General features: G+C 47.6%; 38 protein-coding genes and 2 tRNA genes (2 of these 40 cut by a window edge). 14 read left to right on the forward strand and 26 right to left on the reverse strand.

The window, feature by feature from the left end; all coding sequences use genetic code 11:
* The 12 genes from DXD78_RS12460 to galA form a co-directional block, all read right to left on the reverse strand.
* Window positions 1-1,676: the 5' portion of a RagB/SusD family nutrient uptake outer membrane protein gene (locus DXD78_RS12460; RefSeq protein WP_005825008.1), read on the reverse strand. Its footprint begins 94 nt before the window's first position; only the first 1,676 of its 1,770 coding nucleotides appear in the window; the start codon lies at window positions 1,674-1,676; the stop codon falls past the left edge of the window.
* 12 nt (window positions 1,677-1,688) lie between these two features.
* Window positions 1,689-4,937: a TonB-dependent receptor gene (locus tag DXD78_RS12465; protein WP_005825009.1), complete on the reverse strand. Its 3,249-nt coding sequence runs from the start codon at window positions 4,935-4,937 to the stop codon at window positions 1,689-1,691.
* 405 nt (window positions 4,938-5,342) lie between these two features.
* Window positions 5,343-7,040 (reverse strand): glycosyl hydrolase, encoded by a 1,698-nt coding sequence (locus tag DXD78_RS12470; protein WP_005825012.1) that lies wholly within the window; start codon window positions 7,038-7,040, stop codon window positions 5,343-5,345.
* A 67-nt stretch (window positions 7,041-7,107) separates the two neighbouring features.
* On the reverse strand, window positions 7,108-9,093 hold the full coding sequence (locus DXD78_RS12475) for a hypothetical protein (RefSeq protein ID WP_005825014.1): 1,986 nt from the start codon (window positions 9,091-9,093) through the stop codon (window positions 7,108-7,110).
* Window positions 9,094-9,114: 21 nt separating this feature from the next.
* Window positions 9,115-10,416 carry a glycan-binding surface protein gene (locus DXD78_RS12480; RefSeq protein WP_034525433.1) on the reverse strand — a complete coding sequence of 434 codons (1,302 nt, stop codon included), beginning with the start codon at window positions 10,414-10,416 and terminating at the stop codon, window positions 9,115-9,117.
* A gap of 16 nt (window positions 10,417-10,432) precedes the next feature.
* Entirely contained in the window at window positions 10,433-12,154 is a 1,722-nt protein-coding gene (locus tag DXD78_RS12485) for a RagB/SusD family nutrient uptake outer membrane protein (protein ID WP_005825019.1), read from the reverse strand.
* Window positions 12,155-12,174: 20 nt separating this feature from the next.
* Window positions 12,175-15,441, reverse strand: coding sequence for a TonB-dependent receptor (locus tag DXD78_RS12490; RefSeq protein ID WP_005825021.1), 3,267 nt, complete (start codon window positions 15,439-15,441; stop codon window positions 12,175-12,177).
* A gap of 225 nt (window positions 15,442-15,666) precedes the next feature.
* The gene (locus tag DXD78_RS12495) at window positions 15,667-16,647 is read right to left on the reverse strand and encodes a glycoside hydrolase family 5 protein (RefSeq protein WP_005825023.1); all 981 of its coding nucleotides are present in this window, start codon (window positions 16,645-16,647) and stop codon (window positions 15,667-15,669) included.
* Window positions 16,648-16,759: 112 nt separating this feature from the next.
* Complete coding sequence (locus DXD78_RS12500) at window positions 16,760-18,052, reverse strand: beta-galactosidase (protein ID WP_005825026.1); 1,293 nt, start codon at window positions 18,050-18,052, stop codon at window positions 16,760-16,762.
* A gap of 91 nt (window positions 18,053-18,143) precedes the next feature.
* Entirely contained in the window at window positions 18,144-19,427 is a 1,284-nt protein-coding gene (locus tag DXD78_RS12505) for an acetylxylan esterase (protein WP_005834805.1), read from the reverse strand.
* Window positions 19,428-19,499: 72 nt separating this feature from the next.
* Window positions 19,500-20,387 (reverse strand): AraC family transcriptional regulator, encoded by an 888-nt coding sequence (locus tag DXD78_RS12510; RefSeq protein ID WP_009037794.1) that lies wholly within the window; start codon window positions 20,385-20,387, stop codon window positions 19,500-19,502.
* A gap of 304 nt (window positions 20,388-20,691) precedes the next feature.
* Complete coding sequence (gene galA, locus DXD78_RS12515; protein WP_005834802.1) at window positions 20,692-23,136, reverse strand: beta-galactosidase GalA; 2,445 nt, start codon at window positions 23,134-23,136, stop codon at window positions 20,692-20,694.
* Window positions 23,137-23,358: 222 nt separating this feature from the next.
* Here galA and DXD78_RS12520 point away from each other — a divergent pair, with 222 nt between their 5' ends.
* From DXD78_RS12520 to DXD78_RS12540, 5 genes are all read left to right on the forward strand, one after another.
* Window positions 23,359-25,845 (forward strand): GH36-type glycosyl hydrolase domain-containing protein, encoded by a 2,487-nt coding sequence (locus DXD78_RS12520; protein WP_005834800.1) that lies wholly within the window; start codon window positions 23,359-23,361, stop codon window positions 25,843-25,845.
* An 18-nt stretch (window positions 25,846-25,863) separates the two neighbouring features.
* Window positions 25,864-26,868, forward strand: a complete 1,005-nt coding sequence (locus DXD78_RS12525) for an aldo/keto reductase (RefSeq protein ID WP_009037792.1) — start codon at window positions 25,864-25,866, stop codon at window positions 26,866-26,868.
* A 6-nt stretch (window positions 26,869-26,874) separates the two neighbouring features.
* On the forward strand, window positions 26,875-28,890 hold the full coding sequence (locus DXD78_RS12530) for a glycoside hydrolase family 97 protein (protein ID WP_009037791.1): 2,016 nt from the start codon (window positions 26,875-26,877) through the stop codon (window positions 28,888-28,890).
* A gap of 191 nt (window positions 28,891-29,081) precedes the next feature.
* A complete protein-coding gene (locus DXD78_RS12535; protein WP_005834796.1) occupies window positions 29,082-29,720 on the forward strand; it encodes a DUF4136 domain-containing protein in 639 nt (212 codons plus the stop codon).
* Window positions 29,721-29,843: 123 nt separating this feature from the next.
* The gene (locus tag DXD78_RS12540) at window positions 29,844-30,473 is read left to right on the forward strand and encodes an outer membrane beta-barrel protein (protein WP_005834794.1); all 630 of its coding nucleotides are present in this window, start codon (window positions 29,844-29,846) and stop codon (window positions 30,471-30,473) included.
* Between the two features lie 107 nt (window positions 30,474-30,580).
* Here DXD78_RS12540 and DXD78_RS12545 read toward each other — a convergent pair whose 3' ends face one another.
* From DXD78_RS12545 to DXD78_RS12560, 4 genes are read right to left on the reverse strand one after another with little or no spacing between them, the layout of a single operon-like run.
* Window positions 30,581-33,625 carry a glycoside hydrolase family 3 N-terminal domain-containing protein gene (locus DXD78_RS12545; RefSeq protein WP_005825051.1) on the reverse strand — a complete coding sequence of 1,015 codons (3,045 nt, stop codon included), beginning with the start codon at window positions 33,623-33,625 and terminating at the stop codon, window positions 30,581-30,583.
* A gap of 20 nt (window positions 33,626-33,645) precedes the next feature.
* The gene (locus tag DXD78_RS12550) at window positions 33,646-36,660 is read right to left on the reverse strand and encodes a glycoside hydrolase family 3 N-terminal domain-containing protein (protein WP_034529299.1); all 3,015 of its coding nucleotides are present in this window, start codon (window positions 36,658-36,660) and stop codon (window positions 33,646-33,648) included.
* A 1-nt stretch (window position 36,661) separates the two neighbouring features.
* On the reverse strand, window positions 36,662-37,579 hold the full coding sequence (locus DXD78_RS12555; RefSeq protein WP_009037789.1) for a bifunctional UDP-sugar hydrolase/5'-nucleotidase: 918 nt from the start codon (window positions 37,577-37,579) through the stop codon (window positions 36,662-36,664).
* A gap of 22 nt (window positions 37,580-37,601) precedes the next feature.
* Complete coding sequence (locus tag DXD78_RS12560; protein ID WP_005834787.1) at window positions 37,602-38,372, reverse strand: 5'-nucleotidase C-terminal domain-containing protein; 771 nt, start codon at window positions 38,370-38,372, stop codon at window positions 37,602-37,604.
* A 259-nt stretch (window positions 38,373-38,631) separates the two neighbouring features.
* On the opposite strand from DXD78_RS12560, the gene rplS reads away from it, so the two are divergent.
* Window positions 38,632-38,985, forward strand: a complete 354-nt coding sequence (gene rplS / locus DXD78_RS12565) for a 50S ribosomal protein L19 (protein ID WP_009037787.1) — start codon at window positions 38,632-38,634, stop codon at window positions 38,983-38,985.
* A 756-nt stretch (window positions 38,986-39,741) separates the two neighbouring features.
* On the opposite strand, the gene DXD78_RS12570 is transcribed toward rplS, so the two are convergent.
* Complete coding sequence (locus DXD78_RS12570; protein ID WP_005825067.1) at window positions 39,742-40,722, reverse strand: ROK family protein; 981 nt, start codon at window positions 40,720-40,722, stop codon at window positions 39,742-39,744.
* A gap of 176 nt (window positions 40,723-40,898) precedes the next feature.
* Between DXD78_RS12570 and DXD78_RS12575 the strand changes: the two genes are divergently transcribed.
* The 5 genes from DXD78_RS12575 to DXD78_RS12595 all read left to right on the forward strand — a co-directional run bounded on the left by DXD78_RS12575 (window position 40,899) and on the right by DXD78_RS12595 (window position 46,717).
* Entirely contained in the window at window positions 40,899-41,615 is a 717-nt protein-coding gene (locus DXD78_RS12575) for an ABC transporter ATP-binding protein (RefSeq protein ID WP_005825069.1), read from the forward strand.
* A 54-nt stretch (window positions 41,616-41,669) separates the two neighbouring features.
* Window positions 41,670-42,929 carry an ABC transporter permease gene (locus tag DXD78_RS12580; protein WP_005825072.1) on the forward strand — a complete coding sequence of 420 codons (1,260 nt, stop codon included), beginning with the start codon at window positions 41,670-41,672 and terminating at the stop codon, window positions 42,927-42,929.
* A 5-nt stretch (window positions 42,930-42,934) separates the two neighbouring features.
* Complete coding sequence (locus DXD78_RS12585; RefSeq protein ID WP_005825074.1) at window positions 42,935-44,176, forward strand: ABC transporter permease; 1,242 nt, start codon at window positions 42,935-42,937, stop codon at window positions 44,174-44,176.
* A 78-nt stretch (window positions 44,177-44,254) separates the two neighbouring features.
* Window positions 44,255-45,358 carry an efflux RND transporter periplasmic adaptor subunit gene (locus DXD78_RS12590; protein WP_008662889.1) on the forward strand — a complete coding sequence of 368 codons (1,104 nt, stop codon included), beginning with the start codon at window positions 44,255-44,257 and terminating at the stop codon, window positions 45,356-45,358.
* Window positions 45,359-45,388: 30 nt separating this feature from the next.
* Complete coding sequence (locus DXD78_RS12595) at window positions 45,389-46,717, forward strand: TolC family protein (protein ID WP_005825078.1); 1,329 nt, start codon at window positions 45,389-45,391, stop codon at window positions 46,715-46,717.
* A gap of 84 nt (window positions 46,718-46,801) precedes the next feature.
* Here the strand turns inward: DXD78_RS12595 and DXD78_RS12600 are convergent, their stop codons facing one another.
* From DXD78_RS12600 to DXD78_RS12610, 3 genes are all read right to left on the reverse strand, one after another.
* Window positions 46,802-47,719 carry a hypothetical protein gene (locus tag DXD78_RS12600; protein ID WP_009037786.1) on the reverse strand — a complete coding sequence of 306 codons (918 nt, stop codon included), beginning with the start codon at window positions 47,717-47,719 and terminating at the stop codon, window positions 46,802-46,804.
* A gap of 14 nt (window positions 47,720-47,733) precedes the next feature.
* Entirely contained in the window at window positions 47,734-48,426 is a 693-nt protein-coding gene (locus DXD78_RS12605) for a DUF4476 domain-containing protein (RefSeq protein ID WP_005825088.1), read from the reverse strand.
* 100 nt (window positions 48,427-48,526) lie between these two features.
* Window positions 48,527-49,363 (reverse strand): S1 RNA-binding domain-containing protein, encoded by an 837-nt coding sequence (locus DXD78_RS12610; RefSeq protein WP_009037785.1) that lies wholly within the window; start codon window positions 49,361-49,363, stop codon window positions 48,527-48,529.
* Window positions 49,364-49,556: 193 nt separating this feature from the next.
* On the opposite strand from DXD78_RS12610, the gene DXD78_RS12615 reads away from it, so the two are divergent.
* The 3 genes from DXD78_RS12615 (at window position 49,557) to DXD78_RS12625 (ending at window position 50,856) form a co-directional block, all read left to right on the forward strand.
* Complete coding sequence (locus DXD78_RS12615) at window positions 49,557-50,558, forward strand: malate dehydrogenase (protein WP_005825092.1); 1,002 nt, start codon at window positions 49,557-49,559, stop codon at window positions 50,556-50,558.
* Window positions 50,559-50,695: 137 nt separating this feature from the next.
* A tRNA-Phe gene (locus DXD78_RS12620) sits at window positions 50,696-50,768 on the forward strand.
* Window positions 50,769-50,783: 15 nt separating this feature from the next.
* A tRNA-Pro gene (locus DXD78_RS12625) sits at window positions 50,784-50,856 on the forward strand.
* A 41-nt stretch (window positions 50,857-50,897) separates the two neighbouring features.
* On the opposite strand, the gene DXD78_RS12630 is transcribed toward DXD78_RS12625, so the two are convergent.
* The 6 genes from DXD78_RS12630 to DXD78_RS12655 all read right to left on the reverse strand — a co-directional run.
* Window positions 50,898-51,815, reverse strand: coding sequence for an AraC family transcriptional regulator (locus tag DXD78_RS12630; RefSeq protein WP_005834782.1), 918 nt, complete (start codon window positions 51,813-51,815; stop codon window positions 50,898-50,900).
* A gap of 122 nt (window positions 51,816-51,937) precedes the next feature.
* Entirely contained in the window at window positions 51,938-53,092 is a 1,155-nt protein-coding gene (gene fucO, locus DXD78_RS12635) for a lactaldehyde reductase (RefSeq protein WP_009037784.1), read from the reverse strand.
* A 25-nt stretch (window positions 53,093-53,117) separates the two neighbouring features.
* The gene (rhaD, locus tag DXD78_RS12640; RefSeq protein WP_005825102.1) at window positions 53,118-53,927 is read right to left on the reverse strand and encodes a rhamnulose-1-phosphate aldolase; all 810 of its coding nucleotides are present in this window, start codon (window positions 53,925-53,927) and stop codon (window positions 53,118-53,120) included.
* A gap of 47 nt (window positions 53,928-53,974) precedes the next feature.
* Window positions 53,975-54,985, reverse strand: a complete 1,011-nt coding sequence (locus tag DXD78_RS12645) for an L-rhamnose/proton symporter RhaT (protein WP_005825105.1) — start codon at window positions 54,983-54,985, stop codon at window positions 53,975-53,977.
* A gap of 22 nt (window positions 54,986-55,007) precedes the next feature.
* Window positions 55,008-56,261 carry an L-rhamnose isomerase gene (locus DXD78_RS12650; protein ID WP_009037783.1) on the reverse strand — a complete coding sequence of 418 codons (1,254 nt, stop codon included), beginning with the start codon at window positions 56,259-56,261 and terminating at the stop codon, window positions 55,008-55,010.
* Window positions 56,262-56,302: 41 nt separating this feature from the next.
* Window positions 56,303-57,671: the 3' portion of a rhamnulokinase family protein gene (locus DXD78_RS12655; protein ID WP_005825109.1), read on the reverse strand. The gene runs 104 nt beyond the window's last position; only the last 1,369 of its 1,473 coding nucleotides appear in the window; its start codon lies off the right edge, out of view — the gene reads right to left on this strand; it ends in the stop codon at window positions 56,303-56,305.

Here is a 57,671-nt window from a genome sequence, read left to right on the forward strand (position 1 = left end):
ATCTTCTGGAAACCTGCCGTAGCCTTATAACGTGCGGCATAACCACCGTTCTGCGCCACATTACGGCTTTCAGCCCCATTTGTATAAACCTTTGCTCCCGTCTGTCTTTCAAGGGCATCGGCAGCAATATGCCAACGGCGAATATCGTTCCAGCGAGTACCTTCAAAACATAATTCCCAACGGCGTTCATTCTGCAATGCAGCCAACGAATATGTACCAATAGGTTCAAGTCCGGCACGACTACGCACTCTGTTTATACCGGAAACATCTTCCTTCAATTCAGACTGCATCAACAATACATCCGCAAAACGAATCAAAACCAAATCATGAATAGAACCGGTTTGCATCAGATTATCATTAATCCAGCCGTCGGCACCATACATTATCTTCTCAAATACCGGCTCAATCGTTTTATTTCCAGCCGCATCCGTACTATAAGCCATGATAGAACCTATTTTCATCTGATAATAATCCGTTTCTTGGATAAAGCCGTCACCACCACCTTTATTATAACTCGGCATATCCTCCGTCTTGAATACGGAGGCCGGACGACGGGCATCATCTTGTTCTGCCACACTCCAATCATTATAAAAATTGGGAGCTACAGGACCGGCACCCCATCCTTGTCCGAAGGGGAAAGAATTGGCCTGATCATTGCCACGTACACCAAAATGCAGAGCATAACCGTTACCATAACCGATAGTAGTGCTCCAAGATGCAAGTTTATTATATTTAATGGCAAACATGGATTCGGGATTTACCGCTGCATCATCTTCTACCCACTTCAATCCCTGACCGGCAGTAAACGGAAAATCTTCTACCGTACATTTATTGGTATATGCCCACAAATTACGAAACTCAGGAACAAGACTATAACCAGAATTATTCACACAATCATCAATATACCCAACCACATCCTGCTTGGTCAAAGTTGTCCCATCAGGCAAATCAACTGAAGTCAACGGACTATAGTTCGTACTAACCAAATCGTTCAGAGTTTCACCATTGCCATACATACCAGTATAATACAACCAAGCACGTCCTAACATAGCTTCAGCCGTATATTTATCAACATGCCCATCCGACTTGCGAACAGCCGGCATATTTGCAGCCGCATCGCGAAGATCCTGCAGAATCTGCCCCCAGATAACAGCGGCAGTCGGAGGAGTAGTATCTTCGGGCAACAAAGCAGTAATCACCAAAGGTACGCGCCCATACATGGAAGCCAACTCGTAGTAATAAAAAGCACGAAGGAACTTGGCTTCGCCCTCAGCCTGCGCTCTTACTTCCGGATCCATTTCAATACCAGCAAGAGCCTCCAACAACGTATTGGCACGGTTGATTCCTTGATAGCGAGCCACCCAGTAGTCCTGCGTAGCATTTGTACCCGTATTACAAATAAGGTCCAAAGATTGCATCAACTTATCATTGGGACCACCACCACCCAACATATCATCGCAAGCCAGCAGAGAATTATACAAGAAAGACTGCTGTGGAAAAGCATTGACATTATTCAGGTTCTGATATATGGCAGCTAAAGCCTGATTGGCATCTTCAGCCGTTTTAGGAAAATTGGTCGTATCTTTTTCCGTCAGACTCATCGAGTCCAAGCTACAAGAAGCAAACATTCCTGCTATCATCAAAGCTGCACCTATTAAATATGCTATTTTTTTCATCGTGTATCAATTTTAGAATTTAACATTAACACCTACCATATAAGTACGAGGTTGAGGATAGTTACCTACATCAACACCGGTTACCCACGGTTCTTTGTCATTGAGGGCTCTACCATTCTCCGGATCCATCCCTTTATAACCGGTAAAAGTAAATAGATTCTGTGCAGCAGCATACACACGAAGTTGCTGGAACGGACAGTTCTTCCAAATTCTCTTGAAATCGTATCCTATAGTCAGATTTTGAATGCGAACATAGTCGGCATCATCAATATAAATATCTGAAATGGCCTGGAAATTCTGTCCACTATTTCCCGGCGCAAGCAGCGGATATCTGTTTGAGGTTCCTTCGCCATGCCAGTAATCGTAAACTTCTGTCGTATAGTTTTCATACTGTCCATCTGAGAACTTTCGCCAAGAGCGAGCTACCTGTGCACCAAAAGCGCCATAGGTTGTTACAGAGAAATCAAATCCTTTATATTCCGCACTTAACGTAAGACCCATTGTCACGTCAGGATGAGGATTACCCAAATCAGTCTTATCGTCATCATTAATCACCCCATTTCCATCAACATCCACAAACTTCAAATCACCCGGTTTAATACTTGCACCTTGCTTAGAGTTTGCCGCATTTCCTTTACAATTCTGGTCAAGATATGCCTGCAAGTCATTCTGGTTCTGAATGACACCATCCGTCTTATAACCATAAAAATAGCCAATAGGATGTCCTTCTTCCATACGGACAAACCGACCCGTACTTTGAGCCAACAAATCATTACCGCCTTCAATAAAATGATTGGCGTTATTAACCTCCGTTACTTCATTCTTATTATAGGCCATATTGACATTCACCCCATACTTGAACTCCTTACCAATCTGATCTCTCCAGCCCATTGAAAGTTCAAGGCCAGTATTCTTTACCGTACCAGCATTTTGATATTGAGTAGCGAAACCGGAAGCCGCATTGGTACCCACTTCCACTAACAAGTCTTTCGTCTGCTTGCTATACCAGTCCATGGTAAAACTCAGACGGTTATCCAAGAAACGGGCATCAATACCGATATTGGTCTGTTCTGAAGTTTCCCATGTCAAATCGGGGTTAGCCAAACGATTCGGGTAAGCTCCGGTTGTACCTCCATTCTTATCCGAGCCAAATGTATAAAGACCATAATCGCCAAACTCGTAACCGGCACGCCAATTTGAATTAGGGATATTGTCATTACCATTCTGTCCCCAACCAGCACGGACTTTCAAGAAACCAAGCCAAGAAGCAGTATTCTTCATAAAAGCCTCGTTTGAAATAACCCAACCAGCAGAGAATGATGGGAAATATCCCCATTGATTGCCTTTCGCAAACTTAGACGAGCCATCGGCACGAATGATAGCAGAAAACATATAAGTTTCCTTAAAGTCATAATTCAAACGTCCAAAATAAGACATCTTAGAACCATAATCCGAGGGATAACCATTTACTGTAGCAGTAGCTTTACGTTCTGTATTATGCAAATAAGCATGTGTAAAGTCACCAAAAGCACTATTATAACCGGTTGCCTCTACTGATTCGCCATAAGTTGGTCTTGATTTAGAATACTCTGTACCAGCCAAAACATCAAAATGATGTAAGTCTGTAATATCAAACCGATAACTCAACGTATTAGTCAAACTCCAGTTCCAACCCAAAGACACGTTATTTATCGTTTGGTCTTTATCACGGCTATCTCCCTGATTATTAATTTGGTAAACGGGAAGATATGAACGCCATGAACTTGACCATTGTTTGTAACTAACCTGACCTTTATAAATAAGATTCTTAAGTGGTTGTACTTCCAGATATGCCGCTGTGTTCAGATTAAAATTCTTATTCTTATTATTCCCAGCCTGATTATATACCATGTGAGCCATCGGATTAGAAGCATATGCAGTATAATCAAGTATACCATTAGCACTCGTTCCAAAATTCTTCAAATCATCATACATGAAGAAATCACCATTTTCATTATATACAGGAATCAGAGGAATAGCACGCAAAGCATTAGAAAGGTCATTCGAATATTGATTACCTAACTGCACACCTTGATTCTGTTTGTGCTGATAATATATATTCTCACCAAACTTTATCACATCCACATCTCCCTTACGATATATCACATGCTCAGAATTAATGCGGAAAGTAAAACGACGATAGTCAGTCTTCACCGGACCACCGAATGCACCATCCTGATACTGATAGCCTATACCTGTCGAAAATTTGGAGAATTCAGAACCACCTGTTACATTCAACGCATGATTAGTAACCACAGCATTTTTATTCCGGAATTCTTTTACCCAATCTGTACCAGGATTGGTACCATTCTGATAAGCAGTCAGCAAATCAGCATCTACGAATTTTGACCAATCATACGGTTGGCCTCCATTATTATAGGCCACTTGATCCATTACCGCCATATATTCTTTGGCATTCAACATATCAGGCATCTTATATATATTTGCCCAACCTATGTTTCCATCATAAGATACAGAAACCTTTCCTACCTTACCCTGCTTCGTAGTAATAAGGATAACACCGTTGGCACCGCTCGAACCGTAAATTGCACAAGATGCAGCATCTTTCAACACGTCAATACGTTCAATATCGGCAGGATTCAAGGCGTTAATATCGCCACCGGCTACACCATCAATAACGTAAACTGGAGCTGTATTTCCGTTAGTACCAGCACCACGAATATTAATTTTAAACCCATCACCCGGCTGACCGGAAACGGCCTGAATATTTACACCCGGAGACTGGCTTTGTAAAGCGCCCAATGCCTGCGTAGTATTTAATTTTGCGATGTCTTCGCCTTTTACCTCAACCGTAGCACCTGTCACCAGTTTCTTCTTCTGTACACCGTAACCCACTACGACTACTTCATCCAACAATTCCGTATCTTCCTTTAGCTGAATCTTGAAACTAGTCTGGTTACCTACCACTATTTCTTGCGGCTGATAACCGATAAAAGACACAACAATCGTTGCTCCCGGCTGAACATTCAATGTGAAATTACCGTCAATGTCGGTAATGACACCATTTGTGGTTCCTTTCTCCAATACATTGGCACCGATGACCGGTCCCATTGCATCTGTTACAGTACCTGTGATTTTTTTTGCTTGCTGCACAGCATCTATTGCATCGACCGATGCGGCGAAAAGTTGCGGAGTATAAGTCAGGCTGACAGCCGAACAGATACCCACGAGCAGCGCGGTTCTTCTGAAATTTAAATTCATACTTGTATTTTTCTTAGATTAATGAATTGGTATTGCCTGGCGGCATCTACCGTTTAATATAAGGTTAAACTTCTCTTTTTGAGGAAAAATTAAATATACCTTATTCTATAAAGTGGTTGGTATACATATCACTCCTTTCTCATAGGCATTTTTCATTTCATTAGCGGTTAAACATTATATGATTATTATCAAATTTTAATTAGGCTTGACAAAAGTAGACTTTTAGCAGCAAACCTTATAATACTATTTTATCAAATAACGACACTCATTTAACATCCATTACTATTTTTCCTAAAAAGTATAAAGCATGAATTCTATAACCAACAACTAAAAGCTATAAAAGACAGAAAGGGTTGCCCCGATACTAACCAGAGACAACCCTTTCTATTTTATTATTAAAAATTGCTATTCCATAGAAGGAAGCTCTTCACGGGAAACAACAAATTCCTGGCTCATAGCATCCTTCCACCATGCTTCATCAGCATGGACTACCGGGCTACCATCCTCATTTGTCCCGTCATACCACGGCATGAACCAACTCCAACGTGCACCAGATGCCCATTGTTCGGAAATAAGTCCGACCGTACCACATTCACTCAGCGAAACAATCTTGTTTCCATAATTTTCGGCAATGGAAGTATATTCTGAAACACAATCTGCAGTTTCCTTATTATAAACATCACGTCCCACGATGTCTACATATTGATCTCCCGGATACCAATCGGCATCATTGCCCTCGGTAGTCCAAACCCAGATAAGATTATCCAATCCTTCAGTCTTGAAGTAATTGAACATAGCAATCCACAGAGATTTAAAGCTGGCAGCATCCTTACCCCACCAGAACCAGCCACCGGCTGCCTCGTGGAATGGACGCCACAATACCGGAATATCCGCATCTCTCAATAGCTTCAAGTAAGCGGCAGCATTTTTCAAATCTTCGGTAAACACCTTGTTTTCCCAAGTGCCTTCCACTGTGGCATTGGTAGCATCAAACTCCGTATCTGCCTTATAAAAGGCATAATCCTTATTCGGGTCGAGAGCTGTACCGTTATTTTCAAGATAAACAGCAACTGCTGTATAATCATGTCCACCAATGATGAGACCACCTTCTTGCAGGGATTTCAAAACATCTTCGGTAATCACCAATGTATAGTCCCCGGATATGTCAAAATAATCAGTTCCTGAAGCAATCTCGCTCCAACCACTGTTTTTGAACGAACCTTGTGCACCCGCTGCCACATCCTTCACAGCCACGCGTATCACCTGACCCACTTGTGCATCAGCAAAGACAGCTTTTGCAGCATCATCCGTCATCTGTACATTTCCACTCCAATCACCCGGCATTACTGTCTCTCCTTCCCATATTTGGGTAGAAGAAGCTTCGCCTACAGCTTTCTTGGGTACATTCCAATGCCACATGGCAGCTACGATGCCACCTTTGTCAGACCAATCCTTAACAGGAGTAATGTCACCGTAATTAATCCAGTCTGCTCCAGCTACAGATGCCGGCAGATGAACATAGTCGAAACAGTTGATAGCCGGATATTTTCCAGTCCATCCATACACCTTTTCGGACATTTCCGTATTCCAGGCAACATTGGCCATCATAGCTGAAAGTGTCTTCGTCTCGAAGTTATCCAATAGATAATTGTACAGTTTCACAGCTTTGGCCGAACTAGCGGCAACCAGTGCCTTGTCCAAAGCGACAGTAGAGAACTGAACCGATACAGCCGGAGCAGGCATCTGGTTCGGTCCGGTTACTATTCCCTCGGGGATAGAGAGAGAACAAGCCGTCTCTCTCCCGGGAACATTCACTTTTACAGTCAGTATATTGCTTGCGCCAAGTACATCGGCACTTATCAGTTCACCACCGGTAAACTTGATTTCGCTCAGATTGTCTGTTGCAAAGAATATATTCTTGTCATATTTCACCTCAATAGTGATTTCTCCCGTTTTCACTTTGGCTGCTCCACTTTCAGGAGTAGTAGACACCAATACCGGTGTATCCACTGCTGGGATATCATGATCGACATCAGTATCGCAGGAGGCAAAAGTAAAAGCTGCTATCAACGAAAGCATCCATTTTATATTCAGTTTCTTCATCTTAATTATGATTTTATTTCATTCTTAATCAGGGCATCCATAGTCACATTCTTCAAGCCACAATTCATCAATTTACAATCGTTATTTTTGTAAACGTCAAATCACTGCCCTGAATAATGATACCTACATTTGTCTGGTCTTCACAATCTCCTTGTTTAGCTTGAATATTATCAAGTATCTCCTGAGTCAACGTCAACTCCATCACACGGCTCTCGAAACTCCATCCGTAAATGTCTGTCGGTACCATAGTCGTATCAAACAAAGAGAAAGCTATGCCACTCCAATCGCCATAGTTAAACTGAGCCTGTGCCCAAGTCTGGTCTTTCTGATCAAAATAGACTTTCATGACAGTGCCTGCCGTTACCTTGGCAAAAGATACAGCCGGTACCAACACACGTCCTCCATCACCCCAACTAATATCAAGCGGACCAGCCCAAACTGTTTCTTCATTGGCAACTACAAGAACATCATAAGCAATTTCACCATTTGAAGAAATCAGTTTTAGGCTATAAGTTCCATCCAGCTCAGCCGGTACATTCAACATCAATACCCCTTTAGCTGCATCATTGATATACTGAACAGCAGCCTCATTCAGCAATACATTTGTCAGCTTATCAGCATTAACAATCTCAAGTTCCACAATTCGTCCCCGAACCAATTTGTCAGGCAATGCCGGCAAATAGGCACATACCGGTTTCTCTATTGTCAAAGACGGTGCTTCCACAGATTCACCATTGGCCATCTTCAAGAGTAAGGCCCCGGTTTCAGCAGTTGTGGGTACAGTCAAGGAAATGGCAGTAGCGGTGGCATCGGATACGGTAACCTCCACATTACCACTGAATACAACAGCCGAAACTACATCCATATTTACTCCTTTGACAGTCAAAGCCTCTCCTGCCGGGACCGTCGCCGCACTATAAGAAATGTTTTCCGGCTTTGCCGTTGCAATAGATACGGCAGTTGCTTTTCCACTATTTGTATTCAATTGCAAATCACCACTAATAGCCGCAGCCGGCATCAAGACCTTTATTTCAGTCGAGTTTTGTGATTCCAATCCTACTGCTTCTTCTACACCAGGGAACGTTACATCAGTCACCAAATCCATATTGGTACCTTTCAAGGTAATCATATCTCCACCACGCAAGTTTACAGCAGGAACAGCCACTACGTTCGAAGGCGTAGCTACTACAACAGTAGCGACCACAACTTTTACATCCGAAGCAGGAAGTACCGTAACTTCTCCGTCCGAGACATTATCCGGCAATGTAAAAGTAAGTTCATCTCCTTCGGAAGAGGCAGTCATCGTAAATTCAACTTCATCCCCATTCGGCATCTGCACTTTCTTCACCAAATCAAAGTTTTCACCAGAAACTCGAATGACATCCCCCGGCTTCTTATCTACCAGGTCGAGTGGAGCCTCTACCGATGGCAAAGTAACCTCCAGTTCCCCTTCAGAATAAATCCAATTGGGGATTTCAGCTCCATCAGACAAGATGAACTTACCGGTCTGAGCAGAATCAGGAACAATAACTTTAATCTCCTGACGGCTTTGACTGACAAACTCATCAGCAGGCACTGTTACCTCGTCAGCAAATATCACTTCTTTAATCAAATTCAAATATTCACCAGTAATGGTCAATTCACTACCAGGCTTTACTTCTGCCGGTGCAAAAGCCTCCAAAGCAATCGGCTCCGTAAATGTCAACTCGGTTTTTGTTGTAATATCCCCTTTCGGAGTCTTCAAGACAACCAACCCCGGCTGGGCTGTCTGAGGTACAGTGACACGGATTTCCGTATCACTGACTACTTCGATGTCTGTTATATCGTCGCAACCGGGAATAGCGACCGCAGTCACCTTATCCATGCCACTGCCTAGGAAACGGAGTACACCGCCGCGGGATACGGGACTCGGTCCGAATACATTCAGACTGATTCCCCCTTTATATTGGTTGGTATCTTCATCATCCCCATTGTCGCAGGCCGTAAACGTCAAGCAACTGAAGAGCATCAGGCACATCATCCACAGTGCCGGAAATTTATATGTTTTATTCATATCAGTATTCTATTTAAAAGGTTATTCAATAGGTACCACACGGATGTTGTCAATCATAATCACCGGATTGCAATCCTTACCTTCCACACCACCTGCCCAGACAAAGAATGTCAATCCGGTCAGCATAGTCTTGTCAAAAGTTCTATCACACTTATTACCTTCATGCGTCTTGTTGAACTCGGACAGATTCATGGAAACGGTTGTCCATTTACCACCCGTATCATACGAACCCGTATTCTTCCAAGGCAACCACAAACCACGCGGCACATTCGTATCACTAAAATAAGCATTAGTTCCCGTCGCATAAGTCACCACATCATTACCCGTAAACATCACTTGTAGAGCGCAAGACTGCCACGGATTGGAAGAAGGAATATTCACCTCGAATTTCAGTTGCAAGCCATTGACGCCATACTCCTCGAGCAGTTCTGCAAACTCAGGACGTGCAGAAAGTTCGGGATAACCGGCAGACGGTTCCGGCCAATAGTTGAACGAGAACTCATCTTCTGCCCAAGTAGCTCCGATAGCACCGTCAAGTGCTCCGGTGAGACAGATATAAGCACCGTCAATACTGTTTTCATCGGCTTCTCTCAACACCTTGCTACCATCGCGCCAACCGTGGGCAATAGCCATACCGCCATGAGAACCGTCCCAGTCAAAGAGAATGTTACGTGTATCATAATAGCGGAACTTGGAACGTCCGGTACCATAAATGGACTTCACGTTGATATAGCCTGCAGGAGCATTGTCCGGAAGAATAAAGCTGACCGCAGTCTTGGTTATGTTCGTAATATTAGTCACTTCCACATTACCGGCCATCGTAATGGTCAGCGGCACATTCGGGTCATCAATGAAATAGTCACCAATCAGTGTCACCTCACTACCCGGCTTTGCAAACTCACAAGAAATGGAGTTCACGGTAGGAGCCGGAACCAACACCTTGAAATCATAATCTATGGTATCCTTTGCTTTGGTCACCATATAAATCTTATCAGTCACTACCGAAGGAATCTCTTTCGGAACATCTACCATAAGTGTATGGTCAGTGATGTAACTGGTATTAAGTATCGCCTTCTGGTCATTGAAATAGAGCTCGTAAACACTCCGCAGATTTTCACCGACCAGACAAATCGTATTCGCCATATAAGCCCCCGACAGCAAAGAGTCTGCCGCTGCCGGATCAGGGACACGAACATATTTCAAGGTAGGCTTTCCCCCTGCCACTTCATATTTATCCGGTTCATCCTCACAAGCCGCCATGGAAAAGCCTGCTACAACAACAGCTGCCGCGAAGAACCAATTCGTATATCTATTATTTTTCATCTTTTCAAGCATTAAATTAATAACTGAATTCAGAACGTACATCTACGTGTACCGGGTCTTTCATCAAATTAGGATTGAACACCACGTCTTCTGTCGGGAACGGCAATGTAAAGCTGGAGACTGTCACATTCGGCGCCTTTGCATCCGGATTGTAACGGGTCTCGTCCGGATTCACCGTCCAACTGCCGTTTTCATAATAAGCCTTATAAGTAGTACCCAGACTATAATAAACATCACGGCGCTGTGCCTTCAGCTCATTGATAGCACGCTGGGAATCATAATATGCCAAACGTACATAATCATACCAACGGTCGCCTTCGCAAGCCAGTTCCAGCCGGCGTTCCTTCCAGACGTCCTCCCAAGTAATGGAGGTTTTCGGAGTAACTCCCGGAATGGCACGGCCACGTACTGCATTGAAAGCATCCAGTGCACTCTGGTCTGTAGTAGAGGTAGCCAGTCCCATTTTCGCCTCGGCATATACCAGATAGATATCGGACAGGCGCAGGATATGGGTTGCCAGGCCGCTGTACATATTACCAGCCGATACGCCCAAGCCCAATACATGGTCATTATTGTTACCATAGAGATGCTTCACGTGATTGGCACCGGTAGGAGACTGGTAATCGCCATTAGGTCCTCCCTTCCCATATTCGGCATCATAAATAAACCGCAGATAATCAAATCCGCCCTTGTCCTGCCAGAAATAATCGTATACATCACCTGCCATCATCATAGTAGCCTTACGACGGGTATCCGTATCCGAACGCGTCTCAGGACTTTCCAAAGCGGAAATTCCAAATGCATCCTGCAAATCAACCGACGGACCTGCATAGCCGCCCCAGCAATCACCAAATTCATCGAATCCCACCATTGCCAAGTCCGACTGCAACGTATTCTGCTGTGTCCAGGGGTCACGTCCTGCCGACCAGTGCCAGGAGAAGAGACACTCTTCATTCTTGTTGTTTGCCAAACGGAAAACATCGGAATAGTTAGCCAGCAAGTTACGGCCGGAATTATTAATTACATCCTTGGAATATTCTGCCGCTTTCGCCAAATCATCCGCATTGCGGGTACCGGAAAGGCCACTCTTAGTTAGATACACCTTAGCCAAAAGACCTTCGGCACAATAGCGGTCAATACGTCCCGTTTCACCTCTGGCCGGAAGCAACTCCATAGCTTTCTCCAGAGTCATAATGATATATTCGTACACATCTGCTGCCTCCACTTTGAATTTGGAGTTATAATTACCGGAATTCAATTCGTCCGTATTATCATGGATAATGGGTACTGCGCCAAAACTACGTACCAAATAGAAGTAAGCCATGGCTTTCCATGCCAGACACTCGCCCATACACTGATTTTTCACTGCTTCTGACGCATTTGCCGTCTTCAAACGAGTATATACAGTATTGGCATGGCCAATCACTGCCCATAGAGAATAGGACATGTTCACAAGGTTTTCATCCGTACCATTCACCGTAAAATTCAAGTAAGGGCTGTTTCCCTCGTATACGTTTCCGGACAAGATTTCACCGACTTTAATAAAACCGCGCTGAAAGTCATACCAAGGTGAGTTATAAAGATAATTAACCCCCTGCACACATTGTTCGTCATTCTGATAGAAGTTCGATTCGTTATAATTGTCTTCGGTAGGACGGTTCAGGAAATCCTCGCATGAAACTGTTCCCATACCGAGTACAGCTGCAAACGCCCAATATTTAATATATCTGATTTTCATGTTTTCTTCAATTTAAAGTGTTAGAATGAAACGTTCAAGCCGAATGAATAAACTGTAGGAGACGGATAACGTCCGTTGTCCAAACCATAGACATTGACGCTTGAAGTGCTGGCACCAATTTCAGGGTCATAGCCGTCATAACCGGTAATGGTCAGCAGGTTCTGGATATTGGCATAGATACGCAAGTTGCTCAGTCCCAGTTTATCAATCGTCTTTTTCGGGAAAGTATATCCCAAAGAGATGTTCTTCAGACGGATATAAGAACCATCTTCAATATAACGGTCACTGATACGGTCGTTGTCATTCGGGTCATTGATAGTGGCGCGTGGAATGGAAGCTCCCGGGTTTGCCACCATGACGTTAGACACATCATTATACCACATCGTTCCATCTTCGTAGACCTTGTTCGGATTGATAGGAACAAGCTGTGCACGTCCGTTTACAGCATTCAGCTGGTTAGTCCAGGGAGAGTTCATATGTGTCAGCTTCATGGAAAGGTAGTTATACACCTTGTTGCCATAGGAACCGTTGATGAAAACGGACAAGTCGAAGTTCTTGTAACGGAAAGTATTGGTCCAGCCAAAAGTAAACTTAGGCATCGGAGAACCGATATTGGTCTTGTCATAGTCGTCAATAACGCCATCGGGCACACCGTCAGGACCACTGATATCCTTATATTTCACATCACCCACCCATACGGTATTGGTACGGTCGAATACACCGTTTGCCGGGTACTTGGCAGGTTTCGGAGAAGTCTGAAGGTCCTCCAGGTCCTTGTAAACACCATCACAAACAAATCCATAGAAGTTATAAAGTGATTCGCCTACACTGGATACACTGACTACATCGGTCCACTGTCCGTAACCCACAATCTGCGCATTGGCTGTACCAGCCAATCCTTTCAGTTTGTTCTTGTTGAAAGAAATCTGGAAGTCAGAATCCCATTCAAACTTACCCGTAATAGGATGTGTGTTCAGAGAGATTTCAAAACCGGTATTCTCTATGTCACCATAGTTACCTTTCGGAGCAGCCAATGCAGAAGAGGCATTACCGGAAGTACCCATATAAGAAGGCAACTGCAACGGCATCAACATATCACTGGAAGTTTTCTTGTACCACTCTACCGTCAGGTTGATACGGTCGTGCAGGAATCCCAAATCCACACCGACGTTCCATTGCTCCTGGGACTCCCATTTGATGGAAGTATTCGGTATATTGGAGGGGCGATACCCCATACCCAGACCGGAAGGCATACGACTCATGGATGTACCCCAAGCATAACCACCGATGTTGGCATTACCAGTTTGTCCCCATCCCAGACGCAACTTACCGTTACTGATGACCTTCTTCAACGGTTCAAAGAACGTTTCGTTGGAAAAGCGCCAGGAAGTAGCCAATGAATGGAAGCCTGCCCAACGGTTCTCGGGACCGAAGTTTGAAGAGCCGTCATAACGATAGGTATAAGTACCCAGATAACGGTCGGCATAGTTATAAGTCAGACGTGTAAAGAAAGATGCCATAGACGAGCTTCCAAAACCTGCATTGATAGTCGGGGTTCCCGTACCCAAGGCAGGATTGTGCACTTCATCCGAAGGCAGACCGCTATTGAACACACTCGTGAAGTCATAGCTGGACTCCCAGCACTCCTGGCCCACCATGGCTGTATAATGATGCTTGTCGCCTATGTTTCCGGAATAGGTCACATAGTTCTTCAATTGCCAGAATGTACTGCTGTTTTTCTGGATATTGCTTTCATTACTGGAACGTACCCATCCACCCAAATCAACCATCGGCTTGTAGCGCTCACCTTTGCTGGAACTGATGTCATAACCCAATTCGGCATGCCATACCAGATTTTTAATCGGAGTAACCTCAAAGAAAATATTACCCGTCAGTTTCTGACGGTCCAGCAGAATGTCATCCATCATGGCAAGGGCAATCGGGTTAGGATTCGTGTAGCCTTCGCGAACAACGGTGGCATAGCTGCCATCCAGATTATAGATAGGTATATCAGGAAGAGTGGTCAACGAGTAGTTAATCAAACCTTCATCACTGTCTGCCAGTTTCAGGTCATCACCCGTTGCTGTATAGGTGGCGGTCAAACCGAGTTTCAACCACTTCTTCAGTTGGGCATCCAAGTTGGCACGGAAGCTGTAACGGTTAAAGTTTGAACCGATGATGGTACCGTCCTGATCCATATAGGAAGCTGATACGTAGTATTGTATCTTCTCTGTACCACCTTGTGCCGAAATCTGGTGCTGATGCTGCAAAGCAGTCTGGAAGATGGCGTCCTGCCAGTTTGTACCTACTCCCAGCAGAGAAGGATCGGCATAATAATTACTAGGGTCAGAGATTTCACCCATGTTTGCCAAATCATTATAATAAGTGGCATACTCACGCAGATTCATCATATCCAGACGCTTTGTCTGGCGTTGAACGGCAAACATACCGTCATAAGTAAACTTAGCCTCACCCGCCTTACCACGTTTGGTCGTAATCAAAACCACACCATTGGAACCTTGCGCACCGTAAATGGCGGTTGCCGAAGCATCTTTCAGAATTTCCATACTGACGATATCAGCAGGGTTGATGGTGGAAAGCGGAGAAATGGTGGAAACCGAGCCATTACCCAGTGCATCGCCCAAACCATAAGATGAACCGCTTTGTCCCTGACTCTGTACAATCACACCGTCAATTACATACAACGGCTCGGCATTAGCATTGATAGTGGCCTGACCACGTACGCGGATAGAGGAGGAAGAACCCGGAGCACCGGAAGTGCTGACTGCCGTCACACCGGCAGCACGCCCTTGAAGGGACTGGTCGAGATTGGTGATAATAGAACCCTTAATCTTGTCTTCACTCATGGAAACGGAAGCACCGGAAAGGTCGCTTTTCTTCATCGTACCGTACCCCACAACCACCACTTCGTCCAACATCTCGGAGTCTTCCTTCAGCGTGATGTTCACTGTTGTCTGGTTCGTTATCTTTATTTCCTGGCTGACATAGCCTATAAAGGAGACTACAATGGTAGCTCCTGGTTTCACATTCAAGGCAAAGTTACCGTCAATGTCGGTAATTACACCATTCGTTGTACCTTTTTCCAATACATTGGCACCGATAATAGGGCCCATAGCATCACTGACGACACCCGTAATTTTCTTTGTTTGCTGCACTGCCTCAACGGTATCCGTCGATGATACTGCGAAAAGCTGAGGAGCATAACCCAGACTGAACACCGAGCATATCCCCGCAAGCAGCGCTGTCTTTCTAAAATTCAAATTCATACTGTATTTCTTAGATTTAAAACAAACACAAAACCTCCCAAAAGAAGATTTTTTTAGTTAACAAAATGAGAGTAAGTCAAGAAACCGTGACATGCAATCAAGGCGTTGACACTTAAAATTACTTCCAAACAATTCATGTTTTCACAGCATCATTCTTCTTTTCTTCCATAAGCACAATTCTTTTTTCTTAATTATTAATGGTTAAATCATATTGTTTTTAAAGGGCTATTTTTTCAGTGTCGTCAATTCGTCACGAACCATTCTCCCCCACTCTTTCATGTCTGCATCTTTCCAGTTTCCCTCGGAAGAAGCCGACGGATAAAGCATGGAACAAGTCTCGTCTTTGTCCGACAAGGACCAAGCCACCCAACTGATGGAATGCCGCTGCATCCACTCCAGCCAATTCCCCCACTCTTCTTTACTGATGGGGCCGTCCCCACTTGCCTCCATACCGGCGCATTCGGAAACGAAAATCGGCAAGCCCTTGCCCAGAGCATAGTCGGCGCGGTCGCGCAGCCACTGTCCGTGGGTGTTGGCATAAAAGTGGAGTGTATACATTATATTGCTATATCCGGTAATAGGATCGTCCGCTGCCAAATGGATGTCCTGGTCCCAATGCGGACAACCAACGAGGATAACGGCATCCGGTTCTATGGCACGAATCGTCTTGATAACCTCCACAGAGTATGACTTCACCTGCTCCCAACTGTCTTCCACCGGTTCGTTGAAAACCTCATAGATGACATTAGGAACCCCTTTGTAACGGGTAGCCATTTGGGTGAAGAACTCCTTTGCTTCTTCCTGCCGCAGATTGTGGCTATGCCAGTCGATGATGACGTAAACGCCGTTCTCGATAGCAGCATCCACCACTTTCGTAACACACTCAATACCGAATTCGGGCTTGTTCACATAGCAGGCGCTATCCAAATCCACTCCCATAGAGGCCCGAAGCACTTGTGCGCCCCAGTCATTGACCAGATAAGCAACCGAAGAGGCATTGTAGAAACGGGGCCAGAACTGATGCCAGCCATAGCTGACACCGTGCAATACCACCGTGTCTCCTTCGGTATTCATCAACTGCGTACCATTGACCACCAATGCCGGTAGCGTTTCCTTTACATTTTCATTCTTCGACGGGTTTGTTCCACAACCAATGGTCATACCTAGGCAACAAACCGCCAACATAACTTTCCATATGCTTTTCATATCATACTTAGTATTTAGAGTAATAATCTTTCTTATATAACGGTACAAACGCTTTGTACACGCTTACATTCTAATTTTCAGGCAGGGATTACACGGAAAAGCACGGATAGGTTCAATTTTGCAGCTTCCGGTTTTCCGCTTTAATTATTTCAATAGTGCTGTCTGTGGCAAAGACAGAGTTCAGTCCTTGTTGTTCTTGAGCCGGGTCACCGGTATAGTCATCTCCCTTTTCCCAGAATACATGGTCGGGATTTTGTCCGGCAAAACCACCCCATGCCCAGAAGTTGCATCCGGCAAAGAGTCCGCCGCTCTCACGGTCCTGGCGGATGAGGTCGAATACATAACGGTAATATTCATCGCGGGCAGTGGTCGGTGCCTCTTTGGAAAAGCTGAAACCGTCACGGGGAAAACCGAACTCCTCCAAAACAATCGGCTTGCTGTACTTCCGAGCAATGACCATGTGGTCATCTATATACTTCTTAGTATTTTCCTTGGCACGCGGAAGAAGTTCCTTCAGGCTGTCCGCCTTCACCCAACTCCAGTTGTAAGGCCAGATGTGGATATTCAGATAATTGATGTTGGGGTCGGCATGAATCTTCTCGAAAAGATTCATATCCATTTCGCATCCCCACGAGCCCTCACTGCCGGAAGACACCATGTGGTTCGGGTCAAGTGACTTGATTTGTGCAGCCACATCGGCCATCCAGCGGGCAAACGGTTCCTTGTTCTCGTCAGAGAAAGCGCGAGGCTCGTTACCAATCTGCCAAGACATAATAGTGGGGTCATCCACATATTTTATCTGATTATACCTATTGGTGCGTGAAACAATATAATTGACATGATTGGCAAACAAGGCCTTCGCGCTGTCCGATTGGGGGAACTGCTTGACATACTCCATATAGGCGGGCCATCCGTCTACGGCAGGTACCACGGCATCACCGTGTCCGGACCATTGCAGGTAAACGGAATAGCCACCGCTCCATTCCCAGGAATTGTTCAAATAGAGGACAGCTGTCATATCACGTTCACGCAGTTCATTCATAAAATAATCCAATCCGGCTAAAATAGTATCATTATAGACGCCCGGTGCCACTTGTAAAGAGGGCTCTACCCGCGTCTTTATGCCATTTTCACCGTCAGCACCCACCAATACGCGCAGGTTGTTGATGCCAATACTTTTCAGAAAGTCCAGCTCCTTATGCAACCGTTCACGATTGCCGCCTTCACCTTCGGAACCAAGAATGGCACCGTACCAGAAATTGGTACCTACAAAATAATAGGGTTTTCCGTCGCGAACGAACTGTCCATCGGCATTGACCTTAATAAACGAATGCTCCGCAGGCTTAGGGGCACATGCCCCCAAAAGGAATAAAAGTACTGTCAGCAAAAGGAATTGTTTCTTCATATTATCAGTTTTTAAGCGATACACAAAGATACGCGGCTCATATCATAAAAAATGATACTATATTATCAGATTAATGTGCCAATGTGATTAATCACATTGGCACATTAAGTTGTCTCCGTATCCAGTCCAGCCATTCATCCCACTGTTCCTGATACCAGTAATGCCCGGTTTCCAGATAAGGATGCAGTTCCTTCGGAGAAGAAATCACATTGTAGGCTGCATACATGGAAGTGGGAGGACAGACCTCATCGTTATACCCCCAACTGAACCAACCGGGCACATTCAGCAGGCGGGCAAAGTTTGCCGTATCATAATAGCGCACCGTTTCAAGCTGCTTTTCATCGGGAGCACCGTAATAATAGAAATAATGGGGCCAGCCGCAAGCGCGCTTCTTGAAGAACGCTTCGTGGTCGCATAAGGCAGGATGAACAGCCGCCAGGAAAGTAACGCGCGAATCAAGAGCCGCCGTAATCACAGACAAGGCACCGCCCTGGCTGGAGCCCGTAACGCCCAGCGCCTTCCCGTTGTACTGCGGCAGCGAACAGATAAAATCCACAGCACGCAAAGCGCCTACCACCACACGGTTATAGTAAGAAGCATCCCGGCTGTCGCGGCCGAACGTCCAGTAATTGCTCAGCGCCCCACCTGCCAGCGCATCATATACAGACTGCTGCATCGTGACGGGAATGCCGTGGATACCCACCTCCAATGTAATCACCTTTCCAGGAGCCGTATACGTATCTCCCGCATAAGGGCGGACACCCGCACCGGGCACACGCAGCAAAGCCGGATACTTCCCTTCTTTCTTGGGAATACTGAGAATACCGTAAAAACGTCCTCCCCAAGCTTTTGTCTGGAAGCTGACCTGATATACATTATCCGTTTCCGTACAGCGTTCGGGAAGCAGCGTCATAAGGGGATTCAACGGAGTCTTGCGCGCCTCTTCCAAGGTCTTGGCCCAATAATCCCGAAAATCGGCAGGAAGTTTCGTCACAGGTTGCAGCTGCTCGGGAGCATAGGCCGATGTAGCCAGCCCTTCATAAGTCCGGCCGTCCACATGCGCCTTGACCTTGCAACGCAAGAAGCCTGCAGTCTTCATCGTGCCTTGCAACTTCAAGGTACCATCTTTCAGCACCACGTCTTTCTTTACTTCAGTAGGATACATCTCGGGGCCCAGTTCATAGTCAATCTTGACATCGGACAAGAGGTTCTGTGCCTTCAGCACCCGGACGGTAAACGTACACTTCTCATTCAGACGATACACCCAATCGCTATGGTCGGGTGAAACGACTACACGGATTTCATTGCCGCGTATCTGCGCCGTCACAGCACATACACACAGCAGACATAAAAATAAGGAAAAAACTCTTTTCATGATATCAGATATTAGTATTAATCATTGGTGCAAAAATAGGCACTTTCAATGAAGAATACCAATACTTTTTTATCATATCACCAGCTTCTTTTTCCGATAATTCTCACGGAATTCCTTCGGCGAGCATCCCTTCTTCCGCTTGAACATACGATTGAAATTGGACAGATTGTTGAAGCCGCAGTCATAGCACACCTCTGCAATGGTACGCGTGGAATCTACCAACATACGCGTGGCAAAGCCCAGACGGATATCAATAATGTAGTCGGAAAGCGTCTTGCCGGTGCGCAGGCGAAAGAAACGGCTGAAAGAGACCGGGGTCATGCCCACCATATCGGCCAATGAAGCCAACCGGATATCCTCCTGATAATGGGTGGAAATGTATTTCTGCACCTTCTGTACCCGGCGGCTGTCAGAGAAAGTCTCTATCTTGGCAAACGAAGAACTGGACAACACCCGGGCATTGTCATAGAGGGAAAGTTCGTAAAGGATACGGAGAAAGTTCATCACGGCATAAAAGCCCTGCTCCTCGGAAGCCAGCTTATCCAGCCAGTTGTACACCTTCATGATGGCCTGCATGGGGAAACTAAGTCCGCACTGTGCACGCTCCAGCATCCGACGGATACTGTCGAACTGGTTCTTGTTGACAACGTTCCCGAAGAACAAGTCGGGAGAGAACTGAATGGTAATCTCCCGAATATCCCCGGAGGTACATTCATGTTGCTCCCATACATGCTCCAACTCCTTACCGGTTATCAGCACCAGGTCATAATCACCGATAATCTCGGCAGAATCGCCCACCACACGACGTACGCCGGAAGCATGTTCCGTGAAGTTCAGTTCATACTCTGCGTGACAATGGATGGGGTAGGTAAATTCTGTTTTGCGACGATCGGCAATATAGAAACAGTCACGTTCCGACAGAGGGGTTATTTCCCTCATGATATAGTTCTGGTTTTCCATAGGCATTGGTTAAAAAAATATCATGCCACAAATATACTCATTCTTTTTAATCCCACAACAGTACCATTTGTTACATTTAGAGGTAATAATTGTTATATATGAGCAGATACCCGGGAAAGTCCCACCCGGAAAAGCAAAACTTCCGTTCTTCTCCCCCTCAGGCTCTAATGTAAGGATGTATGAGATGCGCATCTCGTACACTTACACACTATAGTTTGAGGAAGAAAGAAGCGGAGATCCCTCTCTTGCCCCATAGACAAGAGAAAGGTCTCCGCTTCGCCGGATGATATAAATGATAAGCCGCTTACTTCTGCAACTTCAAGACACAGGAAGTTTCCGGCAGGTTTTCCGAAACGACCGTCAGTGTGGCTTCTCCCGCTTCGCCGGTACTTTGCAACAGCACCTGTGCAAGTCCGTTGAATGCCTTTACCTGATAGGTGCGGGCATCGGCGTCGGCCGGACGTTCCGTAGCCTGATAAGCGGGGTCTCCATTCCCCACCCCAAGGATGCGTACCGGACCGGAAACGGTTATCGTCAAGTCGTTGCAGGCAGTGGGGACAAAACGTTTCTTTTTGTCCTGCAACTCAATATTACACACTGCCACATCCCGATTGTCTGCCTGAATGACGGGACGGTCTGCCGTCAGGGAGATACGGGCAGGAGCACCGGTAGTCTCCACAGTACGGGCCAATATTTTTTTGCCGTTCTTATAGCCTACAGCCTTCACTGCACCGGGCTGGAAAACGGCTTTCCAGGAAAGATGGCCGTTTCGGGGCATCGGTTTGCGATCCAGTTTCTTGCCGTTCACAGTCAGTTCCACTTCATCGCAGTTGCTGTATACCCAAATGTCGATGCTATCACCTTCGTGACCTTGCAGATTCCAGTGAGGAAGGATGTGCAGCACCGGCTCATTCGTCCACCAGGACTTCAGATACCAGGCTTCGTCCTTGGGGAAGCCACAGTAGTCCAGAATGCCGAATTGTGAGCCCGTAGCCGGGAACTTCATGGGGTTGGGCTCGCCGCGGTAGTCGAAACCCGTCCAATAGAAAAGACCTGCCAGATAGGGGCGTTCGTCATAGAATTTCCAGCCACGCTCGATGCAGTTCAGCAGGCTGTCAGGCCCGTTCGGTTTACGGTTGTGCGCCACCATGTGGCCTTTGCCGTGGGCATCAAAGTAGATGCCGCGCGTACCACAGCCCGTGGTCTCTTCCGAACCGAGCGCCCGGCGACCGGGATAATCCTTGCGGTGCTGCTCCACAGGGTTCTGAAGGATGTAGTTATAACCGGCCACGTCTGCGGGAATCAAGATGGCAGGGCCACTGCTCGAAGCAACGGTCATGAGGCGCGTAGGGTCGAAACGGTGGCAATATTCGCGCATCGTGGCAGCAATGCGTGTACCGCTTTCTTTCCACTCGATGCCCCACTCCTCGTTGCCTACGCTCCAAAGGATGATGCACGGATGGTTGCGGTCGCGGTCTATCATACGTTTCAGCAGGCGGGTATGTTCCTCGTTGACGCCCGTCAGACGGTTTTCCTCTATCACAAGAATGCCGAGGCTGTCGCAGGCATCGAGCATTTCGGGAGTCATCGGGTTATGGGAAGAACGGCAGGCATTGCAGCCGAACTTCTTCAGTTCCTTCAGTCGGTACACTTGCAGGGCATCGGGAATGCCGGCACCTACTCCGGGGTGGTCTTGGTGCATGTTCACACCTTTCAGTTTCAGAGGCTGTCCGTTCAGGAGGAAGCCCTTGTCGGCATCGAAGCGGATGTCGCGAATACCAATCGGGGTGGCCACCACGTCCACCTGCCTACCGTTTTGCCAGACGCTGGTTTCCATTTTATAAAGGTAAGGATGTTCTGTACTCCATAGCTGGGGATTCAGCACTTTGGTACGCACCTTTACGCTACGCGTTTCTTGCGGCAGCAGGGTTATCTCTTCCGCCTCGTCCTCCATCTGCACTTGTCCGTCGGCATCAAGCAGACGGCACCATACTTTGCCGGAGACGGGGTCTTTTCCCGAATTCTTCATCTGCACTTCGGTCACCAGCACAGCCTTGTCGAAAGGAGCTTCCAGCGTGGAAGATACAAATACGCCGAAAGGAGCTACATGCAACGGCGCCGTCTTGTTCAGCCATACATGGCGGTAGATGCCCGCACCCTCGTAAAACCAGCCCTCCTCGAGCGTGGCATCCGCACGGACGCAGATAAGATTCTCTTCTCCGTAATTCAGGTATTCCGTAATGTCGTATACCTGCGTGGCATAGCCGCTGGGTTCGTGTCCCAGGTAGAAACCGTTTATCCAGATACGGGCATCACGGAAGATACCGTCGAACTGAAGATAAAGATGCTTGCCGAGGTCCTCTTGCGGAACAGTGATACTTTTCCGATACCATCCCACAGAGTTTTCGGGGAATTTATAGCCGACGGCTTTATAACCATGACTGTGGCTCGCCTCTTTGGCATAAGGCAAATCAACCACCCAGTCATGCGGAAGGTTGACCGTCTTCCAGTCCACGCCCCACTTCTCCGGATTGAACTTGGGGGAGTAAGGACCCTCGTTATGGATAGAGGCTGCCTTGGTCAGATAGTTGAAGTACTCCGTTCCGCAGCCGAAGTCTTTCTCCGGTGAGGAAGCATTGCCAAAAGCAAACTGCCAGCCGTCGTCCAGCAAAATACGTTCGCGGACGGATTGGGCAGAAAGAGAAAAGGTAATTCCAAGAAGGAACAGAAATGCGAATAAGTGTTTCATATCGGTTAATCATAAAATGTGTTTACAAAGATAGAGCGAAAAAGATTCGTGCGGTGATACTTTTGTATCATTTTCCGGTACTTCATGTTTCCGAGGGGAAAAAACACGCCGGGCAAACAAGGGTGATAGGAGAAAAGTTTTTAAATTTGAAGCGTGCTTCCGGGAAAATGGCCGGATGGCACAACTAATGAAGAATGTATCAAACTAAATACAAGAAATAATATGCAAGACAAAAGATTCGGATATTTCGATGACGACAACCGCGAATACGTCATTACCGACCCCAAGACACCTTGGCCATGGATTAACTACCTGGGCAATGAAGATTTCTTCTCACTCATCTCCAATACTGCCGGAGGCTATTCCTTCTACAAGGACGCCAAGTTCCGCCGCATCACCCGCTACCGCTACAACAACGTGCCGATGGACAACGGGGGACGCTACTTCTACATCAATGAAGGCGGCAACGTATGGTCTCCCACCTGGAAGCCCTGCAAGACTGCACTCGACAGTTACGAGTGTCGCCACGGCATGAGCTACACCCGCATCACCGGATCCAAAGACGGCATCGAAGCCAGCCTGCTCTTCTTCGTCCCACTGAAGACCTGGGGAGAGGTGCAGAAGCTGACCTTGCGGAATACTTCTGCCAAAGTGAGAAAACTCAAACTATTCTCCTTTGCCGAATGGTGCTTGTGGAATGCCGCTACGGACATGGAGAACTTCCAGCGTAACTTCTCCACGGGAGAGGTGGAAGTGGACGGGTCTGTCATCTACCACAAGACGGAATACAAGGAACGCCGCAATCACTACGCCTTCTACAGTGTCAATACACCCGTAGACGGTTTCGATACCGACCGCGAAACATTCGTGGGACTCTACAACGAGTTTGCCGACCCGGAACGGGTAGTAGAAGGCAGACCGGGCAACAGCATTGCCCACGGTTGGAGTCCCATCGCCTCGCACTATCTGGAAGTAGAACTGCAACCCGGCGAAAGCCGCGACTTCATCTTCCTGCTGGGCTATGTGGAAAACAAGCAGGAGGCAAAGTTCGAGGAACGTGAAGAATCTCTGCATGAAGCGTTCAAGCAGAGTGTACCCTCTTCACCTATTATAAATAAGGTAAAGGCTAAGGCGATGATTTCGGCCTTCGACACTACCGCCAAAGTAGATGCTGCCTTTGCCGAACTGAAAGCCTACTGGGACCGCCTGCTGGACATCTACGTCGTGAAGACCGACGAAGAAAAACTGGACCGCATGGTGAACATCTGGAACCAGTATCAGTGCATGATTACCTTCAACATGTCCCGTTCCGCCTCTTTCTTCGAGAGCGGCATCGGTCGTGGAATGGGTTTCCGCGACTCCAACCAGGACCTCGTGGGCTTCGTGCATCAGATACCGGAACGAGCCCGCGAACGAATCATCGACATAGCTTCTACCCAATTCCCCGACGGAGGATGCTACCACCAATACCAACCGCTGACCAAACGCGGCAACAACGACATCGGCGGCGGCTTCAACGATGACCCCATGTGGCTTATCTTCGGTACGGTGGCATACATCAAGGAATCGGGAGACTTCAGTATCCTGGATGAGCCCGTCCCCTTCGACAACAAAGAAGGTTCGGAAGTGTCTCTGTTCGAGCACCTGCGCGTCTCCTTCAACCACGTCATCGAGAACCTCGGCCCCCACATGTTGCCCCTCATCGGCCGTGCCGACTGGAACGACTGCCTGAACCTGAACTGCTTCTCCTGGGATCCGAATGAATCCTTCCAGACCACGGAAAACCAGACGGAAGGCAGCCAGGCAGAATCGCTGATGATTGCCGGCTTGTTCGTGGTATGCGGACGCGACTACGTGGAGCTGTGCCGCCGCCTGGGTAAAGACGACGAAGCAAACAGAGCGCAAACCTACATAGACAATATGGTGGAAGCCGTAAAAAAACACGGCTGGGACGGAGACTGGTATCTGCGCGCCTACGATTACTTCGGCCACAAGGTAGGCTCCAAAGAGAACGAAGAAGGACAAATCTTCATCGAATCGCAAGGCTGGTGCACCATGGCAGGCATCGGACTGGAAGAAGGCATGGTAAAAAAAGCGCTGGACTCCGTAAAGGAACGCCTGGACTGCGAGCACGGTATTGTACTCAACAATCCACCCTTCACCCGCTATGTTGTGGAGTATGGAGAAATCTCCACCTATCCCGCCGGCTACAAGGAGAACGCAGGTATCTTCTGCCACAACAACCCGTGGGTCATCATCGGAGAAACCGTACTGGGACGGGGTGACCGTTCCTGGGAGTATTTCCGCAAGATATGCCCGTCGTACACCGAAGAGCACAGTGCCCTGCATAAAGTAGAACCTTACGTATGCTGCCAGATGGTGGCCGGCAAGGACGCCGCCCGCCCTGGTGAAGGCAAGAACAGCTGGCTGACTGGAACGGCTGCCTGGATGTGGTATGCCATCACGCAATTCATACTCGGCATCAAGCCTTCGTATGAAGGTCTGGAAATCAATCCTTGTATCCCGGCAGGCTGGAAAGGCTTCAACGTGAAGCGTAGGTTCCGCGGGGCAGAATATCATATTACCGTGAAGAATCCCGATGGTGTGTGCAAAGGCATCAAGTCCGTCACAGTAGACGGCCAGCCGATAGAAGGCAATGTGGTGAACCATCTGCCGGGCACGCATACAGTAGAAGTAATAATGGGATAACCCACAAAATACAATATCATGATAAACCCTATTTATTCTCCAGCGCCCGAACGCTATGACAACGGCATGAAATTCCGCCGTTGCGGGCAAAGCGGCATCCTGCTGCCGGAAATATCACTCGGATTGTGGCACAACTTCGGCGACGTGAACACATTTGCCAATTCCCAGGCCATGGCGCACTATGCCTTCGACCGTGGAATCACGCATTTCGACCTCGCCAACAATTACGGTCCTTCCTACGGTTCCGCCGAAGAGACTTTCGGAATGATTATGAAGAAATCCTTCATGCCCTATCGGGACGAACTGTTCATCTCCACCAAGGCCGGACACGACATGTGGCCCGGCCCCTACGGGGAGTGGGGCTCACGCAAGTACCTGATGAGCAGCCTCAACCAAAGTCTGAAACGGATGAACCTGGAGTATGTGGACATCTTCTACTCCCACCGCTACGACCCGGATACTCCGCTTGAAGAGACCCTGCAAGCACTGGTTGATATCGTACGGCAAGGCAAAGCACTCTATGTAGGAATCTCCAAATATCCCAAAGAGGCGGCTGAGTTTGCCTACAAATACCTGGAAGAACGGGATGTACACTGCCTGCTCTATCAAGGCAGATACAATCTCTTCAACCGCGAACCGGAAGAAGAAGGTATCCTGCAGCAAGCCAAAGGGAACGGAACCGGCTTCATCGCCTTCTCCCCGCTGGCGCAGGGCCTGCTGACCAACCGCTACCTGAATGGTATTCCCGAAGATTCGCGCATGGCAAAGGGGGCTTTCCTGAAGAAAGAAGCACTGACCGACGAGACGCTGCAAAAAATCAAGGCACTCAACGAAGTTGCTGCCTCACGCGGACAAACCCTTGCCGAGATGTCACTTGCCTGGTTGTTGAAGGACGACCTGGTGACAAGCGTCATCATCGGAGCGAGCTCCGTTACCCAACTGGCAGATAACCTGAAAGCGACTGAAAATACAGACTTCTCTGCCGAGGAACTGGAGAAGATAAAGAAAATCATTCAAAAATAAATCAACATGAAAAGCCTCCTTATTCAAACTTTTTGTTTATTATTCCTTTGCTTGGGCACGGTCCGTGCACAGCAATACCAACTTGCATCACCCAACGGAAAACTATCCGTTACGGTAGATGCCGGAGAAGCCCTCACCTGGCAGATAGCACACGACGGAACCACGGTGCTGCAACCCTCTGCCATCGCCCTGCAAGGCAGAGATGAAAAATCAGCCAAGAAAGCAATAACTTTCGGTAAAAATGTAAAAGTAATCCGTGCAGAACGCAAGTCTGTGGAGTCCTCCTTCCCCACTCCCCTCTATAAAAAAGCAAGTGTGAAGGATGTCTACAACCAGTTGACACTGAAATGCCGCGGAGGCTACAGCGTACAGTTCCGCGCATACGATGACGGCGCTGCCTATCGCTTCATTTCCGAACAGAACAAGCCGTTTATCGTCCTCAACGAAACTGCGGACTTCAATTTCGACAAGGATTACCAGGCATTTGTACCTTACATAAACGACAACCGCAACGGTGAGCGCTATTGCTTCTCCTTCGAGTCTTACTACGACGAAGCCCCGTTGTCCAAAATGCACACCGACTCACTCTCCATCACCCCACTGATGGTTTGCCTGGACGGAGGAAAGAAAGCCGTTATCATGGAAGCCGGATTGGAAAACTATCCCGGCATGTTCCTCACTGTAAATCCCCAGACACGTCAAGGAGTGCAGGCAGCATTTGCCCCCTATCCGCTGGAGGAAATAATCGGCGGACACAACCGGCTGAACCTGATACCGACAAAACGTGCAGACTACATCGCCCGTTGTGCCAAGCAGGAGCTCCCCTGGCGTGTGGTGCTCGTCACCGAAAAGGACACGCAGCTTGCCGACAATGACATGGCACAGCGTCTTGCCCCCGCCTGCCGCATCAAAGACATTTCCTGGATTAAACCCGGCAAAGTGGCTTGGGACTGGTGGAACACCTGCAACCTGACTGGCGTAGACTTCAAAGCCGGCATGAACACCCCGACTTATAAGGCATTCATCGACTTTGCCGCCGACAACAACCTGGAATATATCATCATCGATGACGGCTGGAGCGGAAACGAATCCTTATTGAAAGACCTGAATCCGGATATCGACTTAAAGGAACTGGTAGCCTACGGAAACCAGAAGGGCGTCGGCATCATTCTCTGGGCAAGCTGGCGAAACTCTGCCAAAGATACGGAAGCTGCATTCAGCCACTATGCACAGATGGGTATCAAAGGCTTCAAGATAGACTTCTTCGACCGTGACGACCAGCCACTGGTACAGTCTGTAGAACGTATTGTAGCCTGCGCCGCCGAGCACCGCCTGGTATTGGACCTGCATGGCCTCAAGCCATACGGTATACAGCGCACCTATCCCAACGTCCTGAACTTTGAAGGTGTAAAGGGATTGGAGAACGCCAAATGGGAACCGATAGTGAACGGAGCCCCCCTCCACAACTTCCCACGCTATGACGTGACTGCTCCCTACCTGCGTATGCTTATAGGCCCGATGGACTACACACCGGGAGCCACAATGAACGCAACCCGCGAAACCTTCCGTGCCGTCAACGACCATCCGATGAGCCAGGGTACGCGCGTCCACCAGATGGCGATGTACACCCTCTTCGAAGCCCCGCTGCAAATGCTTGCCGACAGCCCCAGCAAATATATGAAGGAGCAGGAATGCACGGACTTCATTGCCAAAGTGCCTACCGTTTTCGACGAGACCGTGGCACTGGACGGTGAAGTAGGCGAATACCTTACACTGGCACGCCGCAAGGGAGACGTCTGGTACATCGCCTCCATGACCGACTGGACACCACGCGACTGTACCATCGACCTTTCCTTCCTCGGAGAAGGAAGTTACGAAGCCGAAATCTTTTCCGACGGCATCAATGCCGACCGGGAAGCAACCGACTACAAGAAAGAAGTACGCACCGTGACCTCGGGAGACAAGCTGAACATACACATGGCACCCGGAGGAGGATGGACAGCACGGATATGGAAAAGATGATAGGGTGATAAAGTAATGACATGATAAGTGCAATAGGGTGACAGTTACGTTAAAAGTGCTGTCACCCTATTCCTTTATCACTTTTAACATACCTCTACGTGAACCTTTTATATCCTATCTTGTTTTTTCTCACAAAAGCCTAAGGTACCATAGGGCAGGAATTTATATTAAACCTAAACAATTATAAAAGTATGAAGAAATTTATTCCCCTATTATTAGCGGTCTTTGCAGTGACGCTTGCATCTTGCGAAAAAGACCCTGACATGGATAAGCTGGACAATAATTATCTGGTTTATACCAACTATGACAAGAAGGCGGATTTCAAAACCTTCGAAACTTATTACTTGCCGGACAGCATTCTGGTCATCGGTGATAAGGAAAACGCCGAATACTGGAAAGATGAGAATGCCCAGGAAATTCTCAGCGCTTATGTTGCTAACATGAACAGCCGCGGCTACATCCGTGTGGATGACCGGGAAGAAGCCGACCTTGGCTTGCAGGTAAGCTATGTCAGAAGTACCTATTACTTCACCGACTACGGACGTCCCGAATGGTGGTGGAACTATCCAGGCTACTGGGATGCTCCTTACTGGGGCAACTGGGGCGGATGGTATTATCCCTATGCCGTGAACTATTCCTACAGCACCGGTTCCTTTATCAGCGAATTGTTGAATCTGGAGGCGCCGCAAGGCCAGAGCGAGAAACTTCCTGTTCTGTGGACCAGCTATATGAGCGGCTTGCTGAGTGGTTCTACTTCTGTCAATACCAAACTTGCCGTGCAAGGTGTGAACCAAGCTTTCACTCAATCAACTTACCTGACTAACAAGTAGTGACAAGCTACGAGCTATAAGTGACAAATGACGGGTTACCCAATATTAAGGTAACAAGAATAATACGGCAGCATCCTTTCCGGACTGGGAAGTTGCCATTGAACCAAAAAACAAGAACAAAGTATGAAAACAATAAAATATCTTTCCTTGAGAGTATTTGCGGTTGCCGCTCTTGCTCTCGTCTTCGCCCTACCGACGAAGGCACAGATGACCGATAACGGTTATGCCAATATCGACTGGCAATATAACTTTCCCCTCAGCAACAACTTCGCCGACAAATCAAGCGGCTGGGGTATGAATTTTGAAGGCGGTTACTTCCTGACAGACAATTTTGCATTGGGAGCTTTCTTGAACTACCATAGCAACCATGAGTATTTCGGTCGCCAGACACTTCCCGTAGGCGAAGGCGGCAGTCTGAATACCGACCAGCAGCACACTGCATTCCAGTTGCCTTTCGGTCTGGCCTCCCGCTATGTATGGAACCGTGGAGGTGCATTCCAGCCGTATGCCGGTGTAAAACTGGGTGCTGAATATGCACAGTTGAAGTCAACTTTCAACGTATTCGAAGCCAACAAAGATACATGGGGTTTCTATGTATCTCCTGAAATTGGTTTCAATGTGTATCCTTGGGCTTATGGACCGGGCTTGCATTTCGCAGCCTATTACAGCTACGGTACGAACAAAGGTGACCTCTTTACGTACAGCGTAGACGGTTTGAGCAATTTCGGTCTGCGCGTAGGTATTGCGTTCTGATAAGACACACACTTAAAGCTTAACAGATAGAATTTAATTGTTTCAAAATTGAAGAAGAAAAGAGCCTTTCCTGCGTGAGCAAGGGAGGCTCTTTTTAATTCTACCAGCTATTTTTTTCCTCCCAGCATCGCCTTATATACAGCTTCCTGAATCCTCGTCCTTATATCCAGCCTCATCAACTTGTTATTCCACACATCCGGATAGGTGCGGTTGCTCAAAAAGACATAAACCAAGCCGTTCTCCGGGTCTGTCCAGGCGCAAGTACCCGTGAAACCGGTATGACCATAGACAGAAGCAGGGGCAGACTCTGCGCAGGGACTCTTCTGGGGATTATGCCGGTCGGGCTTATCAAATCCCAGCCCCCGGCGGCTTATCCTTGAGACAGTGGTAGTAAATACCCTGCAGGTCTCCTTGCTCAAATAGCGTTTACCGTCCAGTTCACCCCCATTCAGCAACATCTGATAGACTTTTGCTACTTCTTCGGCAGTGGAGAACAGCCCGGCATTACCGGAAACGCCACCCTGAAAAGCTGCGGATTCATCATGTACAAATCCTTGCAAGGTAGTCTTACGCAAGAAAGGATCTGTTGATGAAGGTACAATATCTTCCTTCTTCAAGAAGCGCAGAGGAAGATACCCCGTACGCTCCAATCCCATCGGAGTATAGAATTCCTTGGCCAAATATTCGTCCATAGACATGCCGGTGCGCGCCTCGACCAACTGCTGCAACAAGATAAAGCCCACACAACTATAACGGTAACGTTTATCTCTAAGCGGAGTATCCACAATCTTCTGCAAGTACTCCTGCTTGAAAGAACGGTTCAGCCAAAGGCTGTCGGACACTTGCATCGTATATTCCGGTGTCTGCACCTTCGACGTCAGTCCCTGACGGAAGCGGAACTTAGGGTTCGCCCAAGTCTGCCGTCCGATGCGTGCGGAATGCCGGGCATCGGGACGTGCCTTGAACAAAGTGCCGGTGTAGCTCTCTTCATCAATCGCTTCCTGATAGAATAGCAAGGTAGAAGGTAGACCGGATTCATGCATCAGCAGTTCGCGTACCGTAATATTCTTCTTGTCCGTATCCTGTAGGAAAGGCAGATAATCCGACACCCGGTCTGTAAGATTGAGGCGTCCGCCATCGTACAACTTCATCACAGCAAGCAGCGTGGCTGTGGTCTTTGTCAGCGAAGCGATGTCGTATACATCCGTCTTCTTTACGGGAAGCGCCTTGCTTCCGGCCTCGTTCCAGACGTGGGTACCGAAAGCTTTATTATACATCTCCCTGCCATCCTTCAGCACCACCACCTGGCAGCCGGGGTAAGCCCCTTCACGAATGCCTTCTTCAGCTATCTTGTCTATTTCAGCCAGCAGACGGGAATTCATACCATGCTCTTCGGGTACAAAGCGGGGGGCGCTTTGAGGAGTCAGCGTCACTCCCGCACCGGCAGCAAACCGACTACCGATACTGGCAGACAAGCGTCCCTCTGAACAAGCGCTGCCATAAACAATCCGGGCAACCTGCCGCTGTACCTCCTCGTTGGAGGAGTGTGCCAAAATCACCGCTTCAGCAGCAGCGTCCCCTTGTTTTATCTGCAATACCTGCTTGCCAGGAATAAAGAACAGATAAACCACCGGTACGTCAGGAGCGAACTTTGCAAAGAAATTCTGATAGGGCGTCAAACGGTGTTCGGTGACACAGACCAGAATACGTTTGTACTTGGCCAGCGCATTTCTCAAACGGTTCCCGTCAGCCTCCGGCAGATTCTTGCCCAAACGGAACTCCACAGGACGGGTATACTGCGACAGTTCCTTGAGGAACGGCTGGATTTCCTGCGCTTCTCCCACATTGAGCACGGCAACTTCACCGATGGAAGGGTCCAGCGGAAGTACCTCGTCCCGGTTATCCAGCACAGTGATGGCCGCCAAGTTCAGCCGGCGCATCAAATCACGCGTTTTCGGAGTATTGATGCGGGTCCCCAAACCTGAAAGCTGTACATGGGGTTTCTTTTCCAACCCAAGGGCATATTTATATTTCAGTACTTTACGGCATTTCGCCTCTATCTCTTTCTCTGTCAGCTCCCCTTTTTTCACAGCGGCAAGCACAGCCTCCACTTCTTCCTTAATACGCCGGGGGACAAGCAGCAAATCATTGCCGGCTTTCAGCGCCTGCAAACAGATGCTTTCATTGCCCGATACCCCTTTCATGGCAAGGGCATCTGTAAAGACAAGCCCCTGAAAGCCGAGGTCATTCACCAACAGACCGGAAACTACCTTACGCGAAAGCGAAGACGGGAGCCCCTTTTGCGGCTCTATGGTAGGCACCTCCAAGTGCCCCACCATCATTCCTCCCAATCCGGCACGAATGGCTTTTCTGAAAGGATAAAGCTCTATACTGTCCAGACGGGCACGGGTAAAAGGCAGCACGGGCAACGCCTTATGAGAATCCACATCCGTATCCCCATGCCCCGGAAAGTGCTTGCTGACAGAAAGTACACCACCATCCTCCAACCCTTTGGAGTAGGCAACAACCTTGTTCGCCACATTGAACGGACTTTCACCGAAGGAACGGGTATTGATAACCGGATTCTTGGGATTGATATTCACATCCGCTACAGGAGCAAAATTCACTTGCACCCCCAGTTCACGGCATTGGCGGGCCACCTCGCGCCCATATTCATAAATCAGTGTATCGTTCTGTATGCAGCCCAGCACCATGTTTCGCGGAAAGTTCGGAGTACCGCGAAGGCGCATAGCCAGCCCCCATTCACCGTCAAAGGTAATCATCAGCGGAACTTCCGCCATCCGCTGCGCCTCATTGGTCAACATCACCTGGTTCTGCATCAATCCGCCGGAAAATAACAGACCGCCTACCTTATAGTCCTCCACCACCTTACGCAGCAGTTCCTTGTTGGCCTTGTCCTGCTGGGGGGCAATCGTATAGATGAACAGTTGTCCGATGCGTTCTTTCAGAGTCAGACGCTGCATGACGGAATCCACCCACTGCCTGCACCGCACGTCACTGTTCAAGAGACGTACAAGCGAAGGGTCGTTCGGCGGCACCGGAGTAAACGGCATCGGGCCAAGCTGCGCTTTCAGAAGCGGACAAAGACAACACAATATAGTGATATAGGCAAGCAGGTATATTCTCTTCATTCCTTATAGATAGATTGTTTTTAGGGGATTTGCGGAATAATACTTTTATAAATCAATTCCTGGATATCTCTTCTTATATTCATGTCACCCAGTTTCGTGTTCCATACATTGGGGCACAAGCGGTTGCTGAGGAATACATACACCGTCTTGTTTTCCGGGTCCACCCAAGCACAAGTACCGGTAAATCCGGTATGTCCATATACCGCTTCCGGAGCGGAAGGAGCACAAGGGCTGCGCTTCACAATGGATACATCCGGCTTGTCGAATCCCAGACCGCGACGGCTGATGGCAGATTTCTCCGTCGTAAACAAACGGCAGGTTGCCTTACTCAAGAAACGCTTGCCATTGAATTCACCGCCGTTCAGCAACATTTGATAAACCTTTGCCACCTCTTCGGCCGTAGAGAAAAGTCCTGCATTACCGGACACCCCACCCATGCAGGCAGCAGTCTCGTCATGCACATATCCGCATATATCCTGGCGACGCAGGAAGTCATTGGATGCCGTGGGCATGATTTCCGCTTTGGTGAACTTCGTCAAAGGCAGAAACATAGTACGTTGCAATCCCATCGGGGCATAGAACTCACGGGCAAGGTACAAATCCATCGGCAGCTCCGTCACCTTCTCCACTACCTGCTGCAACAGCACGAAGCCGAGGTCGCTGTAAACATAACGTTTGCCATCCAACTCGCACTTGGCTATCCGCTGAAGGATAGAATTCTTGAAACTCTTGTTCAGCCACATGCCATCTGCCATGTGCAGGGTATAGACCGGTGTATTCTTGTCGGACACCATCCCTTTCCGGAACTTAAAATCGGAACAATAATAGCTATGCTCGCTTACCTGCGTACGATGCCACTCGTCCACCCAACTCTGGGAGTACGGGCCGTGCACCGAATTCGGGTCTATGATGTCCAGGTAGAAACGGATATAGGGAGGAAGCCCCGATTCGTGAAACAAAAGTTCGCGGATGGTAATGTTCCGCTTGTTGCCATTGCGCAAGAAGGGCAGATAAGCGGAAACCTTGTCATCCAGTTTTATCTTGCCCTCATCATACAGTTTCATGACGGCAAGCAACGTAGCCGTAGTCTTGGTCAGCGAAGCCAAATCAAAAAGGTCCGAAGAACGGACAGTAGTGGTATCCTTATCAGAGTGGGTTCCGAAGCCTTTGTCATATACCGGCAGTCCGTCTTTCCACACCAGCACGCGGCAACCGGGATAAGCTCCCGCTTCCAGTCCCTTCCGGGCAACGGCATCGATACTTTGCAGCACATACGATTTCATGCCGTAATCTTCCGGAACAGTCTTCCCCGGTTTCATGCCCGGTTCAATCATACAGCCCGTTCCCGCTGGAAACAGTTTACCGATACTCATCGACATTCTGCCACTGGCCGGCTTTTTGGCAAAAAGAACATCAGCCACGTATTGCTGCAAATCCGTCTCTGCCGAATGTGCCAGCACCACAGCGCTAGATTTGGCAAGTGCGGGCATCAGAGGTTGCAATGTACGGTAAGAGGTAAAAAAAGTATAGACCAGCGGAGCACGCAGGTTCAAGCCTTCCAGAAAGGCCACATCACGGTCGCTGACATAAGCCGAACCGGTGATGCTGATAACCACGCGACGGAAAGCAGCCAACCGCCCCTGCACTTCCTGCCAGAGAGCCTCATCGGCATTCCAAGGCAAGTGGAAATGGCTGATGCCTGCATTCTTTTTCATAGCTTCCACAAAGGGAGCATCTGCCTCCTTCTCTCCGATGCTGAGCACGGCAATATCACCTTCCACCGGTGCCAGCGGGAGGACATCGAAATAATTGTTCAATACAGTCACTGCCGAACGGCGCAACTTGGCAGCCAACGCCTGCGCTTCCTCCGTATTGATGCGATAGCTCATTCCGCTGACCCGAAGTTGCGGCTGGCGGTTTCTCAAGCCAAGCATATACTTGTACATCAATACCTTGCGGCACTTGGCATCAAGTTCGTCCTTACTCAGTTGTCCCGACTCCACTGCATCTACCAGCTCCTGCACCGCATTCTTCGTATTGAACTGTACCAGCACCATATCATTTCCCGCCAGCAGCGCTTTGGTAGTTACCTGCGGAATGGCAGACACACCCTTCATGTCCAAGGCATCGGTAAACACCAGCCCTTTAAAGCCGAGTTCATCCTTCAACAGCCCGGTCACCACATTCCGCGACAAGGAAGAAGGAGTCACCCCGTCCGGGTCCAGCGCCTGCACTTGCAGATGGCCTACCATGACACCCCCCAATCCGGCACGTACCATTTCCTTGAAGGGATAAAGTTCCACACTGTCCAGGCGTGCACGGTCGTAGTGCAAGGCGGGAAGCGCCTTATGAGAATCCACATCCGTGTCGCCATGCCCGGGGAAATGCTTGCAAACGGAAAGTATGCCCCCGCTTTCGAGCCCACGGCTGTATGCCACCACCTTTTCCGCCACCCGCTGCGGGTTCTCACCAAAGGAGCGTACGTGTATCACCGGGTTCAGCGGATTCGTATTGACATCCGCATCGGGTGCAAAATTGACGTGTACCCCCAATTCGCGAAACTGGCGGGCCACCTCACGTCCATATTCTTCAATTAGGCCATTGTCCTCGATACATCCCAAGGCGGCATTACGGGGATAGTCCGGAGCGCCTTTCAGCCTCATTGACAGTCCCCACTCTCCATCGAAAGTAACCATAACGGGAATCTTGGCATCCTTCCGGGCCATATTGGTCAAGATAGCCTGCTCTTCCGGAGTACCTTCGGAAAACAGCAAGCCACCGACCTTGTATTTCTTTACCAGCTCGCGCATCTGCTTTTTCGTGGCCTTGTCTGCTCTGGCCGGAATGGTGGCAACGATGAGCTGCCCCACTTTTTCGTGTACATTCAGACCTGACAACACGGAGTCCACCCATTGCCGGCACCGGTTGTCTGCAGCCGAAGGAAGAAACGGGCCTCCCGTCTGGGCGTGAAGTGAAGATAATCCCAATATAAACAATCCTGCAACCCATAAAAGGAGGGTGAGTCTTTTCATCATGCTATTTTTCAGTTAAAGTAAGTACCATTTCTCCTACGTAGATGCCACTCTTTCCGGTGTGCAGCACGGGAACGCTCTTGCCGTCCGCATTCAGATAAACGGCAGGCTTTTCCATAAAAGTATGCGAATGTCCTCCCAAAATGACATCAATGCCACGCGTCTTGCCTACCAGGTTCTCGTCGGAAGCGCCTTCGGGATTTGCACTGCGGATACCCAAATGAGACATGCAAATCACAACCTCGCAATTCTCCTTCTCCCTGAGAAGGTCTGTCATTTCCTGGGCCACCTTTATCGGGTCGTTGTAGACAATGCCTACGCATTTATCCGCCTGCACCAGCCCTTCCATCTTGGGGGCCAGGCCGAAGATACCGATTTTCACCCCTTCGCGCACCAAGGTGATATAAGGCTTCACCAGTCCTTCGAGTACCGTACCCGTCACGTCATAATTGGAACAAACCACGGGAAAATCCGCCATACGGAACAATTCCGCCATATTCTCAAGTCCGAAATCAAATTCATGATTACCTATCGTCATGGCATCATAGCCCATGAGGTTCATCATCTTGACCTCCAGCTCGCCTTTGAAAAAGTTATAATAAGGGGTGCCTTGCGAGATGTCTCCGCAATCCAGCAGCAACATATCCGGATGCTTGCCGCGAAACTGCTTTACAAAACCGGCACGGCGCACCACACCGCCCATCCCGGCATACTCGTCGGCAGCCTCGGCGCTGATGGGTTCTATACGGCTGTGCGTATCGCTGGTGTGCAGGATAAACAGTTGTTTTCCGGATTGGCCGGACGATACAGAATCGGCGGACACCAGGCAAAGGGGTTCTTCAGTAATGACACGCCCCTCTTGCTGTGCCGATGCGGGGAGCATGAAAAGCAGCAGGGCTGCCAAGGAATACATATGTTTCATAGAACTTCTGTTTTTTTAATGCTTACTCTTTAACGACCACTCTTCCCTCCATGCGCGAAGTCACCTTCTTGCCGGCTGCCGTCTGCTTCTCCACATACTTCATGAACAGACCACGCAGTGTAGCCCCATCCGGGCACTCCCTTTTATCCGCCTGCAGGAAAGCCGTCATTCCATCGTTTCCATCAGCCAGATAATCAATCGTGGCAACCGTATAGTCACGGTCATCCTCCACCGGCTTGCCGGCAATGGAAGCCTGGAGCAGCTTGCCATCCTTGCTGATTTCCAACTGTATACCACTCACCCCTTCACCAAGTCTCACCGCAATGTTTTCAAACAAGTGCTTCATGGCAGAGCCTTTCATCGTCAGCACACAGAGCGAATTCTCAAAAGGCAATATCTCATAGATGTTTTCGGTAGTGATGTCTCCTTCCGTCAGGGAGTTCCGGATTCCACCGATATTGATTAGCCCCATATCGGCCGGTTTGCCCAGCACTTCCACCGCAGCCTCACGCAGTACATCTGCAATCAGATTGGATAAAAGGCTTTCGGGCCGGAATCTGTCCATCGACATTTCTGCGGTTCCCACCACATGATACATAACGCTGTCCATCCGGGCCTTGTAGGGCGCCAGCAGAGCCACGGCTTCGGCATCCGGCTCGGCATCCCAGACAGAGTTCATGGGAATTCTGCCTCCCTCTACCTTGGTCACTTCGTAGGAAGAATGGCAGGAAACCAATAGAAGCGCAACCGCCAACACTGCCCCCGAAAGGAGACTGAAAGTTTGTTTCTTCATATTCATTTAGTTTTAAATTGCTACAAATATACTTTTCTTTTGCGACTGAGCCACACAATTAACCGATTATTTAGACTTGCGTTTAGCAGAATGAAACGCTCAAAAATCATCCCAACTGGCGAAAAAAAGCTTGAAGCACTTGTGTATCTGGCAAATAATTCGTTCCTTTGCACCGCTTTCGCGCAATCGCTGTCAGGACACCAAGAGAGAAGCCTGGTATGTTGCGTTGTAACGATGAAACAATTTAATAATAAAAACAATGGATTTAATTAAAATTGCAGAAGAAGCATTTGCTACCGGAAAACAGCACCCGAGCTTCAAGGCAGGTGACACTGTAACAGTAGCATATCGTATTGTCGAGGGTAACAAGGAACGTGTACAGCTGTACCGTGGTGTTGTTATCAAGATTGCCGGACATGGAAACAAGAAGCGTTTTACAGTACGTAAGATGTCAGGAACCATAGGCGTAGAACGTATTTTCCCGATTGAATCACCGGCTATCGACAGCATCGAAGTGAACAAAGTGGGTAAAGTTCGTCGCGCTAAACTGTACTACCTGCGCGCTCTTACCGGTAAGAAAGCAAGAATCAAAGAAAAAAGAGTTAACGGTTAATTCCAGACTCCTATTTCGAAATAAAAAAGGGAAACTGACAATGTCGGTTTCCCTTTTTTAGTGATATACACAGTAGACATACACACCATGCGATACTCTACTGCTACTCCCTCATTCAAAACATTGTAAGCCTGCGCTCCTTTCCTTTCACATAAGCCTTCCTTCTTGCTGATATGTTAGTTTATCAGCGCCCAACGGCCGTGAGGCGCTCTGCTAACGACCGTCAACAAGGTGCTTTATGGCCGTTAGGCGAACGCCTCACGGCCGTTAAACAGCTCTCATATGCATAGCTTGCCTATACTGAATACCTATCTTATCCATACCAAAAGCCTGACTTCCACCTATTATCGCACGGGCTTTTACGAAGTTAATACCGTGTTTGCAGGAAACCAATAGCTTGTTTACACGATATTGGCAAATTGCCCCATATCCTATTAATTTATTGTACTACAAGACATTAATAGATTATTTGGCGTAAATTTAAGGTGGAAGCAACTTTTGCTTCCACCTTTTCAAGTTGCTTCCACAGCATCCGCAACCCCGATGAATAAAGGGATACAGAGAATGGGTGGAAGTGTGGAAGCAACTTGTGCATAACTTTATTGCTGAGGAATATGTGCCACCAAAGAAAAAAAGGTGTGTCGAAACTCTCATAAACTAAAAATCACCCTCGCCACAGATAGGTGTAGCGAGGGTGACTTCGATAGAAGGGGAGTTTTGACATATCCCCTCCTTTATCAGTTTCCCTAATATTGATTACTTGATATCTCTCAGCTCCCAGCCCAACGCACTGGCACCCAGCACTGCAGCATCAGAGTCCTTCAACTCGGAAGCCAGCAACTTGGTCTTGCCTTTGTAGATATTCAATACATTGTCGTCAATAGCTTTCTGGATAGGCTTGAAAATATAGTCTCCCGCTTTTGCCAGACCACCGAACAACACGATAGCTTCCGGACTGGAGAAAGCGATGAAGTCAGCCAAAGCCTCACCCAAGATGGTTCCGGTAAACTCAAAGATGTCTTGAGCAATCTTGTCACCCTTCACCGCTGCATCATACACATCCTTGGAAGTAATGTTTTCTGCCGGAATGTCGCGCAACAAACTCGGTTCGGTACTCTTGGTCAAGAACTCACGTGCAGAACGCGCCACACCCGTAGCCGAACAATAAGTTTCCAGACAGCCGTGACGTCCGCATCCGCAGAGACGTCCGTTTTCACGACGGATAATAGTATGTCCCAACTCTCCGGCAAAACCGTCATGGCCATATACCATCTGACCGTTAATAACGATACCGCTACCTACACCGGTGCCAAGAGTTATCATGATAAAGTCTTTCATACCACGAGCCGCACCGTAAGTCATTTCACCGATACCGGCAGCATTGGCGTCGTTTGTCAAAGCGGTAGGGATACCCAAGCGCTCTTCAAACATGGCAGCCAAAGGAATTACACCCTTCCAGGGAAGGTTCGGGGCAAACTCAATAGTACCGCTGTAATAGTTTCCGTTAGGAGCACCGATACCGATACCTTTTATCTTGTCTACTCCACCGTTGGCAATAATGAGCGGCAACAGATTCTTGCAAACTTCGTCTACGTAATCATTGACGTCCTCATAAGCTCCGGTTTTGATGGAACTGCTTGCAATAATAGTTCCGCGTGCGTCTACAATACCAAAGACGGTGTTTGTTCCGCCTATGTCAATGCCCACTACATAGGGCTTTTCCATGTTTGAATTCATGATATTACTTTTGTTTAAAGGGTTAGTTAATCACATTCATGGTTACAAAAATCACAAAGAAAAACGACACTGCAAAATCTTTTTTTAAAAAAGTTTGCAACTTTTGCAACTTTTCGTAGCATTGCTGCGTCTAATAGTGAAAATTAATAAGAGTAAAGCAATAAACAGGGAAAACAGTGATACAACTAAAAGACATTAACAAGACCTACAACAACGGAGCACCGCTGCATGTGCTCAAAGGTATCAACCTCGACATTCAGAAAGGCGAATTTGTTTCCATCATGGGCTCATCGGGTTCGGGAAAGTCCACTTTACTCAATATACTGGGTATTCTGGATAGTTACGACACGGGGGAATATTATCTGAACGGTACCCTCATCAAGAACCTCAGCGAAACGAAGGCAGCCGAGTACCGCAACCGTATGATTGGTTTCATCTTCCAGTCCTTCAATCTCATTTCCTTCAAGAATGCAGTGGAGAATGTGGCGCTTCCTCTCTTTTATCAAGGAGTGAGCCGCCGCAAACGTAATGCGCTGGCACTGGAATATCTGGACCGCCTGGGGCTGAAAGAGTGGGCACACCACATGCCAAATGAGATGTCCGGTGGACAGAAACAACGTGTAGCCATCGCCCGTGCCCTCATTACCCAACCGCAGATTATCCTTGCCGATGAACCTACCGGCGCACTCGACAGCAAGACTTCCGTAGAGGTGATGCAGATTCTAAAGGAACTGCACGATACGGGCATGACCATCGTAGTCGTGACCCACGAAAGCGGTGTTGCCAACCAGACGGACAAGATTATCCATATCAAAGACGGTATCATAGGTAGCATCGAGACGAATCTGAACCACGATGCAAGCCCGTTCGGAAAAGACGGATTCATGAAATAATAAAGGAAGAGCCCCCTCCCCCTTTAATTTTTAATTCTTAATTTTTAATTATCAATGATAGACCTTTGGCAAGAAATATACGGAACCATCAAACGCAACAAACTGCGTACATTCCTGACGGGCTTTGCCGTGGCATGGGGAATCTTCATGCTCATCGTGCTGCTCGGAGCCGGAAACGGTATCATACATGCCTTCGAGCAAAATGCGTCGGAGCGCGCCTTGAACTCTATCCGCATCTTCCCCGGCTGGACCACCAAGTCATACGACGGTCTGAAAGAAGGACGCCGCGTCCAACTGGACAACCGGGACATGGATGACACGGAGAAGCAATTCACTGAAAATGTCATCAGTGCCGGTGCCACCGTGCGGCAAAGTAATGTAAACGTCAGCTTCGGACAAGAATATATCAATATCTCTCTGCTGGGCGTATATCCCAACTACACCGAAGTGGAAACCGTGAAAACAGCGGACGGACGTTTCATCAACTACAACGACCTGAAAGACCGACGTAAAGTCATCATCCTCCATAAGAAATCTGCAGATATCCTTTTCGGAAAAACGCATACTGAACCCATCGGACAATTTGTCAATGCCAGTGGAGTGGCCTATCAAGTAGTAGGCCTCTACAATGACCAGGGAGACCGCGAGGCAAACGAAGCGTATATCCCCTTCTCCACCTTGCAGACCATCTATAATAAAGGAGACAAGCTGAATAACATCATCTTTACAACCAAGAACCTGCACAGCATAGAAAGTAACGAAGCCTTTGAAAAAGAATACCGCAAGGCTATTGCCACCAATCACCGCTTTGACCCCACGGATGAGAGCGCCATATGGATATGGAATCGTTTCACCAACTATCTGCAGACACAGAATGCAATGGGTATCCTCCGGACTGCAATCTGGGTTATCGGTATCTTCACACTGTTGAGTGGGATTGTCGGCGTGTCGAACATAATGCTGATTACCGTGAAAGAACGTACCCGGGAATTTGGTATCCGTAAGGCATTGGGAGCAAAACCTTTCTCCATCCTTTGGCTGATTATTGTGGAAAGCGTGACTATCACTACGCTATTCGGTTATATCGGTATGGTGGCAGGCATCGGGGTGACGGAATGGATGAACTCTGCTTTCGGTAGCCAGACGATGGATGCCGGCATGTTCCAGCAGACCATGTTCTCCGATCCCACCGTAGACCTCAGTATTGCTATCCAAGCTACCTTGACCCTTATCATAGCGGGTACGTTGGCTGGGTTCTTCCCGGCTAAGAAAGCGGTAAGTATCAGTCCTATTGAAGCACTTAGAGCAGATTAAAGATTATGAGAATAGACATAGATACGTGTGAGGAAATCCTCATCACAATAACAAGGAACAAAACGAGAAGCCTGCTTACGGCGTTCGGCGTATTCTGGGGTATCTTTATGCTGGTGGCGCTTATCGGTGGCGGCCAGGGCATGCAGGAAGAACTAAAATCCCAGTTCGAAGGATTTGCAACCAACTCGGGCTTTATCGCTGCACAAAAGACAAGCGAGGCTTATAAAGGTTTTCGCAAAGGACGATGGTGGGATTTGGAGATGGAAGATGTGGACCGTGTACGCAATGTGGACGGTGTGGCGCTTGCCACGCCTTCCATTGCCTTATGGGGACAAGTGGCTGTCTACGGAGACAACAAGTACGACTGTAGTGTGAAAGGCTTGTATCCCGAATATGAACAGATAGAACATCAAGAGATGACCTATGGACGTTTCATCAATGATGTCGACATTAAAGAGTCGCGTAAAGTGTGTGTAATCGGCAAACGTGTTTATGAAAGCCTCTTCAAACCCGGTGAAGACCCCTGCGGCAAATATGTCCGGGTAAATGGTATCTATTACCGGGTTATCGGAATGTGTTCATCCGAAGGCAATGTCAATATACAAGGGCAGGCCTCTGAAGCCATTACATTGCCTTTTTCCACCATGCAACAGACCTACAACCTCGGAAAGAAACTGCATGTAGTATGTTTCATCATGAAACCGGGAGTAAAAGTGAAAGACGTGCAGCCCGAAGTGGAACGTCTTGTAAAAGCGGCGCACTACATTGCTCCCGATGACAAACAAGCCGTCATGCTTCTGAATGCGGAAGCTATGTTCTCCATGATGGACAACCTGATGATTGGAGTGCGCTTTCTAATCTGGATGGTAGGTTTGGGGACGCTGTTTGCCGGAGCTATCGGCGTATCGAATATCATGATGGTAACCGTCAAGGAGCGCACAACGGAAATAGGCATACGCCGTGCCATAGGTGCCCGTCCTAAAGACATTCTGCAACAAATTCTTTCGGAAAGCATGGTGCTGACCACTATAGCGGGTATGGCAGGTATTTCTTTTGCCGTATTTGTACTGCAAATACTTGAAAAGGCCGCCAATGACCCTGGAGTTATCAAAACCCACTACCAGGTTTCATTCGGACTGGCTATCGGAACCTGTATCCTCCTCATCGCATTAGGAGTGCTTGCCGGACTGGCACCTGCCTATCGCGCCATGGCAATCAAGCCAATTGAAGCCATCAGGGATGAATAAACTTATAGAGAGACCACTAACCGTAAGCCATGAAATAATGGCTATATCAATCGTAAATAATTAAATCGTAAATATAAGATGAAAACAAAGAAGTTTCTGAAAATCGCATTATTGGTAGTAATTGCTGCCTTATTCATTTGGACATTCGTTTTTCTGTACCAGAAGTCCCAACCTAAAGTAACAGTATACGAAACGATAGTTCCGGAAGTGACAGACCTTGAAAAGACTACCGTAGCCACCGGCAAAGTGGAACCGAGAGATGAAGTCCTTATCAAGCCGCAGATTTCCGGTATCATTGCCGAAGTATACAAGGAAGCAGGACAAAGTGTGAAGCAAGGGGAAGTGCTTGCCAAAGTAAAGGTGATACCCGAACTGGGACAATTGAACTCTGCCGAAAGCCGCGTACGATTGGCGGAAATCAACGCTGCCCAAGCCGAAACGGATTTCGCCCGTACCCAGAAACTGTACAACGACAAGCTTATCAGCGCTGAAGAGTACGAAAAAGGGGAAGTAAGCGTGAAGCAGGCACGCGAGGAACTGCAGACAGCAAAAGATAACCTGGAAATTGTAAAGGAAGGCATCACCAAGAACAGCGCCTCTTTCAGTAGTACCCTGATCCGTTCCACCATTACCGGTCTGATTCTGGATGTACCCATCAAAGTCGGTAACTCGGTTATCATGAGTAACACTTTCAATGACGGAACCACCATCGCTACCGTTGCCAACATGAACGATTTGATTTTCCGCGGCAACATTGACGAAACGGAAGTGGGCCGTGTGCACGAAGGCATGCCGGTGAAACTGACAATCGGCGCCCTGCAGAATCTTTCGTTCGATGCCACACTGGAATACATATCTCCGAAGGGTGTGGAAGAAAACGGTGCCAACCAGTTTGAAATCAAAGCTGCCATTGCCGCACCGGACAGCGTACAGATACGTTCCGGCTATTCTGCCAACGCAGAAATCGTATTGGACCGTGCCCAGAAAACGCTTGCCGTACCGGAAAGTACCGTTGAATTCAATGGTGACAGCACCTTTGTATATGTAATGACGGACAGCGTACCGGTACAGAAGTTCGAACGCCGCCCCATCCAGGTCGGCATGAGTGACGGCATAAAGATTGCCATCAAAAGCGGTATCAGTGCCCAGGATAAGATTCGCGGTACAGAGAAAAAGGATTAACAAACGGAATAGCTTAAAAAGATATACGATATGAATAAAAAGATATTCTTATACCTCGCAATATTCGGCAGTATCTCAGTGCAGGCGCAGGAACGATGGTCTTTACGCCAATGCATAGACTATGCCATCGAGCATAACATCAGTATCCGCCAGACAGCCAACGCTGCCGAACAGAGTGCTGTCGAAGTAAATACAGCCAAATGGGCACGACTGCCGAACCTGAATGCCAGTGCCGGCCAGAGCTGGAACTGGGGACGTACGCAAACAGCCATCAAAAATGAGGATACGGGAGACTATTCCACTGTATACGTCAACACCAGCAGCCACGGCACTAATATGTCTGTCAATACCAGCATACCTATCTTTACCGGTCTGGAAATTCCCCACCAGTATGCATTGGCCAAACTAAACCTCAAAGCTGCCATTGCCGACCTGGACAAAGCCAAGGAAGACATTGCCATCAATATAGCTTCGGCCTACCTTCAGGTGCTGTTCAATGAAGAGCTCCACCAGGTGGCGTTGGGACAAGTGCAATTGAGCAAAGAGCAATATGTCCGCATCAGCCGGCTTGCCGACTTGGGAAAAGCCTCTCCGGCAGAACTGGCAGAAGCCAAAGCACGTGTGGCACAAGACGAGATGAATGTAGTGCAGACAAACAACAACTATAAGTTGGCCCTGCTCGACCTTAGCCAGCTTATCGAACTGGAAACACCGGAAGGGTTCAATCTGGAATCTCCGGCAGTCAATCTGGATTTAGTCCCTCTCACTCCTCCGGATGAGATATTCCAAACAGCCATGGTGAGTAAGGCTTCCATACAAGCTGCACAGTTCCGCTTGGAAGGCAGTAAACACAATATCCGTATTGCCCAGAGCAACTACTACCCGCAACTGAGCCTGAACGGTAGTCTCGGTACGAATTACTATTCTACCATCGACCGTACTTTCAGCCAGCAGATGAACGATAACTTCAACAAATATGTAGGATTCAACCTCAGCGTACCTATTTTCAACCGTCTCTCTACCCGTAACCGGGTACGCACGGCACGCCTGCAACGTGAAAACTATGCCTTGCAATTGGATAATGCCAAGAAGACACTTTATAAAGAAATCCAACAAGCATGGTACAACGCCGCTGCTGCCGAAAGCAAATATACCAGTAGCCATACAGCCACCGTTGCCAGCGAAGAGTCTTTCAAGCTGATGAGCGAAAAGTATGAGAACGGAAAAGCAAATGCCGTAGAATACAATGAAGCAAAACAGAACCTTATGAAATCCCAATCAGACGAATTGCAAGCCAAGTATGACTATCTGTTCCGTACCAAGATTCTGGATTTCTATAAGGGAGAACCGATTGAATAAAAAAAGAAGTATAATTTTAGTTGTTGTGTTTGATTCTCCCCTCTCCCTGCCTCCAGGCTGACAAGAGGGGAGTTTTTTGTTCTTCTATCTCCTTTCCGAAGAGCGGGAAGAGCTACTGCCGGTAGAACTGCGGGTAGTGCTTGAAGAGCTGCTGCGACGGCTTTCGGAACTCCGTACGCCGGAAGCATTTCTTCTTTCCTTGCTTGCCGTCTTTACCCTGCTACGGCTGGGGCTCTTATCATTATTTTTAGTTCTTGTGGTTTCTATTTTCTCTTTACTCGACTTTCTGCCACTATCCACACTACTACGTCGCGTACTGCTGTTACGTGTACCTGTGCTAATGCGATTATTACTACCGTTGCTACGTCGCGTGGTATATACATCATCCCTGCCTGCCGGACGCTTATGCGAATTAGGGCGGATGTTCACCGAACCGAAATCTGAACGGCGGCTGGTGTGGTACGACTTATCATTCCGAATACTCCACGAACCGGTATAGTGCGGATGATGGTAACGACCGCGATAATAGCTGTTGTGATAGTGCGTACGATAATGCCCACCGCAATATGTACGGTAATGATACGGCCGCGGGAAATAGAAATGATTATGGTTGGTGTAAGTGATGTAAACCCTAAAAGACCAACGACCACCACTTACATAAACCGGACGGTAAAAATAGGCGGCCTGCATGAAACGGCCGTACTGCCGGTTATTCAGCACCCATCGAAGGTCGTCATTGCGCACATCCAGATAATCGTAATAGCGATTTAATGCCCATTCCTCCCCCCGAAGAACGTCATCCATCAGATAGCGTATACCGGAAATGAAATCATAGTTTATTTCGTACACGTCATTATACTGTTCTGTACTCAGGTTCAATTCATAGGCCATCTTGTCCGTAAGAAAGCGGGTCTCTTTACGCACTTTGCTGTTGCTCATTGCCGCACTACAAACAGCTGTACTCATCATAGCGGCAAAAAATATAAATATAATCCGTTTCATAACCCCTCCTTTTTTTAGTTATTCTTCTCATGATATTGTTTGATGAAGGCATTTATCTCGTTCTTGTCCGACGAGAAGGTCAGCTTGTCTATCGCATAATAGAAATTCGGTTTATCGGCTATTTTAGGATAAATCTTCTTCATCAACTGTTTCTTTTCACTGTCGAAACGATAAAAATCCATCAGACGGATACACTGGTCAGTAGTGAACCAAGAGGTCAGCAAGGCATGGTCGAGCACTTCCTTACGGTCTGAATCGAAACTCTGTTTTTCCATCAGCCCCATAAACTGTTCGAAGGCAGATGGTGACATCACCGGTTCATGCTGCTCGCCTCCTAACGGTCTGTCACCGGGTCTGCCAGGCTTGTGATGATTAGAAGTACCCCAGTTTCCACCAGGTCTTTTGTCCTCTGGAATGAAAATATCTTCCACTTCATTGATGGAGCAATGCACACGTTCATCATATAGGAGTTTTCCTCTTCGGGAATTCTCCCCACGGGATGGCGCTTCATAAACCTCTACCCGACAACTACCACGCAGATTGGCTACAAAACAACTGAAAGTAGGCAGGCAAACCTGCTGTCCGTCGACCAGTACCACCACTCTACGGTATGGACTTTCTATACGGATTCCGTCTATGGGCGCCGCTTTTATTGCGGGAAACGCTACCAGAACTAGACAAACACTTAATATCAAATGACGTATCATGACTTTTCTTTTTTTATTGTACGACAAAAATAGGGAGAGGAAATTCCCCTCCCTAATGATTGTCTCTATTTACAAGTAGGGAAATTCCTAATGACTGGGACTAATACCTAATCCTGATTCCATCTTCCTCCAATACAACCAGATGTTTTTTGTACAAATCTCCCACAGCCTTTTTGAAGGTTTTCTTGCTGACACCGAAAGTTGCATAGATTTCTTCTGCCGGACTCTTGTCATTCAAAGCTATCCGTCCGCCCTGTTCACGGATATAGTCCAGCAGCGTAGCTGAGAAATCTTCTACTTTAGCCTGCCCCGGTTTTTGAAGCAGCAGGTCTATCTTGCCGTCTTCACGTACCTGCTTCACATAAGCTTTCATCCTCATGCCCGTGTGCAGTGGCTGAAATATCTCGCTCTCATATAGCAAGCCGCTATATTCATCGTTGATGATCGCCTTGAATCCCAAATCCGTCTTCTGCCAAATCAGGATATCCACCTCCTGCCCCGACTCATAGGCGGCCTTCTCTTTGGAAAGATAACGGTCTACCTTGGCCGATGCCACGATACGATAGCTTTCATCATCCAAATGGGCATGAACCACATACTTCTTTCCCACCTGCATCTTCATTTTCTGTTCGCGGAAGGGGACGAAAAGATCCTTCATCAATCCCCAGTTAAGGAAAGCACCATACTGGTTTATCCACGCCACCTCCAAGCAGGCAAACTGCCCGACCTGCACTAACGGTGTCAGAGTAGTAGCTACCAGACGTTCTTCGTTATCAAGATATATAAAAACGTTCAGTTTGTCTCCCACCTTACAGTCTTGGGGGACATAACGCGACGGAAGCAGAATTTCACCTTCTTCGCCACCGTCCAGATACATGCCGAAGGCTACCTCCTTCACCACTTCCAGCGTATTGTACTTTCCTAACTCAATGCTCATAGTTTCTTACTTATCTTCATTTTCCCAACAAAGATAAGTAATTTAGGTACAATACAGCAGTTCGGAAAGAAGAAATAACTTTTTGCTCTAAAAGATAACTTTTTTCTATGAACAACTCTCTCCAAAAAGGGTTATCTTTGTATCGTGACAATCAGCAAGAAAAGATATTACTCACCTTTAAATAAAAAAGATTATGGAATTTCTGACAAATGACAAATTGACAATCGTCGGCGCAGCCGGCATGATCGGTTCAAACATGGCACAGACTGCAATCATGATGCATCTCACTCCCAACCTATGTCTGTACGACCCTTATGCTCCCGGACTGGAAGGTGTGGCCGAAGAGCTATTCCACTGCGGATTCGAAGGAATGAACATCACATTTACCTCCGATATCAAAGAAGCGCTGACCGGTGCCAAGTATGTGGTATCATCAGGCGGTGCCGCCCGCAAGGCCGGCATGACCCGCGAAGACCTTTTGAAAGGCAATGCCGCTATTGCCGAAGAATTCGGTAAGAATGTAAAAGCCTACTGTCCGGATGTGAAGCACGTGGTTGTCATTTTCAACCCTGCCGACATCACCGGTCTGATTACCCTATTGTATTCCGGCCTGAAACCTTCACAAGTGACCACATTGGCTGCCCTCGACAGCACCCGCCTGCGCAGTGAACTTTCCAAGCACTTCGGCATCGCCCCCGACAAAATCGAAAATTGCCGTACCTACGGCGGTCATGGTGAACAGATGGCTGTATATGCCTCTACCGCCAAGGTGGACGGTAAACCGTTACTTGATATCATCGGTACCCCTGCCCTGACTAAAGAACAGTGGGTCGAAATCCAGACTAAGGTAACCAAAGGCGGTGCCAACATCATCGCCCTCCGTGGACGTTCTTCCTTCCAGAGTCCGGCATACGTCTCTATCGAAATGATAGCTGCAGCGATGGGTGGCAAACCGTTCCGCTGGCCTGCCGGTACATATGTACACAGCCACGGCTTCGACCACATCATGATGGCAATGGAAACTGAAATTACCAAAGACGGTGTACACTATAAGGAACTGAACGGCACGCCCGAAGAAGAAGCCAAACTGAAAGAAAGCTATGCCCATCTCTGCACACTTCGTGACGAGGTGATAGAAATGGGTGTACTGCCTGCCATCAAAGACTGGCACAGCATCAATCCGAATATCGACTGATGTCTTCGATAGCAAATGATTTTTAGAAGTAAGGTGCCTCGCTCCATAGAGCAAGAGGCACCTTTTTTAGATATTTTTCCTCAAAAAGCCTTGCGGTATAAAAAAAACTCTTTATCTTTGCACCCGCAAACGAAAAAGGTGCCATAGCTCAGTTGGTAGAGCAAAGGACTGAAAATCCTTGTGTCCCCGGTTCGATTCCTGGTGGCACCACTTTTCAAAAGCAATCGGAATGTAGCGCAGTTGGTAGCGCACTACGTTCGGGACGTAGGGGTCGGGCGTTCGAGTCGCCTCATTCCGACAGAAAAGACTTAACTTTTAGAAGTTAAGTCTTTTTTTGTTTTATACCTCCTCTCCTCCGGTTTCCCGACCATAAGAGCGATACTCCAATGGAGTAAACCCCGTACGTTTCTTAAACGAGGAGAAGAAATGCTCGGTAGACTTATAGTCGAGCATAAAAGAGATTTCTTTCACCGATAAAGAAGTACCCACCAGCAATTGCTTAGCCTTACGCAACTTTAGCTCTTGGAAATATTTTGCAGGAGCATAGCCGGTATAATCCTTAAATACTTTGCGAAACCAAGAATAACTGATATTCAACTTCATTGCCAGTTCTTCCGGGTCAACATCCTTGAATACATTCTCGTTCATGATGATTTTAGCCTGCTCTATTTTCTGATCGACATCACCCACTTCGAAAATCTTGTTTTTAGAGATGGACAATATCATCCCTATCATATGTAGCACAATACCGGCAAGATATTGCTGGGAAGAAATCTTATCAGCTTCCGCAATTTCCAAAGCGCGAGAGAAAAGTGAAACGAGCTCTTCATTCAACCCCACCTCCAACACCTGATTCTCTTTCGATAGAAAACCACCTTTCACCATATCATCAATCACAGCTCCCTCGAAACCAATATAATATTCATTCCAACCCGTCTGCACATAAGGATAATATGTATGCCACTGACCAGGAAACAGCACCATCAGTCGTCCTTTGCACACTTGCTTCTCTGGCGTGGTCTCCGAGGAGAACACCCCCCTCCCTTTAGTAATATAGACCAACTGGTACTCGCGCAGAATCCGTCCTTTCTGCGCATTGAAAAAATAACCGGTAGGATGATCCTTCAACGGATAAGGAGAATTAGGCTGGATAGACTGAAAGCCCACAGTATTTACCCAAAGACCATATTTCTGGTCCATGTCATTTACAATAAGGTACTTAAACTCTACTCCTAAATCATTATAATTTTTAGTCATAACACGTGCCTTCCATAATAGCTCCGGAACAAAAATAGAGATTATTTATGAAAAATCCCGTCCGCAGCGAATATTATTCATCACGGACGGGAATAGACATGTAACCTAAAATAGCGCTTGCCTTAAAAAGCTTTATGATACAGAGCTTCTATATCTTCCACAGATGTAGGTCTCGGATTGCCACCGGTGCAGACATCATTGAAAGCATCGATAGCCAATTGATGCAAATCCTCTTCCCTAACATTGATTTCACGCAACCGCTGTGGAATGCCAATACTTAAAGACAATTTCCGGACAGCATCAATAGCAGCACATATACCTTCTTCCACGCTCATACCTTCCGTATTGACTCCCATCGCCTTCGCAATATGGACATATTTAGGAGCAGCCGGGGACGCTGCATTATACTCCATTACGTAAGGAAGAAGCAATGCGTTGGCCACCCCATGCGGAGTGTCATAATGGGCACCCAAAGGATGGGCCATGGAATGAACGATGCCCAGACCGACATTGCTGAACCCCATACCGGCAATGTATTGCGCTTGAGACATGGCCTCGCGGGCAACCGGATCGCTGCCATTGTCTACGGCAGCTTTCAAATGGACAGCAATCATTTCAATGGCTTTCAGTTCGAACATATCCGACATAGCCCATGCACCCGGCGTTATATAGCTTTCTATGGCATGAGTCAGTGCATCCATACCGGTTGCAGCAGTCAATCCTTTCGGCATGGAATACATCAGCTCCGGGTCAACAATAGCTACTGCCGGAATATCATTAGGGTCTACACAAACCATCTTTTTTTTGACCTCTTCGTCAATGATAACATAATTGATGGTCACCTCAGCAGCAGTTCCCGCCGTAGTAGGTAAAGCAAAAGTAGGGACAGCCTTTTGACGAGTATCCGCCACACCTTCCAGAGACTTCACATCTGCAAAATCCGGATTATTCACAACAATACCAATACCTTTTGCCGTATCAATGGAAGAGCCGCCACCCAAAGCCACGATAAAATCGGCACCGGATGCCTTGAAAGCAGCCACACCATTCTGTACATTGGTAATGGTAGGATTGGCCTTCACATCACTGAAGAGCTCATAAGGTATACTGTTCTTCTCGAAAACTTCAATCACTTTATCAGCCACCTTGAAACGGATCAAATCTCTGTCCGTTACAAAGAAAGCCTTTTTGAAACCTCTGCGGGCAGCCTCCACGGCAATCGTTTCGCGACAGCCGGCACCGAAATAAGAGGTCTCATTCAATATCATTCTATACATAATTACACACTATCTGTTAAAACAATTATTTGGGCAAATTAAACGCTACGGACATTTCCTTCATTTGAAGCTGGCTCATACCATCCGGTTCAAAACCCATATTTTTGGCAGCGATATAAATAAGGGCGGATTTATTGAGTACATCCACCTGGTCGAAAGCAGCCATCACATCCACATCCACAGCAAACACACCATGTTTCTCCCACATCACTACATCATAGTCATCCAGTTCGCGGATGGTAGCCTCAGCCAATTCTACCGAACTGGGAAGTTGATAAGGGATGATGCCCAAACCGCGGGGACAGAAAGCCTTTGTTTCCGGTATCATACTCCAAAGCAGGTTCGAAGCTACATCTTTTTCCAGAAACTTCTTGTTGTGAGTCATGGCTACCAGCTCAATAGGATGCGTATGCACCGAAGCTTTATAGGGAGAACCTTTCGCTATCAGATTGTTGTGTACACTAAGATGGGAAGGAAGTTCCGATGTAGGCTGTACAGACTGGTCGGCTATAATGACATAGCTGGCACAGTCATCCAGAATGCGGATGACCGAACCGTTCTCCATCGGCCAACGGGCCAAATCGCGCATACGCTTGTTGGTGCCTTTACAATAAAAATAGCAGTCTTTCAAATAAGGTAAAGTAGCACCGATTGATTTCACCTCACTAATGGCGGGCATAGCCTTGATTTCATCGTCTACAAACTCAGTGATGTTGACCGTAATATTGCCCCCATTACGTTCTGCCCAACCTTTCTGCCAGAGATAACCAGCCACCTCAGCCACCTTATTAACTTCCGCAGCCAGCGCCGGACGATTTTCTAGAATTGATTTCATATATGCAGATATATTTTAGTTTTATATTCAAAGATAGGTATTTAAACTTACCCCAGCAACTGTGGCAGGAAAGAAGAAATTATCAAGACTGCCAAGCCTATGACAAGCACTGTAATTGTCTTGGGTGTACACCCTTTCCATTCCTTCAAAAGGATACCCCAAACATTGGAGAACGTTACGTTCAACGACATCAGGATGCACCACGAGAATGTGAGCAATACCGGAGAGGCAGCAAGGAATCCCTTACCCAAGCTAAGACCAAAGAACTGGCTGTACCACAACACACCGGCCAAAGCACAAAACAAGACATTGTTTACATAAAGGGATTTCTTGCCATAATCGCCCCAACTTTTGTTCCTGGAATTCTGATAGAAACAATAGACGGCATTCGTAATGAAACCACCCAGTGTCACCATCAATGTAGCAGGCAGTGTCTTGAATATATCCGCACTTTCAGCAAAACAGAGTTTCTCTCCAAAACCCAATCCTATACTGAAACACGCACTCATAAATCCAGCAAGAAGGGCTACAATAATACCTTTAGTAAAATTGAAATCCTTTACGGCCTTCTTCTTCTCTTCTTCGCTCAGGCTGGCAGACTTCATGCTACCGGCCAGACCGATAATGCCAATACCTACCAACGTGACCACTACACCAACAATAACCGATGTTGTCAAATCTCCTGCCTTACCAGTAAATACCGGAGTCAATATCGTTCCCAATCCGGCACAAGTACCCAAAGCGATAGACTGCCCAAGAGCTACGCCCAAATAGCGCATAGACAAACCAAACGTCAGTCCCCCCACTCCCCATAAAGCTCCGAAGAACATAGTCCAAAGCGTATCCGCAGGATTGTTTGCATAAATCTCGAACAGCGAATTGCCGGCAGGTACTGCCAGCAACGCGCCCAAGAACGGAAAAACCAGCCAAGCGAAAACACCTTGTACAATCCAATACGACTCCCAGCTCCACTCCTTGATGCGGTTAATGGGTACATAGCAACTGGATTGGCAGAATGCTCCGATAGCAATAATCAATAACCCTAATATTATTTCCATTTCTGTCTGTTACAAGGGTTTCCTATCCTCTTTTAGAGGTTACATTAGCTTCATACTTCTCTATTTCAGCGATGAACTCCTCACCTACCGGAACATTGTTTTTCAGACAGAACATGTCCCAAACAGCGTTCCAAGGCAAAGCCTTAGCCTCTTCGAGCAGAGCAAGGCGCTGGAAACCTTGACCGGTGGCCTCATATTCGCGAAGCTTTGCCAATGGTTCTAGTAACGCACGCAACATGCATTTCTGCGCCGCACGGGTACCGATTACATAAGCACCGATACGGTTGATGGAAGCATCAAAATAATCAAGACCAATGTGTACACGGTCCAGTGCATCGCAACGGACAATTTCTTGGAAAAGTTCAAGAGTGGGGTCATCCATGATAGTTACATGGTCAGAATCCCAACGTACCGGACGGCTTACGTGGAGCATCAGCTCAGGGACAAAGAGCAACATGGAAGACACCTTGTCTGCAGCACTTTCCGTAGGATGGAAGTGCCCGGTATCAATGGTAATAAGTTTCTGATGCTGTACACTATAGCCCATACAGAATTCATTGGAGCCTACTGTATAACTCTCTAAACCTATGCCAAACACCTTCGATTCAAGGCAGTCCTTCATATGCTTGTATTCCGTAGCAAAAATACGGTCGAGAGAATCTTTGAAAAGCACACGATACTTCATACGGTTTACAGTGATATCCTTGCTACCATCATGCACCCAAAGATTCATGATGCAGGGATCTCCCTGGCGGCGCCCCATTTCTTCGGCAATGGCACGACAACGTTTAGTATGTTCGACCCAAAAGTCACGGATACCTTGGTCCGGATGAGCCAGAGAAAGATTACCGCTCTTCGGATGAGAGAAAGAAGTGGAATTAAAATCCAATTTTATACCATTCTCGGCTGCCCATTGCATCCAGCTTTCGAAATGTTTCACCTCTACCTGATCGCGATCTACGAAGGTACCGCCAAAGTCACCGTAAATCTCATGCAAATTCAAACGGTGCTTACCGGGGATATAAGAAGCAGCTTTCAAAATATCGGAACGCAGTTCTTCCATATTACGGGCTTTACCGGGATAGTTTCCTGTTGTCTGGATACCACCGGTCAATGAGCCGGCAGATTCGAATCCCTGAACATCATCGGCCTGCCAACAATGCATAGAGATAGACACTTTCTGAAGTTGCTCCATTACTTTTTCTACATCCAATCCGAGAGCTGCGTAACGCTCTTTAGCAATTTCATACGCTTTGTTTATCAATTCTTCTTTCATGATACGTGATTTGATTATGAGTTATAAATTATTGGTAATCATTATCCATTATAATTAGTCATCGTCAATTGCTTGAAGTGCAGGTAAGCGGTATTCCAATCCTCCATATCCTGCGGATAGAAAGTCTTTAATGGTATGGAACGGTTGATGAGCTGTCTCATGGAAGCAATGTCTCTAGCTGCTCCGGCAGCCAATGCCTGAACCATAACGTTACCGATAGCAGTAGCTTCGGAAGGTCCGGCAATCACGGGAATACCGACAGCATTGGCTGTCCACTGGTTAAGCAGTTCGTTACGGCTACCGCCACCGATAACATGTAAAGCCTCCACCGGACGTGGTGAAAGATTTCGCAGGCTATCCAGCACCTGACGGTATCTCAAAGCAAGACTCTCAAAGATACAGCGTACTATCTGTCCATGTGTCATGGGAATAGGCTGACGATAATCGGAACAATAGGTCTTGATGGCTTGCTCCATATTCGCCGGATTGGTAAACAAAGCATCATCCGGATTAATTAGACTACGGAATGGTTCACAAGTACCAGCCTCAACGATGAGTTCGGAATAAGGGATTTCCCCCCATTCGGTACGGCAACGTTCAAGCAGCCACATACCACAAATATTTTTTAACAAACGAATGGTTCCTTCCACACCGCCTTCATTCGTAAAATTCAAGGATTCTGTTTCAGCAGTAATGACTGGAGCATCCGTCTCCACTCCCATCAGAGACCAAGTACCACTACTTAGATAAGCAAAATTACGGTCCATGGCAGGTACGGCAGCAACAGCAGAAGCCGTATCATGCCCGGCAACAGCTATCACGGGGACAGCGCCAAGTCCGGTTATTCGTTGTACTTCCTCCGTCAAGCCCCCTATTTTTTCACCAGGATAGACAAAACGCCCGAAATGAGCTTGTGTCAGTCCAATCTCCTGCAGCAAGGCATCCTCCAGCCTGCAGGTATTGGCATTTACCAACTGTGCCGTACTGGCAATAGTATACTCCGTTACCATCTGACCGGTCAACATATAGCTCAAAGCATCAGGCATAAACAGCAATTTATCTGCAGCTGCCAATGCACTGTCATGATTACGGCGTAATGTATCAAGTTGGAACAAGGAGTTGAAATTCATCACCTGAATCCCCGTCCATCCATACACATGGCTACGAGGTATACGTGTGAAGAACGCTTCCGGAGCACCCACCGTATGAGGGTCACGATAGGAATACGGCTGGCGAAGAAATCCCCCATCCTTACCTACACAGACAAAATCTACTCCCCAAGTGTCGATACCGATGGAAGTTATTTCTACACCTTTACGGGCGGCAATCCTCAGCCCTTCAATAATATGACGGTAAAGTTCATAAATATCCCAGTAAAAATGTCTGCCAGCTTCAATCAGATGATTTGGG

Origin of the sequence: Bacteroides sp. D20, assembly GCF_003436255.1 — a bacterium.
Taxonomy (GTDB): Bacteria; Bacteroidota; Bacteroidia; order Bacteroidales; family Bacteroidaceae; genus Bacteroides; species Bacteroides uniformis.

Excerpts from the sequence above, each read along its gene's own strand:
- DXD78_RS12495 (WP_005825023.1), bottom strand. The coding sequence starts at position 16,647 with ATGAAAAGCATATGGAAAGTTATGTTGGCGGTTTGTTGCCTAGGTATG.
- DXD78_RS12505 (WP_005834805.1), bottom strand. The coding sequence starts at position 19,427 with ATGAAAAGAGTTTTTTCCTTATTTTTATGTCTGCTGTGTGTATGTGCT.
- DXD78_RS12645 (WP_005825105.1), bottom strand. The coding sequence starts at position 54,985 with ATGGAAATAATATTAGGGTTATTGATTATTGCTATCGGAGCATTCTGC.
- DXD78_RS12590 (WP_008662889.1), top strand. The coding sequence starts at position 44,255 with ATGAAAACAAAGAAGTTTCTGAAAATCGCATTATTGGTAGTAATTGCT.
- DXD78_RS12500 (WP_005825026.1), bottom strand. The coding sequence starts at position 18,052 with ATGAAGAAACAATTCCTTTTGCTGACAGTACTTTTATTCCTTTTGGGG.
- DXD78_RS12480 (WP_034525433.1), bottom strand. The coding sequence starts at position 10,416 with ATGAAAAATAATAGATATACGAATTGGTTCTTCGCGGCAGCTGTTGTT.
- fucO (WP_009037784.1), bottom strand. The coding sequence starts at position 53,092 with ATGTATAGAATGATATTGAATGAGACCTCTTATTTCGGTGCCGGCTGT.
- DXD78_RS12475 (WP_005825014.1), bottom strand. The coding sequence starts at position 9,093 with ATGAATAAAACATATAAATTTCCGGCACTGTGGATGATGTGCCTGATG.
- rplS (WP_009037787.1), top strand. The coding sequence starts at position 38,632 with ATGGATTTAATTAAAATTGCAGAAGAAGCATTTGCTACCGGAAAACAG.
- DXD78_RS12490 (WP_005825021.1), bottom strand. The coding sequence starts at position 15,441 with ATGAATTTGAATTTTAGAAAGACAGCGCTGCTTGCGGGGATATGCTCG.
- DXD78_RS12540 (WP_005834794.1), top strand. The coding sequence starts at position 29,844 with ATGAAAACAATAAAATATCTTTCCTTGAGAGTATTTGCGGTTGCCGCT.
- DXD78_RS12535 (WP_005834796.1), top strand. The coding sequence starts at position 29,082 with ATGAAGAAATTTATTCCCCTATTATTAGCGGTCTTTGCAGTGACGCTT.
- DXD78_RS12485 (WP_005825019.1), bottom strand. The coding sequence starts at position 12,154 with ATGAAAATCAGATATATTAAATATTGGGCGTTTGCAGCTGTACTCGGT.
- galA (WP_005834802.1), bottom strand. The coding sequence starts at position 23,136 with ATGAAACACTTATTCGCATTTCTGTTCCTTCTTGGAATTACCTTTTCT.
- DXD78_RS12560 (WP_005834787.1), bottom strand. The coding sequence starts at position 38,372 with ATGAAGAAACAAACTTTCAGTCTCCTTTCGGGGGCAGTGTTGGCGGTT.
- DXD78_RS12520 (WP_005834800.1), top strand. The coding sequence starts at position 23,359 with ATGCAAGACAAAAGATTCGGATATTTCGATGACGACAACCGCGAATAC.
- DXD78_RS12650 (WP_009037783.1), bottom strand. The coding sequence starts at position 56,261 with ATGAAAGAAGAATTGATAAACAAAGCGTATGAAATTGCTAAAGAGCGT.
- DXD78_RS12545 (WP_005825051.1), bottom strand. The coding sequence starts at position 33,625 with ATGAAGAGAATATACCTGCTTGCCTATATCACTATATTGTGTTGTCTT.
- DXD78_RS12510 (WP_009037794.1), bottom strand. The coding sequence starts at position 20,387 with ATGGAAAACCAGAACTATATCATGAGGGAAATAACCCCTCTGTCGGAA.
- DXD78_RS12600 (WP_009037786.1), bottom strand. The coding sequence starts at position 47,719 with ATGAAACGGATTATATTTATATTTTTTGCCGCTATGATGAGTACAGCT.
- DXD78_RS12550 (WP_034529299.1), bottom strand. The coding sequence starts at position 36,660 with ATGATGAAAAGACTCACCCTCCTTTTATGGGTTGCAGGATTGTTTATA.
- DXD78_RS12465 (WP_005825009.1), bottom strand. The coding sequence starts at position 4,937 with ATGAATTTAAATTTCAGAAGAACCGCGCTGCTCGTGGGTATCTGTTCG.
- DXD78_RS12580 (WP_005825072.1), top strand. The coding sequence starts at position 41,670 with ATGATAGACCTTTGGCAAGAAATATACGGAACCATCAAACGCAACAAA.
- DXD78_RS12610 (WP_009037785.1), bottom strand. The coding sequence starts at position 49,363 with ATGAGCATTGAGTTAGGAAAGTACAATACGCTGGAAGTGGTGAAGGAG.
- DXD78_RS12605 (WP_005825088.1), bottom strand. The coding sequence starts at position 48,426 with ATGATACGTCATTTGATATTAAGTGTTTGTCTAGTTCTGGTAGCGTTT.
- DXD78_RS12530 (WP_009037791.1), top strand. The coding sequence starts at position 26,875 with ATGAAAAGCCTCCTTATTCAAACTTTTTGTTTATTATTCCTTTGCTTG.
- rhaD (WP_005825102.1), bottom strand. The coding sequence starts at position 53,927 with ATGAAATCAATTCTAGAAAATCGTCCGGCGCTGGCTGCGGAAGTTAAT.
- DXD78_RS12525 (WP_009037792.1), top strand. The coding sequence starts at position 25,864 with ATGATAAACCCTATTTATTCTCCAGCGCCCGAACGCTATGACAACGGC.
- DXD78_RS12585 (WP_005825074.1), top strand. The coding sequence starts at position 42,935 with ATGAGAATAGACATAGATACGTGTGAGGAAATCCTCATCACAATAACA.
- DXD78_RS12555 (WP_009037789.1), bottom strand. The coding sequence starts at position 37,579 with ATGAAACATATGTATTCCTTGGCAGCCCTGCTGCTTTTCATGCTCCCC.
- DXD78_RS12615 (WP_005825092.1), top strand. The coding sequence starts at position 49,557 with ATGGAATTTCTGACAAATGACAAATTGACAATCGTCGGCGCAGCCGGC.
- DXD78_RS12630 (WP_005834782.1), bottom strand. The coding sequence starts at position 51,815 with ATGACTAAAAATTATAATGATTTAGGAGTAGAGTTTAAGTACCTTATT.
- DXD78_RS12470 (WP_005825012.1), bottom strand. The coding sequence starts at position 7,040 with ATGAAGAAACTGAATATAAAATGGATGCTTTCGTTGATAGCAGCTTTT.
- DXD78_RS12570 (WP_005825067.1), bottom strand. The coding sequence starts at position 40,722 with ATGAATTCAAACATGGAAAAGCCCTATGTAGTGGGCATTGACATAGGC.
- DXD78_RS12595 (WP_005825078.1), top strand. The coding sequence starts at position 45,389 with ATGAATAAAAAGATATTCTTATACCTCGCAATATTCGGCAGTATCTCA.